Genomic DNA, 56,732 nt, shown 5'->3' on the forward strand with positions numbered 1-56,732 from the left:
TCGACGGTGCGGCCGCTGTTGCGGGTGGCGCCGCCTCCTCGTCGTCCGCCACCACCTACATCGAATCGGCCGCAGGTGTCGGTGAAGGCGCCCGGACCGGCTTCGCCAACCTCGTCACCGGCGGCCTGTTCGCGCTCGCCCTGTTCCTCGCCCCCGTCCTGACGATCGTGCCTCTCCAGGCCGCTGCCCCGGCCCTCGTCGCGGTCGGGTTCCTGATGATGACCCAGGTCAAGCACATCGACTGGGACCGCTACGAGGTCGCCGTCCCCGCCTTCCTGACCATCGTCGTCATGCCGTTCACCTACTCGATCACCAACGGCATCGGCGCCGGCTTCATCGCCTACGTGGTCATCAAGGCGTGCCTGGGCAAGGCCCGCGAAGTCCACTGGCTGCTCTGGGGCACCGCAGCGCTCTTCCTCGTCTACTTCGCCATCGACCCGCTGGAGCAGCTGCTCGGCATCAAGTGACCGCCCGGGCAGGGTGGCTCCTGTGGCACCGCAACGGGGCCTCCCTGCCGGTGGAGTGTCGTCGACACTGCTGCAGGCCCAAGGCCGGCAGGGCACCCGTCCCTGCCGGCCTCATCGCGCAGCAGATCCGTGGAGGTCGCCACCACGCTCCTCAACCGGCTGCGGTCTCCAACGCACCGGTGTTCGGGGGGCGCCAAGCGGCAGAACTACGGCCTCGTCGGCCCGGTGCGACTTGTCTCGTACAGGCGGGCAGTCGCCGAAGGCTGACCGTCCGCGCCCGCTGCGCAGTCAGCCGGCCGGAGAGTCGGCTCACGCCGCGCGACCCGGCCGGCCGGATCCATGACGGGTCCGGCCGGCCGTGGACGGCGGAACCGACACCGGTGTCTGCGTGTTGGCTCACGTGCGGAAGGCCGCTCCCGCCTGCTGACTTGGCGGATCAGGTCGCTCTGTGGCGGCCACTTCGGGCAGCCGTGCAAGAGCGTCATCGTCGAATGGCGGCCTGCCCTGTCCGGCCAGGATGTGTTCCCTGTCGGTCAGGCCCGCCAGTGCTCGCGACGCGATCTCGTCGATCGGTCCGACGGCATGCACCGTCAGCAGGATGCCCGAGTAGTGGGCGAGGAGAGGTGCCGTCTGGCGGCGGTACACCTGCTGCCGGTGCCGGATGACGTCCTCGGTGTCGTCCGGCCGGCCGCGGTTCAGCAGCCGTGCCACGACATCCTCCTCCGGAGCCGTGAACTCCAGCACCGCATCCAGCGGGCAGCCCATGGCATCCAGCACGGCGCTGAGTTCGCGAGCCTGGGGCACGGTGCGGGGGAAGCCGTCGAGGAGGAAGCCGTGCCGAGCGTCGGGTTGTGCCAGTCGTCGGCGGACCATCTCACCGGTGAGGTCGTCGGGTACGAGGCCGCCCGTGTCGAGGTACCGCTGGGCGGTGCGCCCGAGCTCGGTCCGGCGGCTCACGTGCTCCCGGAACAGGTCGCCGGTGGAGATGTGGGGTACGCCGAGCTTCTCGTGGAGGATGGCTGCCTGGGTGCCCTTGCCTGCTCCGGGAGGGCCGATGAGGACGATTCGCATCAGTGGGTGCACACCTTTCAGTCGTTACCTTGCGCTTGAGTCATCTGTGCGCTCCGGCCCGGCTGTTCCGCCCCGCCGCCTTCTCGTCACGCGGCATGTCAGGGGCCGCCCGCGTCGACGGCCCGGCCGGGCGCGGTGAGGTCGCCCCGACCGCATGGCAGAGCCCCCATGTCCGATTCCCCTTTCCTCGCGCAGCATCGGTCATGCGGCCCGCGGCGAGCCACCGGTGAGCGCAACGTTGATCAGGTCCGTCACGGAGACGCCGGCGAGCAGGCAAGAGGCACGTCGCATGCGTTCGTGTCACATCGTGCCGACCCGTTCCGTCATAGGTGTGCAGCCACCGACAGCGGCAGAGGAGCACACCATGGACGCCCGTTTGAACCTCTTCGGCAGCCCGACCGCAGGCAAGTTCCTGAAGCACATCGTCTCGGCGGGCCGGGTGGTGTCGGACACCGCGCTGCCGGCCGCGACGCAGGAGATGGTGAAGATCCGCGCGAGCCAGATCAACGGCTGCGGTTTCTGTCTCGACATGCACACCAAGGAGGCCGCCGCCGCCGGCGAGACCTCGGCGCGCCTGAACATGGTCGCGGCGTGGCGGGAGGCCACGGTCTTCACCGAGGCCGAGCGCGCGGCGCTGGAGCTGACGGAGCAGGGCACCCGCATCGCCGACGCAGCCGGTGGTGTCACGGACGAGGCCTGGGCGAACGCCGCCAAGCACTACGACGAGGAACAGCTGGCCGCCCTCGTGTCCCTGATCGCCCTCATCAACACCTTCAACCGGCTGAACGTCATGGTCCGGCAGCCCGCAGGCGACTACCAGCCCGGCCAGTTCGGCTAGGACGTTGTTTCACTCGGTAGTTTCCGGTAGCTGACGAGGGCTGCGGCTAGGCCGATGAAGGCGAGGAAAGGGTGCCCCGCATGTGTGCGTTCGCATGAGCGCGGGGCACCCCCGTGGATCCGGTTGGAGAGTCAGTTCCCCTCGGTTTCGAAGGTGCGCAGCAAATCGGCAGCGACGCTCACGGCAATTGTCGCGGGTTCCTTGCCGGTGATGTCGGCCAGCCCGATCGGGGTCTTGATCCGATGGATGGTGGCCTCGTCGTGACCGCCCTCGGTGGCGAGGCGTTTGCGGAACCGCACCCATTTGGCCGCCGACCCGATCAGCCCGATGGAGCCGAGATGGTTCGTGCGCAAGGCGGCGTCGCACAGAGCGGCGTCCTCGGCGTGATCATGGGTCATGATCAGGACGTGGGTGCCGCGCGGCACCTCCTTCAGCACCTCCTCGGGCAGCAGCGGCCTGTGATGCACGTGCACCTGCGCCACCGCGTCTGCCAGCACGTCGAGCCGCTCCTCGGTGAGGATGTCGGAGCGGGTGTCGATCAGATGGAGATCGAGGTCCTGACGTGCCAGGATGCGCGCCAGTTCCAGCCCGACGTGCCCGACACCGAAGATCGCCACCGCCCTTACCACCGGCAGCGGTTCGAGCAGCACCGAGACTGTGCCGCCGCAGCACTGCACGCCATGCTGGTTGGTCACCTTGTCGTTCAGGGCGAAATCAATCAGCTCCGGCTCCGGCTTGGACGCGATCATCATCTCCCGGGCCCGATCGATCGCGACGGCCTCGACATTGCCGCCACCGATCGAGCCCCACGTCTCGGTCTGCCCCACAACGAGTTTCGCACCGGCGTCGCGCGGGGCATGGCCGCGCACGGCCGCGACGGTCACCAGCACGCCGGACTCCCGGCGTGCTCGCAACCGTGCGACCGCGGCGACCCACGTCATGTCAGGCACCGCTCAACGCTTCTGTCGCGTCGGTTCGGATCTTGCCGTTGGTGGCAAACCCGTTGCGGGCGTGACCGTTCCGGGAGGCATCGCCCTGGCGAGCCGCCTGGATCGCCCAGAACACCGCCTCCGGCGTCGCGGGCGAGGCCAACTCGACGCTGATTCCGCTCGGCCCGAACGCGGCGGCGGCCTGCCGCAACGCTTCTCGCACCGAGAACGCCAGCATCAGCGGAGGTTCACCCACCGCCTTGGACCCGTATACCGCGCCCTCTTCGGTGGCGTTCTCCAGAAGCGTGACGTTGAACTCCTCGGGCATCTCCGAAAAGCTCGGCAGCTTGTAGGTGCTCGCGGCCTGGGTCAGCAGCCGGCCCCGGTTGGGCCCGTCACTGGCGTCCCAGCGCAGGTCCTCGAGTGTCAGCCAGCCCGCGCCCTGCACGAAACCACCCTCGACCTGACCGATGTCGATCATCGGGGACAGGCTGTCGCCGACATCGTGCACGATGTCCACCCGCCGGATGCGGTACGCGCCGGTGAAGCCGTCCACCTCCACCTCGGCTGCGGCGGCGCCATAGGAGAAGTACTTGAACGGCGAGCCCCTGAACGACTTCGCGTCCCAGTGCAGACCCTCGGTCCGGTAGAAACCGGCCGCCGACAACTGAACTCGCTGCAAGTACGCGGTGCGCACCAGGTCGTCCCAGGCCAGCTCCTTGTCGCTGCCCAGGGTGCGCGCGACGCCCTCGACGATGCGCACATCCGAGGCGTTCGAACCCAGCTGGCCGGCGGCCACCTGCAGCAGCCGCTCGCGCAACTGCTCGCAGGCGTTCTTCACCGCCGCACCGTTGAGGTCCGCCCCGGAACTGGCGGCGGTGGCGGAGGTGTTGGGCACCTTGTCGGTTCGCGTCGGGGCCAGCCGGACCTTGTGCAGCGGGATCCCCAGCGTGGTCGCGGCCACCTGCAGCATCTTGGTGTGCAGGCCCTGGCCCATCTCGGTGCCGCCGTGGTTGATCAGGACCGAGCCGTCCTTGTAGATCAGCACCAGCGCGCCGGCCTGGTTGAAGGCGGTGAGGTTGAACGAGATTCCGAACTTGATGCCGGTGATCGCAAGTGCCCGCTTGGTGTGCGGGTGCGCGGCGTTGAAGGCGGCGATCTCGCGCTTGCGGTCGGAGATGCCGCCGTTGTCCTGAACCTTCTGCCAGACGGTGGCGATCCGTTCCGGCTGAGTGACCGGCTGTCCGTACGGCGTCGACTGACCATGACCCGGCCGGTAGAAGTTGCGCTCCCGCAAGTCCATCGGATCCAGGCCGAGCAGGGGCGCGCACCGGCCCATGATGTCCTCGATCACCAGCATGCCCTGGGGTCCGCCGAAGCCGCGGAAGGCGGTGTTGGAGACCTTGTTGGTCTTGGCGATGCGACCGGCGACGCGCGCGTTGGGAATCCAGTAGGTGTTGTCGATGTGGCACAGCGCACGGGCCACCACCGGCTCGGAGAGGTCCAGGCTCCAGCCGCCGTCCGCGGTCAAGGTGGCGTCCAGGGCCTGGATGCGGCCGTCGGCGTCGAAGCCGATCTTCCACTGGGCGTGGAACCCGTGCCGCTTCCCGGACATGGTCAGGTCCTGAGTCCTGTTGAGCCGCACCCGAACGGGCCGACCGGTCAGCTTGGCGCCGAGCGCGGCGACGGCCGCGAACCCGTGCGGCTGCATCTCCTTGCCGCCGAAGCCGCCACCCATCCGCAGACACTGCACGGTCACCTCGTGGCTGTGCAGACCGAGCACGTGCGCGACGATTTCCTGGGTCTCCGAAGGATGCTGGGTGCTGCTCTGGACGAACACCTGCTCGGCCTCGTCGACATAGGCCAGCGCCGCGTGCGTCTCGAGGTAGAAGTGTTCCTGATCGGAGAACTGGAACTCGCCGGTGAACACGTGGGCGGAGTCGGCGAAGCCGGCGTCGACGTCGCCGGTCAGCATCACGGGCCGAGCCCCGTGAAAACTGTCGCCCGCGATCGCGTCCTGCAGCGTGACCAGGGAGGGCAGTTCGTCGAGGTCCACCTCGACGGCCGCCGCACCCAGCCGGGCCGCCTCCAGGGTCTCGGCGAGCACCCAGGCGACCGCGTGGCCGTGGAACATGACCTCGTCGGGGAACAGCGGTTCGTCATGCTTCATCCCGGCATCGTTGACGCCGGGCACGTCGGCACCGGTCAGCACGCGGACCACACCGGGCACGGCGAGCGCGGGCTCGGTGCGCAGCGCGGTGATCCTGCCGTGGGCCTTCATGACCTGGACCGGGTAGGCGTGCAGCACGTCCTTGGTGCGATGGACCAGGTCGTCGGTGTAGAGCGCGGTGCCGGTGACGTGCAGGACGGCACTCTCGTGCGGCATCGAGACGCCGACGACAGGCTTTTCGGGGCGCTCGGACAAATGACTCATGACGACACCGCCTCGGTGGTTTGCGCGTACAGCTTCAGCAGGCTCTGGCCCAGCATCGCGGAACGGTAGACGGCGCTGGCACGGTGATCGTTCATCGGTGTGCCCTCCCCCCACAGCGCTCGGGCCGCGGCCTCGACGGTCTCGGCCACCCACGGCTTGCCCTCCAGGGCCGCCTCGGTGGCGAGGGAGCGGATCGGGGTGGCGGCCACGCCGCCCATGCCGATGCGTGCCTTGCGGACGATCCCGTCCTCGATGTCGAGCGCGAAGGCGACTGCCACGCTGGAGATGTCGTCGAAGCGCCGCTTGGCGATCTTGTGGAAGGCCACGACCGGCGACAGCGGCAGCGGGATGCGCACCGAGCGGATCAGCTCGCCGGGACGGCGCACGCTCTGCCGGTAACCGGTGAAGTAGTCGGCCAGCGGGACCTCGCGCCCACCGTCGGCGTCGGCGAGCACCACCGATGCCTCCAGCGCGAGCAGCACCGGTGGGCTGTCACCGATGGGGGAGCCGGTACCCAGGTTGCCGCCGAGGGTCGCACCGTTGCGGATGAGCCGGGATGCGAACTGCGGGAACAGCTCTGCCAGCAGCGGGACTTCGCCGTCGAGACGGCGTTCGATCTCGGTGAGCGTCAGCGCCGCCCCGATCTCGATGCAGTCGGATGCGACTCGCAGCTCCCGCAGTTCGGACAGCCGGTCGATGGCGACCACGCAATCCGCCCGGCGAGAGCGGATGTTCACCTCCACGCCCCAGTCGGTGGATCCGGCGACCACCACCGCGTCGGGCCGCTCGCGCAGCAACTGCAGCGTTTCGGCCAGGGTGCTCTTCCGTAGGAACGCGCTGTCGTCCTGGGTGTACTCGGTGGCGACCGGTGCGGGCGGGGACTGCTCGCGACGCTGCGCCAGCGGGTCCTCATCGGTGGGCGTACCGACGGCGAACGCGGCATCGCGGATCGGGCGGTAACCGGTGCAGCGGCACAGGTTTCCGCTCAGCGCGTGCAGATCGAAACCGTTCGGACCGTGCTCGGCGTCGGTGCTGTCGGCCGAGTCCGCGTGCGCGCAGCGGTCGGGCCGGTAGTATTCGGCGGCCATGCTGCAGACGAATCCCGGCGTGCAGTAACCGCATTGGGAACCGCCGCGGACCGCCATCTCCTCCTGCACCGGGTGCAGGGTGGGCGGAGCGCCGGGTTCGCCGGCGGTGGCGAGACCTTCGGAGGTGACGATCTCCTGACCGTCGAGCGCCGCGACCGGCACCAGGCAGGCGTTGACCGCCACCCAGTCGGTGGGCTTGTTCACCCCGGGACGGGCCACCAGGACCGAACAGGCGCCGCATTCACCTTCGGCGCAGCCCTCCTTGGTGCCGGTGAGGCCACGGTCGCGCAGAAAGTCCAGCACGGTGGTGTGGGGCGCAGCCGGTGAAATCGGTGCTTCTTTCCCATTGACCGTGATCCGCGCCGCTACCATGACAGGCCCTCGTTTCGGTGCGCGATGGGTCGATTCATCATGTTCGCCAATTTCGGGCAGCTTTCTGTGTTCAGACGCGCCACATGAGAAGAGCGGGCGCAAAACGGCACGTATTGACGACGTGCCGGGAAATGGTGACGGGAAACCCGGAATGTGCCACAGAGGGGCACTTCAGAACGGCGTGCTCAGCAGCCGTGCGCGATCCGACCCGGAACCCAGACAGTGCACTGGGCGAGGCGACCGAGATCAGAGCTGGTGTACATCCGCTGGTCGCCTCCTTTCGGTAGTCATGGATCGACGTCTCACGCAAAGTAGTGGCCGGGGCCACAGAGGTCAAGAGGTTGACCTCAGTGGAGGCGACCACCGCGTCCGTGGGGGGCGCCGCTCGCGGCGCTCACAACAGCTGAATCTCCGCCCGGCCGTAATCCTCCACGCCTGACAGCTCGTATCGGGCATCGCCAGGCAGTTCTGCGGTCCCCGACGACGAGCGCGTGCGTGGACGAGGGCCCCGCGTTCTCGTCCAGGTGAACCGTGAAACCAGCCAGGGAACCTCCGCGTGACGCGCCGCAGGCCGGTCGGAGGCTTTGCTGCTAGTACGTTACGCGCTCGGCACGGTCCGGAGTGTGCACGGCCCAGTCCAGGATCTGCACCGCCGCCCCTGCCGCCTCCAGTCCTCGGCAGTCGGCGTGGTGCCTGCGGGCGATGCCGTCCAGGCAGGATGTGCGGGGTGTACGTGCTGACGATCCGTCCCGTCCAGTCGTCGCTCAGCACCGGCGCGACGGCGGCTCCGGGATACCGGTGCGAACTGGCCTCGTACGAGGGCAGAGTGCGGAGTACCCGCCGTCGGGCCGGTCGGGCCGCGTGGCTCGGGCCGGTGCGGCATGACGGCTGTCGCCCTTGGGGACAGAGGCGGATGAGGCACGCGCTTTACGCCCCGTCGGGGCTCAACCGGCGGCCGCCAGCAGGGCGGTACGGCTGCCGACGGCGTCGGAGAACTGGTCGACGACCTGTGCGAGCGCCTCGGCCGATCCCGGCGCGACCGTCAGTGTGCCGTCGTCGCCCACCGCGATGTCCTTGTCCAGCGTGAACCAGCCCGGGACGATGTGCGCTGCGCCCATCGAACTGAGCACCGGGCGCAGCGCGTAGTCGATCGCCAGGACGTGCGCCGTGGTCCCGCCGGTCGCCAGCGGCAGGACCGTCTTGCCGGCCAGCCCGTACTGCGGCAGCAGGTCCAGCAGGGACTTCAGCAGCCCCGAGTAGGCGGCCTTGTAGACCGGCGTGCCGATCACTATTCCCTCGGCGCGGGCGAACAGCGCGGCCGCCTCGACGATCGCCGGGTGCCCGAAGTCGGCGCCGAGCAGTGCCTCGGCGGGGAGAGTGCGAACGTCGAGCGGGATCACCTCGTGCCCCTGGGCCGTGAGCCTGGTGTCCAGGTGGCGCAGGAGCCGGGCGGTACGAGAGGTGGCGGAGGGACTGCCGGAGACGGACAGGACGGTGGCCATGGCGGATCCTTCGGGGAGGAGAGCGGGACTGTGCGGGTGGGGAGCCCGTCCGGCGTGACGCGACGGGCTCCCCGGAAGGTCACGGGCGAGGAAGGGGCTCGGCGGCCCTTCGTTCACGTGCCGCGGCCGGCAGGTGATGCTTCTCGAAAGGCAGCGGACCGATGGTTTCCGGGTCGGCCTTCGTATCGAACAGCGGTGTATAGCCGGTGGCCAGGTACAGGCCGCGGGCCTCGGGCTGGCGTGGCCCGGTGGTGAGGTGGTCCGCCGGTATCCGCGGGCCGCCGCCTCGCGCTCCCATGCGGCGACGACCCGTCGGGCCAGGCCTCGCCGGCGGTGGGCGGAGTGCGTCCAGATCCTCTTGAGCTGGGCCGTGGTCGCGTCGTACCGGCGAAAGGCCCCGCCCGCGACCGGCTCGCCGCGCTCCAGCAGCAGGAGCAGCACTCCGCCCCGGGGCTCGGTGAACTCGTCGTCGGGATAGCGGGCGAGCTCGGCGTGGGTGTCCCTGCCGTAACGGGTCGTGTACGCGTCGCCGAGTTCGCGCAGCAGCGGCTCGGCCCTCCGGTCGGCCGACGTCATGTGAACAACCGTCAGTTCGGCGGGCGGGGCGGCGGCCTACGCGGGGACCGGCGACCCGGAGCCGTAGGCGAACAGCACCCGGTCCCAGCCGTGGTCCTCGTGCGCCCGGGCGGGCCGCAGTGTGTACTCCTTGTCGAAGGCGGCGCCGGAGCGCGGCGGCGTCTCGGACCCGTCGTCGGTGGCGGCGACGCCAGGAAGCTCCACAGGCATGGGGAGATGGCCTTTCCTCAGTCCTCAGAGAGGCGCTCGGGCGGCACGCGGTCAGGGCCGATCGCCCCGTGGTGCGGCCGTGTGACGGCGCTTCAGGGTGATGGGGACAGCGCGGGAACGGGGATGACGAGGCCGGATGTACCGGGCTCGGGCAAGGTGTTGCGGCCCGCGGCACACGTCCCGGTCGGCGGGACCGTCCGCACGCGGCGGATTCAGCGCAGGCGCACGACGGTGCCGCGGAGGGGGAACCCGGCCCGCGACGGGGCGCCGAGGGAGAGCAGAGCCGCTCGGGCGGCCCGCCGCCGAGTCAGGCGCGACACGCCGCGGACCACACCCGACCGAAGTCGATGTGGTCACGCGTGACCAGGCGCTGCTCGGCATTCATGCGATCCATTGAGCAGTACATCGGTCTTGGCGTCAACTGCGGCCCGGATGACGGACATCGGCATGTGCGAGGACGACACGGCCCCGTTCACGGCAGGGATCAGGACACCACGGTGGGCGGATCAGCCAGCCTTCCCTACCTTTCCTATCGAATTACTGGGAAAGCATTGACGGTGCCGAGCGTGACGCGCAGGATGATCCGCATGTCCCCCGCAGAGCAGCTACTCGCCGGCCCCGACCGCGCGCACTGGCTGCGCGTGGCCCGCGAGACCGCGGACGACCTGGCCACCGACGCGGTGGCCCGGGATCAGGCGGGCAAGGTCCCCTTCGACGAGGTGTCCCGCCTGCGCGAGGCGGGACTGCTGACGCTGCTGGCACCGGCCCGGCACGGGGGCGGGGGCGCGGACTGGGACACGGCCTGCGCCGTCGTCCGGGAGATCGCCGCGGCAGACGGCGCGATCGCCCAACTCCTCGGCTGCCACTACTTCCTGTCGTGGAGCACCCGGTTCTTCGGTGGGCCCGCTCGCGCCGAGCGCCTCGACCGGGAGTCGATGGACGGACAGTGGTGCTGGGGTGGCGGTTACGCCCCTCAGGAGCCACCGCTGACACTGACGGCGACCGCCGACGGCCATCTGCTCAACGGCCGCCGGAGCTACGTCTCCGGGGTCCTGGTCGCCGACCGTCTCGCCGTGCGGGCGGTGCGCTCCGACACCGGCGAACCTCTCGCCGTCACCGTCGACCCGGCCCGTCAGGGCGTGCTGATCGAAGGCGACACCGACCCCTTCGGCCAGCGGTTGGCGGGCGGCGGCAGCGTGGAGTTCGACTCCGTGCCGGTGGCTGCCGACGACGTCCTCGGTTCGCTGTCCGCGGACGAGGACATCCTGTCGCCCTCGGCCGCTCTGGCGTCGCCGGCCGGGCGTCTCGTCTCGGTGCAACTCTGTCTCGGCATGGCCGAGGGCGTCCTCGCCGAAGCCCGCGAGTACAGCAGGGCGGGCGCCTCGCTCCGGCAGCCGGCCTGGCCGGCCGGCTCCCTCCCGGATGCCCAGGTACTGGCCACCTACGGGGAACTCACGGTCGTCACCCGCGCCGCGGCAGCGCTCGCCGGGCAGGCGATGACAGCCCTGCACGCCGGGATGGCCCGCGGCGAGGACCTCGGCTACGACGAGTACGCGGAGATCTCCGTACTCGTGGCCGTGGCCGAGGCCGCAGCCTCCAGGGCCGTACAGGAGTCCACCTCCCGCGCCCTGGACGTCATGGGCGCCCGCTCCACGTCCGCACGGCTGGGGTTCGACCGCTTCTGGCGCAACGCCCGCACCCACACCCTGTACCAGCCCGTCGCCCCCCGGCTACGAGACGTCGGGGACTATTTCCTCAACGGCGCGCATCCCCCGTTCGTCCTCCCTGCCTGACCGGAGCGGCCCCGGCAGCGCTCCATGCCTGCCGTACACCGCCATACGCCGTCGTTCGGCACGGCAGAACCTTGAATCACACGCCTCGGAATGCACCGTCATAACCGTGCGTCAGAACGTTTGTGAACGCGACGCTTCACGCGCATGTCAGGTAATTCAGTATGCGAGACGCAGCTGAAAGAGACATTGACGTGGCCGGTTTCCGCTGCAACTCTCTTGGCTGTGAGCACGTTCGAGAACCTCGCCGCGCGGCTGCACGTCGATCTGCGACGCCAGGCCAGCGCCATCTGTGCCGTCGGCCGCTGAACCCGCCGCCGACAGGCACCGCTCTCCTGCTCTCTTGTCGGAATCCTCGCAGGATTTCTCTGCCGGAACTCGCCACATCTAATCGGCGCCTGCCATTCCCCGGCGAAAGCCTGCGCGCCGCTTTCTGCTGACGTTTCCCCGAGCCGGACAGATGACGGCCGGAAGAACGCGTCAGATTGTGCTCCAGCCGCTCCCCTGCACTCACAATCGAACCGGAACAGGACCTTTCCATGGCCACGACTGCATCGACCCGACGACAGTTCCTCACTCTGCTCGGTCTTTCGGCGGTCGCGGTGAGCTGCGGCACGACCGCAACGGGCGCCACGTCCGGCAAGGGTGGGACGAAGACGCTCCGGTACCAGGGCTGGGCCGGCCAGGTCACGCCGCCTGAACTGGCCGAGAACCTCGGCTATCTGGAGGACGTGAAGCTGGAGTGGGTCGGCAACACGATCAGCGGGCCGCAGGACATCCAGTCCGCGGCCACCGGCCAGACCGACTTCGGCGGGGCCTTCAACGGCGCGGTCGTCAAACTGGCCGCGAACAACGCCCCCATCAAGGCCGTCATCAGCTATTACGGCTCGGACGAGCACGCCTACAACGGCTACTACGTCCTCAAGGACAGCCCGATCCGCTCCGCCCGCGACCTGATCGGCAAGAAGGTCGGCATGAACACCCTCGGAGCCCATTCCGAGGCCATGCTCGACATCTACCTGCAGCGCGGCGGTCTGTCGCCGACGCAGATCGGCAGGGTCGAGCCTTTGGTGGTGCCGCCGGTCAACACCGAGCAGTCGCTGCGCCAGAAACAGATCGACGTGGCCGTCCTCGGCGGCATTCTGCGCGACAAGGCCCTCGCCACCGGCGGAATCCGCCCGCTGTTCACGGACCACGAACTGCTCGGCTCGTTCAGCGCCGGCACCTATGTGATGACCGACCGCTTCCTGAAGCAGAACCCGGACACAGCCCGGACCTTCGTCACCGCGGTGGGGCGGGCCATCGACTGGTCCCGGTCCACCCCTCACGAAGAGGTCATCGCCCGAATGACGGACATCGTGAAGAAGCGGGGCCGCAACGAGGACACCGCGCCCCTGAAGTACTGGAGGTCCTACGGCGTCGCCGAGACCGCGGGCCGGATCACCGGCAAGGAACTCCAGCTGTGGATCGACTGGCTGGCCGAGCGCGGCGACATCGAGAAGGGCCGGGTCGCGCTGTCCGACCTCTACACCAATGAGTTCAACGCCGACGGCGGCGGCACGTCGTCCGCCTCGCCGACCCCCTCCGCCGCGAAGAGCGGGAGCTGATCACCATGCCGGAACCCCTCACTCCTAGCCTCGCGCTTTCATGAAGCCTGGTGTCCGACGGGTGGTCAGACAAACGAAAAGTGCCTCTGACCAGCAAGAATGAGGATTGTCGAGGTCCTTGTTCCTGCCAACGTCGGAGGCACTTCCCAGGTGAAGAAGCGTATCGGGTCCTACCCACGTGTCCGTGTCGAGGGTGGTGGCCGGGCGGTGGTCTCGCAGGCGGGAGGCGTCCTGCTGGTGGAGACGGCCCGTAAGACCGGGCTGGACCAGGCGATATCGGCGGCTCTGGCGCCGTGGTGCAAGTCGCGGGCGGTGCACGATCCGGGGAAGATTCTGCTGGATGTGGCCCTGGCGGTCGCGCTCGGCGGGGACTGTCTGGCCGATGTGGGCATGCTGCGGGCCGAGCCGGCCGTGTTCGGTCCGGTGGCCTCCGATCCCACCGTCTCCCGCCTCATCGATGTCCTCGCCTCGGCCGGGCCGAAGGCCCTGGCGGCGATCCGCTCCGCACGGGCCCATGTCCGCGACCGTGTCTGGAAGTTGGCCGGGGAAGCGGGACCGGATGCCGGCGGACAGGTGATCGTGGACATCGACGGGGTGCTCGTGCTGGCCCACTCCGAGAAACAGGACGCCGCCGCTACCTGGAAGAAGACGTTCGGACACCACCCGCTGATGGCCTTCGTCGACCACGGCCGAGGCGGCAGCGGGGAGCCGGTCGCGGGCTTGCTGCGGCCCGGCAACGCGGGCAGCAACACCGCCGTCGACCACATCACCACCGCCCAACTCGCCCTGGCCCAGCTGCCGAAGAAGTACCGGAGCGGGCGTCAGACACTGATCCGGACCGATTCCGGCGGCGGCACCCACGAGTTCGTGGCCTGGCTGGCCAGGCGCGGCAGGTGGCTGTCGTACTCGGTCGGCATGACCATCACCGAGCAGATCCACCACGCCGTCCTGAAGGTTCCCGCCTCGGCCTGGACCGCCGCCACCGAACCCGACGGAGAGATCCGTGACGGCGCCTGGGTCGCCGAGCTCGACGGCGACTGCCTCAAGGGCTGGCCGAAGGGAATGCGGCTGATCGTCCGCAAAGAACGTCCGCACCCCGGCGCCCAGTTGCGCTTCACCGACGCCGACGGACTGCGGCTGACCTGCTTCGCCACCAACACCACCGGCACGGCGATCGCCGCCCTCGAACTGCGCCACCGCCAGCGGGCGAGAGCCGAGGACCGCATTCGAGGAGCCCGTGCCACCGGCCTGCGCAACCTGCCCCTCCACGACACCGCGCAGAACCAGATCTGGCTGGAGATCGTCCAGCTCGCCCTGGACCTGCTCGCCTGGATGCCGATGCTCGCCCTGACCGGCCGGGCCCGGCTCTGGGAGCCCCGCCGCCTGCGGCTCCGCCTGTTCTCCGCCGCCGCCCAGCTCGTCACCACAGCCCGCCGCCGGCACCTGAAATTCGCGACGCACTGGCCCTGGACCGACGTGATCACCGACGCGATCGAACGACTGCAGGCCCTCCCGAACCCTGGCTGACCAGCAGCGACAACCCACCCCCACGACCAGAACCCGCACGCCGGAGCAGTGGAACCCGGCGCCCACCCGACGCGACAGCCGGGCCACTGGCCTGCCCGCACCCCACCCAACAAGCTGAAACGGCCCACCAGATGAACCGGCAAGCCGTCACGAAAGATCGAGGCTAGAATCGTGTTCGAGCGCGTACGCAAGGACTTCAGGGTCAAGGACGCCGCCCGCAAGGACCGTTCGGGAGCACGGAAGTCCACGGAGTTCACCGCTCTCGACGGCATCGACCTGGAGATAGCGGCAGGCGAGTTCGTCGTGCTGGTCGGTCCCAGCGGCTGCGGCAAGTCGACGCTGCTGGATCTGCTCGGCGGCCTCGCCCGGCCCACCGGCGGACGGATCCTGCTGGACGGCGCGCCCGTCACGGGGCCGGGCCTGGACCGCGGCATCGTCTTCCAGCAGTACGCGCTGCTGCCGTGGCGCACCGCGCAGGGCAACGTCGAGTTCGGCCTGGAGGCCACCGGCGTCCCGCGGCGGGAACGGGCCGCTCGTGCACGGGAGTTCCTCGACCTGGTGGGTCTGTCGGGCTTCGAGGACCGCCATCCGCATGAGCTGTCGGGCGGGATGCGGCAGCGGGTGGCGATCGCCCGCAGCCTCGCCTACGACCCCGACGTCCTGCTCATGGACGAGCCGTTCGCCGCGCTGGACGCCCAGACCCGGGAGTCCCTGCAGGACGAGCTGCTGCGCATCTGGCAGCGCACCGGCAAGACCGTCGTCTTCATCACGCACGGCATCGACGAGGCCGTCTACCTGGGACAGCGCGTCGCCGTCATGACGTCGAGGCCGGGCCGCATCAAGCGGATCGTGCCGGTCGCCCTCGGCTCCCGTACGGCGACGGACGACGTCCGCTCCAGTCCCGAGTTCGCACGCCACCGGCACGAGATCTGGTCGCTGCTCCACGACGAGGTGGCCAGGGCCCAGCAGTTGGAGAAGGAGGAGGCTTCCGTATGAGCCCCGCAGCCGGCACCACCACCGAGAAGACGACGGCGCCGGGCGCCGTCGGCGTCGCCGCATCCGCCCGCGCCCCCTCCCCCGGTTCGGCGCCGGCCGCGGCGTCGCCGCCGGCCGTGCGACGGGCACCCGCCTGGACGGCCGCTGCCCGGGCGGCCCGCCGACTGCCGTCCCTGCTGGTGAAGGGGGCGACCACATCCGCGGCGATCGTGGCTCTGCTGCTGCTGTGGGAGACCGCGCCGAGGCTCGGCCTGGTCGACCGGACCTTCCTGCCGCCGTTCAGTGAGGTCGCCCGCGCCTGGTGGGGGCTGGCCACCGACGGTCAGCTGGCCGACAACGCACGTGCCAGCCTGGTGCGTTCGTTCAGCGGATTCGGTCTCGCCGTGGCCCTCGCCGTGCCGCTGGGCCTGCTCATCGGCTGGTACCGGCCGGTCGCCGACCTCCTCGGACCTCTGCTGGAGGTCTTCCGCAACACCGCGGCGCTGGCCCTGCTGCCGGTGTTCGTCCTGCTCCTGGGTATCGGCGAGACATCGAAGGTCTCCATCGTCGTGTACGCGTGCACCTGGCCGATCCTGCTCAACACCATCAGCGCGGTCCGTAACGTCGACCCGACCCTGCTGAAGCTGGCGAAGTCGATGGATCTGTCCGCGCCCCGTCTGTTCCAGAAGGTCATCCTGCCGTCCGCCGTCCCGGTGATGTTCACCGGGATCCGGCTGGCCGGCGCCGTGTCGATCCTCGTGCTGGTGGCCGCCGAGATGATCGGCGCCAAGGCGGGGCTCGGCTATCTGATCAACGCCTCCCAGTACAACTTCGCCATCCCGCAGATGTACGCGGGCATCATCACGATCTCCGCCGTCGGCGTGGTCTTCAACCAGTTCCTGGTGGCCGTGGAGCGACGGCTGAGCTCCTGGCGGGTTCCCACCGGCGGCTGACGTGGCCGCACTCGCCGTCTTCCGACTCCCCGATCCGAGGTACTCATGACCGCGTCACGCCCCCCGCGCCTGCGTCTCAATGCCTTTCTGATGAACGCCGGTCACCACGACGCCGCTTGGCGGCCCCGGCGCACCCAGCCCGAACGCGTCACCGACCTGCGCTACTTCCAGCAGCTCGCGCAGACCGCCGAGCGCGGCCTGCTCGACTTCGTCGACCACGTCGTGCCGATCCTGCAACGGCGCGGCCTGTTCCGCACCGAGTACACCGGCCGCACTCTGCGCGAGCGCTACGGCCTGGCCCGCCCCGCCAACCGGCCGGCCGCGGCGGCCACAGGAGAAGGGCGACCGGTGTGACCGGGCTCGAACTCACCACGGACGTCCTGGTGGTCGGCGGCGGACCCGCGGCCACGTGGGCCGCGCTCAAGGCGGCCCAGGACGGAGCGGACGTCGTCCTGGCCGACAAGGGCTACTGCGGCACCAGCGGCGCCACCGCCTCGAGCGGTACGGGCGTCTGGTACGTCCCGCCGGAGCCCGCCGCACGGGAAGCGGCCATGGCGAGCCGGGAGGCACTGGGCGGCCATCTGGCCGACCGGCGCTGGATGACCCGGGTGCTGGACCAGACGTATGCGGGCATGAACGAGCTGGCGGCGGCCGGACGGTACCCCTTCCCGACGGGGCCGGACGGACAGCAGCTCAGGAACGGCCTGCAGGGGCCGGAGTACATGCGCAGGATGCGTATCCGCGTCCAGCGGGCCGGGGCACGCATTCTCGACCACAGCCCGGTCACCGAGTTGCTCACCGACCCCTCCGGCGCGGTCGCCGGGGCCAGGGGGCACCGGCGCCAGGCCGGGCGGCCGTACCGGGTGCGCGCCGGGGCGGTCGTCCTGGCCACCGGCGGCTGCGCCTTCCTCAGCGGCGCGCTGGGATGCAACGTCAACACCGGCGACGGTGCGCTGTTCGCCGCCGAGGCGGGCGCGGAGATGTCCGGCATGGAGTTCTCCAACGCCTACGGCATCGCACCCGAGGGCACCTCCGTCACCAAGACAGCGTTCTACTTCTTCGCGACCTTCTACCGCGAGGACGGAACGGTCCTGGAGGGGGCGGCCGCCCAGGGCGGCCGGTCCGTGATCGCCAGGACGCTGATGAGCGAGAAGGTGTACTGCCGCCTCGACCGGGCGGACGCGACGGCACGGCAGGCGATGCGGCTGGCCCAGCCGAACTTCTTCCTCACCTTCGACCGCCTCGGCATCGACCCGTTCACCCAGCGCTTCGCCGTCACGCTCCTCGCCGAAGGCACCGTGCGCGGCACCGGCGGCATCCGCATCACCGGCGACGACTGCTCCACCACCGTGCCCGGGCTGTACGCGGCCGGAGACGCGGCGACCCGTGAGCTGATCTGCGGCGGCTTCACCGGCGGTGGCAGCCACAACGCCGCATGGGCCGTCTCCTCCGGCACCTGGGCAGGCCGGGGCGCGGCCCGCCACGCCCGCTCGCTCGGCGGCCGTGCAGCGACGCGGCGTCTCGCCGCTGCCGGCGGAGCGGGGCTCCGGCCCACCGGGACTCCCGGTCCGGCCGACGGATTCCGGGACGTCGTCGCGGCAGTCCAGGGCGAGGTGCTGCCGTACGAGAAGAACTGTCTGCGCCACGGCGACCGGCTCGCCGCCTCGCTGGAGGTGCTCGACAGCGTGTGGGAGGAGTCGCGCGCCTCCCTGCGCGCAGGCGGCGGGGACGTCGTACGGGCCAGGCAGGCGGCGGCGATGGCGGCCCACGCCCGCTGGATGTACACCGCGGCGCTCGCGCGGACCGAGACCCGCGGCATGGCGAAACGGCTCGACTTCCCGGAACAGGACCCCGGGCAGCACCACCGCATCGTCACGGGCGGCCTCGACCGGGTGTGGACCCGCACCGAGCCCCTGGCAACCGCACCGGCAGCACCCCTGGAGGTGGCATCGTGATCGAACTGGTCTCGGCGGAACGCTGTATCACCTGTGACAAGTGCATCAAGGTGTGCCCGACCGACGTGTTCGACCGCGGCGAGGACGGCATCCCGGTGCTCGCCCGCCGCGACGACTGCCAGACCTGCTTCCAGTGCGAGGCGAACTGCCCGGCCGACGCCCTGTACGTCTCGCCCCTGACGCGCCCGGCCGACGACTCCGCCGCCCGGGACGAAGAGCACCTGGACCGTACCGCCCTGCTCGGGAGCTACCGCCGGCACATCGGCTGGGGACGGGGCCGTACACCCGGCGCGCTGCGAGCCGTCGGCCCTCCCCTCGGCCCACCGGGGGCCGGGGGAATCTCACCGCCCATCACTTCCTGATGACCACCGACCGAAAGGACACCCTCACATGACCACCGGCACCGGCTTCGACGTCCGCAGGATCGGCGGCCGTATCGGCGCCGAGGTCCTCGGCGCCGATCTCTCCGCCGACCTCGACCCCGCCGTCGTCACCGAGATCAACTCCGCGCTCCTGGAACACAAGGCGCTCGTCTTCCGCGACCAGCATCTCGACGACGAGGGCCAGCTCCGCTTCGCCGCCCTGTTCGGCGAGCTCACCACTGCGCATCCCACCGTCCCTTCCGTCGCCGGCCGGCCCCAGGTGCTGCCCGTCGACGGCGACGAGGGCATCCGCGCCAACCACTGGCACACCGATGTCACGTTCGTCCGTACACCCCCCAAGGCGTCCACGCTGCGCAGCATCGTGGTCCCGCCCTACGGCGGCAACACCCTCATCGCCAACTCGGCGGCCGCGTACCGGGATCTGCCCGAGCCGCTGCGCGAGCTGGCCGACAAGCTGTGGGCGGTGCACACGAACGCCTACGACTACGCCGCCCCGAAGAGCGAGAAGGCGGCCGAGCACCGCAAGCAGTTCGTGTCCCGGAAATACCGCACCGCGCACCCGGTCGTCCGGGTGCACCCCGAGACCGGGGAGCGCGGGCTGTTCATCGGCGGCTTCGCCCAGAGCATCGTCGGGCTCGGCCCCTCCGACTCCCGTGACCTGCTGCGCCTCTTCCAGTCGTACGTCACCCGCCCCGAGAACATCGTGCGCGTGGCGTGGACGCCGGGCGACCTCGTCCTGTTCGACAACCGCATCACCCAGCACTACGCCCCGGACGACTACGGCGACCTGCCGCGCCTGCTGCACCGGGTGACCGTCGCGGGCGACGTGCCCGCCGGTGTCGACGGCACGCTCAGCCATGTCGTCGAGGGCGACGACGCCTCGCACTACACCCCCGCCGTGGCTTGAGCCCCTCGGCCGCCGGGCAGGTGTCCCCTGCCCGGCGGTCGGCGGCCCCCCGGCGGACGCCGATCTGCCCCGGGATATCCCACTGGCCCGCGCCCCGGTCCCCGGACCGACCCGTGATCCCCTCGTCCATCAGGGTGTTCTCACGAAACGAGATGCGGTCGTCCATCATTTGGGCAGCCCCTTGGGGCGAGCGCCGCCCTCTGCCACTATCCCTACCAACCAGGTGGGAAAACTAGGGATCGGGTGAGGCGGCCGTGCGAACGCTGAACCACGCAGGCCGTCCGCTTCCCCTTCTGACCTCCCGGCGCCACATCGACTTGGGCCGCACGTCCAGCGCCATCTGTCAGCCCGTCTGACGCCGTCCACAGGACCTGGCTCCGCAGAGCACCGCTGTGCTCCTCACCCCCGCCGGCCGTCGACCGGGCGCCCCCTGTACCGACCACGCCACCCCCGTCTCCATGACTGCCTGTCCTCGGGCGCGGCGTGGCATTGACGACGGCTCGACATCCACCCCGCGGCATCCGACACATATCCGCTTCTCCGCCTGCGACGTCGCCCCCGTCGCCGCCGGCCGGGGAGCGGGTGCAGTGCATGCCGACGGCTCTGCGTCGCGTATTTCCGTACCGCCCTGAACACCATCCCGTGAAAGGACACCCACCGTGTCTGCCGCAAGACCGCTCACCACCCTGCGCGCCATCGCCGTCATGGCCACGCTTCCCCTCCTGCTCACCGCCTGCGGCTACGGTTCCGAGCCCGACGACAACAAGAAGACCGAGGTGGCCGCCAAGGGCGAGAAGCTCTCCGCCGACACCGTCCGCATCGGCTACTTCCCGAACCTCACCCACGCCACAGCACTCGTCGGCGTCCAGGAAGGCCTGATCCAGAAAGAGCTCGGCGGCACCCAGCTCAAGCCGCAGACCTTCAACGCCGGCCCCTCCGAGATCGAGGCCCTCAACGGCGGCGCGCTCGACATCGGCTTCATCGGCCCCTCACCCTCCATCAACGGCTACGTGAAGTCCCAGGGCAAGAGCCTGCGGATCATCGGCGGCTCGGCCTCCGGCGGCGTCAAGCTGGTCGTGAACCCGAAGAAGATCAGGACCCTGGACGACGTCAAGGGCAAGAGGATCGCCACCCCGCAGCACGGCAACACCCAGGACATCGCGTTCCTCAACTGGATTGCGGAGAAGGGCTGGAAGGTCGACGCGGAGAGCGGCAAGGGCGATGTCTCCGTGGTCCGCACCGACAACAAGGTCACCCCGGACGCCTACAAGTCCGGGGCGATCGACGGCGCCTGGGTACCCGAGCCGACCGCGTCCAAGCTGGTCTCCGAGGGTGCGAAGGTCCTCCTCGACGAGTCCACACTGTGGCCGGACAAGAAGTTCGTGATCACGAACATCATCGTGTCCCAGACCTTCCTGAAGGACCACCCGGACGTGGTCGAGGCCGTGCTGCGCGGCACGGTGAAGACGAACGCGTGGATCAACGCCAACCCGGACAAGGCGAAGGCGTCGGCCAACGCCGCCCTGAAGGCGGAGACCGGCAAGGAGTTGGGGGCCACGGTGATCGACCCGGCGTGGCCGAGCATCCAGATCACCGACGACCCGCTGGCCGCGACGCTGAAGACGCAGGCCGACCACGCGGTCAAGGCCGGTCTGCTCAAGGAGCCCGATCTCAACGGCATCTACGACCTGACGCTCCTCAACAAGGTGCTGAAAGCCGAGGGCAGGCCCGAGGTCTCCGACGCCGGTCTCGGCGCCGAGTAACCGCGTCCGCACTGCTCAACCCGGTCACCGGGGCCGAGGCCCGACAGCCGGCTCCAGCGACACTCCCGGCGGCCCGACGACGGGCGGGGGGATACACCCGCGATCCCGCCGCCCACCGCACACCCGGCCCACAACACCGGCTCCGCGAAGGCATTGCCCGCAGCGGAGCCGGTGTTGTGATGCGTGGAAGGACACGCAACGCAGGCGGACGGCCCCGGGGGCTATCGGCAAAGCCAGGGAACTGATCGCATCCTGGGCACCTGATGTCCGCGATATGGGCAACAGGATGGCGGATCCTACTGCTGCACCACTGAAACCGCAGGTCAGAGCGCTCCTTACAGGTTGCCTGGTGGCGCAATACTGCGGCAACACCACCAGCGGCGCTCGCCCAGTACGTTCCCTTCCATGCCAGCCGAACCCGCCCCCGCCGCCTCTCCCCCGGTCGCCGCCGCGCGCCGACGACGACTGCGTGCGGACCGGGCCCGGCAACTGGCCGACCTGCTGCGCCACCAGATCCTGGCGGGAGGCTTCCCCGACGGCGTCCTGCCCCTGGAGGACGTCATCGCCGCCGACTACCGAGCCAGCCGCAACACCGTGCGGCAGGCCCTGGACCTGCTGCGCGGCGAGCGGATCGTCGACCGGCAGCCCGGCGTCGGCACCGTGGTGGTGTGCGAGAAGTACCCGCACGGGCTGGACCGCCTCCAGGGCCTGGCCGAGACCCTGCACGAGCACGGCCGGGTCACCAACGAGGTCCGCACCGTCGGGCCGGTCACGGCCCCCGGCCCGGTGGCGCACCGGCTGGGGCTGCCCGAGCACACCGACGTGCTGTGCATCGAGCGGTTGCGCCGCCTGAACGGACTGCCGCTGTCCCTGGACCTGTCCTACCTGCCGATGGACGTGGGCGGTGAGCTGCTCGGCTGCGACCTGGAGAACACGGACGTGTTCCGGCTCCTGGAGTCGTTGACCGGCGGTCCACTGGGCCATGCCGAGATCACCCTGGAGGCCGTGAACGCCGACGCGCACTCCGCCGCGGTGCTCCAGGCCCCGCGCGGGGCGGCCGTGCTGATGCTGGAGCGGCTGACCTGTCTGCCCGGCGGGCGGCCGGTGGACCTGGAGTTCATCCGGTTCCGCGGCGACCGCATCACCATGAGCGGCGTGCTGCGACGCTCCCTCTGATCCCTCGCGAGAACTTCCCGGGTTCCCGGGTTCCCGTGTTCCCGGGTTCCCGTGTTCCTTCCCCCGTTCCAGTTCCCCGCCCTTTCCGGGCGCTTGGAGACAACCATGCCTCTCGTTCCGCAGCGCGCCGACGTGCCCGTGACCATCGACGAGTCCAAGTGCATCGACGGCTGCACGCTCTGCGTCGACATGTGTCCGCTCGACTCGCTCGCCATCCGCGAGGACAACGGCAAGGCGTACATGCACGTGGACGAGTGCTGGTACTGCGGCCCGTGCGCGGCCCGGTGTCCCACCGGCGCAGTCACCGTCAACATGCCCTACCTGCTCCGGTGAAAGGCCGAACTGCCATGACCAGCAAGAGAATCCCACTCCTCCCACTCCTCCCGGTCGCCCTGCTGCTCCCACTGGCCACCGCTTGCGGCGGCACGGCCGGCGCCGACGGCAACGCCGGCGCCAAGACGGTCACGGTGACCGTCGGCTACCAGTCGAAGACCATCAACACCGTCACCGCCGGCACCTTGCTGCGCTCCCTCGGCTACTTCGAGCAGGAGCTCGCGGCCCGCGGGAAGAGGGACGGCACCACCTACAAGGTCGAGTGGCAGGACTACGCGACCGGCGCCCCGATCACCGCCCAGATGACCGCCGGGAAAATCGACATCGGTTCGATGGGCGACTTCCCGCTGTTGATCAACGCGGCCCGCGGCAAGCAGCTGGGGCAGCCGACCCGGCTGGTCGCGGTCACCGGCTACAACCTGCGCGGCGGCCTGAACACGGTGGTCACCGCCCCCGGTTCGCCCTTGCGGTCACTGGCCGACCTGCGCGGAAAGAAGGTGTCCACCAGCGTCGGATCGGCCGCCGACGGCACCCTGGTCCGGGCCCTCCAGCAGGCCGGCATCGACCCGGACAAGGGCATCCGGAAGCTCAACCAGCAGCCCAGCGTGGGTGCTTCGGCCCTGGCCGCGGGCAGCGCCGACGCGCTCTCCCAGTTCGTCGCCTGGCCCGGCAAGCTGGCCTTCGAGGGCCGGGCCACCGCTCTGTACGACGGGGCCGAACTGAACCTGCCGACCTTCCACGGGGTCACGGTCCGGGAGAAGTTCGCCAAGGAACGGGCCGGGGTCCTCGACGACTTCCTCAGGGCCCAGCGGCGGGCCACCGACCACCTGCGCACCCAGCCGGTCGCCGCCGCCGAGTCGGTGGCCGAGGAGACCGGTCTGCCGGCCGAGGTCGTCTACCTCTACAACGGCGCCAACGGTATCGCCACCTTCGACCCTGAGCTCCGCCCGGAGCTGATCGCCGCGCTGAAGCAGGACGTGCCGGTGCTGAAGGCGGCCGGGCTGGTGGACGACGTCGACGTGGACGCCTTCGTCGATCCGGCGCCGCTGAAGCGGGCCGTGCGGTCCCCCGCCTACCCGAAGGCGAGCACCGCCAAGTCCGAACTGTGGCTGAAGGGCAGGACCACCACCCGCACCTTCGACAGCCCCAAGGAGCTGCTGAAGGCCGCCAAGGCCGCCGACGTGCGGGCCGCGTACGTGCCGGACGCGCTGACCGGAACCCTGTGGTTCGCGGACAAGGCGGTATGGGTCGCGGACGGCGCCGAGCTGCGCGCCTTCGTCACCCCGGCCAGTGCGAAGAGGTACCTCGACGGTCACGCCGGGGCCCGGATCATCCGCTACACGGACGCCGTGGGTCTGGCGTCATGAGTGGGGGCCGCTGGCTGCTGCGCGCGGCCTCCCTGACCGCGGCCCTCGGGCTGTGGCAGCTGCTGACCTCTTGGGACGTCAACCTGTGGCTGCGGTTCGAGCAGTTCCCCACGGTCGGCGAGGTGGCGTCCGCCTTCGCCGACCGGGTCACCACCGGCCCGTACTGGCAGGACCTGGGCCACAGTCTGCGCCGGATCGTCGTGGGCTTTGTGCTGGCCGCGGTGGTGGGGGTGGCGGTCGGCACGGCCGTCGCCCGGTCCCGGTGGGCCGCAGACCTGCTCGGCCCGTTGGTGGAGGTGGTGCGGCCGGTGCCGGCCATCGCCCTGGTCCCGGTCGCCATCCTGCTGTTGCCCACCAACGAGCAGGGCATCGTGTTCATCACCTTCACCGCCGCCTTCTTCCCGGTGGTGGTGTCGACCCGGCACGCGGTCCGGGCGCTCACCCCGGTCTGGGAAGAGGCCGTGCTCACCATGGGCGGCGGCCGGCTGCGGGTGCTGTTCTCGGTGGTGCTTCCGGGAGCCCTGCCGGGCATCTTCGGCGGCTTGTCGGTGGGCATCGGCGTCGCGTGGATCTGCGTGATCTCCGCGGAGATGATCTCCGGCGAGTACGGGGTGGGCTACCGCACCTGGCAGGACTACACGATCGTCGACTACCCGGGAGTGTTCGTCGGCATGGCCACCATCGGCGCCCTCGGATGGCTCACCTCGACCGCTGTGGAACTGCATGGCCGTCGCGCCACTTCCTGGCTGCCCCGCCCGGCCGCGCGGGGAGCTGCCGGCGCCGCACCGCGTCCGGCGTTCCGCAGGGCCGGCCGCACCCCCGCGGCCACCGGCGCCGGTCCCGCCGCCGCGGTCCGTACCACTGTTCCCCGTAAGGAGCCGGTCCCATGAGCACCGCGACCCCGCCCGCCGCACCCGCGCCGGCCGGCGCCGAACTCACCCTGCACGACGTACGGCTCGGCCACCCGGACGGCGCTGCCGTCCCCGGCACGGTCGCGCTGCGGATCGCGCCGGGCGAACTGCTGGCGGTGGTGGGGCCTTCCGGCTGCGGGAAGTCCACCCTGCTGCGCACCCTGGCCGGGCTACTGCCCCCACTGGACGGGCGGGTCACCCAGGACGGTGAGCCGATCGGCCGGCCGGCCGCCGACCGCGCGCTGGTCTTCCAGTACGACGCCCTGCTGCCGTGGCGGACCGTCCGCGCCAACGTGGAACTGCCGCTGGCGATCCGCCGGGTCCCCCGGGCCGAGCGGCGACGGTCCGCGGCCGACTGGCTGGAGAGGGTCGGTCTGGCCGGGCACGCCCACAAGCTGCCGCACCAGCTGTCCGGCGGGCAGCGGCAGCGCGTCCAGCTGGCCCGCGCCCTGGCCGGCCGGCCCCGCGCGGTCCTGATGGACGAACCCTTCGGCGCACTCGACGCGCACACCCGCGCCGAAATGCAGGACCTGCTGGTGGACATCCTGCAAGGCACCGGCGCCACCGTCGTCTTCGTCACCCACGACGTGGACGAGGCCCTGCACCTCGGCGACCGGGTCCTGTTGCTCGGATCCGGGCAGGTGCTGGACGTACCCCACCCGCGTGAGCGGGACGCGCGGCACGCCCCCGACACCGTCGAACTGCGCCGCCGCATCCTCGAATCCCTCTGAAAGGCACGCCCCGTGCACACCCTGGTGGACACCCCCCTGGCCATCCCCGCCCTCGCCGACGCGACCGAACTGTCCTGCGACGTCCTCGTCATCGGCGGTGGCACCGCCGGCACCATGGCCGCGCTGACCGCCGCCGGACGCGGTGCGCAGGTGCTGCTGCTGGAGAAGGCGCACGTGAGGCACTCCGGCGCGCTCGCCATGGGCATGGACGGGGTCAACAACGCGATCATCCCGGGCCGGGCCGAGCCCGACGACTACGTCGCCGAGATCACCCGCGCCAACGACGGCGTCGTCGACCAGTCCACCGTCCGGCAGACCGCGACCCGCGGCTTCGACATGGTCAAGCGCCTGGAGTCGTACGGGGTGAAGTTCGAGAAGGACGAGCACGGCGAGTACGCGGTCCGCCAGGTGCACCGGTCCGGCTCGTACGTGCTGCCGATGCCGGAGGGCAAGGACGTCAAGAAGGTCCTCTACCGGCAGCTGCGGCGTCGCGAGATGCGGGAGCGGATCCGCATCGAGAACCGCGTCATGCCGGTCAGGGTGCTCACCCACCCCGACGACGGACGGGCCGTCGGCGCGGCCGGGTTCGACACCCGCACCGGCGCGTTCGTCACCGTCCGGGCGGGCGCGGTGATCCTGGCGACGGGGGCCTGCGGCCGGCTCGGCCTGCCCGCCTCCGGCTACCTGTACGGAACGTACGAGAACCCGACGAACGCCGGCGACGGGTACGCCATGGCCTACCACGCGGGGGCCGCGCTCACCGGGATCGAGTGCTTCCAGATCAACCCGTTGATCAAGGACTACAACGGGCCGGCGTGCGCGTACGTCGCGAACCCGTTCGGCGGGTACCAGGTGAACCGGCACGGCGAGCGGTTCGTGGAGTCGGACTACTGGTCGGGACAGATGATGGCCGAGTTCGCGGCCGAACTCGCCTCCGACCGTGGCCCGGTGTACCTCAAGCTCAGCCATCTGCCCGAAGAGACCATCACCGCCGTCGAATCGATCCTGCACACGACGGAGCGGCCCACCCGCGGCACGTTCCACGAGGGCCGCGGCCACGACTACCGCACCCACGACGTCGAGATGCACATCTCGGAGATCGGACTGTGCGGAGGGCACTCCGCCTCCGGGGTACGGGTGGACGCGCATGCCCGCACCACCGTCCCCCGGCTGTACGCGGCCGGCGACCTGGCCTGCGTACCGCACAACTACATGATCGGCGCGTTCGTCTTCGGCGACCTGGCCGGCGAGGACGCCGCGCGGTACCGGGCCTACGAGGGCGAGCTGCCCCGGGACCAGCTGGCCGCCGCCCACGACCTGGTCTACCGGCCGCTGCGCAATCCGGACGGGCCGCCGCAGCCGCAGGTGGAGTACAAGCTGCGGCGGTTCGTCAACGACTACGTGGCACCGCCGAAGACCGGGGCGAAGCTGTCCCTGGCGGTGGAGGCGTTCACCCGGATGTCGCAGGAGATCGCCGGAATGGGGGCGCGCACCCCGCACGAACTGATGCGGTGCGCGGAGGTCACTTTCATCCGGGACTGCGCGGAGATGGCCGCCCGGGCCTCGCTGGCCCGCACCGAGTCCCGGTGGGGCCTGTACCACGAGCGGCTGGACCACCCGGGGCGGGACGACGCGGGCTGGCTGCACCACCTGGACCTGCGCAAGTCCGCGTCGGGGGCGATGGAGTTCACCGCGCGGCCGGTCGAGCCGTACGTGGTCCCGGTGCCGGAGTTCACGCCGGCGCCGGGGCCGGAGCGGCGCCTGGGCGAGGTCGCGCTGGTGCCGGTGGCCACGGCCGGCCCACGGGACACCGCCCCGGCCGCCCGCCCGGCCGCGCCCGCGGCGGCTCCGGTCCCGGCCGGGACCCCGGAGGTCTCCGCGCCCAGCCCCGCCCTCCTCCGCCTCCTCTCCCTCGCCGAGGAGTCCCCCGACCTGGACGCGCTGCGCCCCTACCTGGGCGACGCCGACCCGGCGGTGCGGGCGGCCGCCGTGGCCGCCCTCGGCGAGACGGTGCCGGCCGGTGCCGGGCCCGCGCTCGCCGAACGCCTGCGGGACACCGCACCACAGGTCCGGGCCGCCGCCGCGGCCGCGCTGCGCGAGCTGGTCGAAGTGCTGCCCGCCGAGGGGGCATTGGGGGCCGGGCTGCGGGAGGCGCTGGGCGTCACCGATCCGGCCGTCCGGGCCGCCGCGCTCGACGTGCTGCGTGCCCTGCGGCTGGGCGACGCCGGCGTGTACGCCGCCGCGCTCGCCGACACCGACATCGAGGTCCGCATCACCGCCGTCCGGGCCCTCGTCTCGGTGGATGCGGTCCCGGAACTGGCCGTAGCCGCCGCCGACCCGGCCCGCGAGGTCCGGGTCGCGGTGGCCCGCGGTCTCGGGGCCGTGCACGCCGCGGCCCCGGCGCCGCTCGACCCACTGCTGGATGACGCGGACCCGCTCGTCCGGGGCGCCACGTTGACCGCGCTGGCCGCCACCGGCTGCCCGCCCCGCTACGCCGCGCTGGCCTCGGCCGCCCTCGACGATCCCGCCTGGCAGGTCCGGGCCGGCGCCGCGACCGCCCTCCGGGCGGCCCCGCCCGCCCAGGCCGTCCAGGCCCTCGCCGGGGCCTTGGCCGACCCCAACGCGGATGTCCGCAAGGCCGTCGTCCTCTCCCTCCTCTCGCACCGCGACGAGCCCGGGGCCCGCACCGCCCTCGCGGCCGCCACCACCGACCCGGACGCCGACATCCGCGCCTACGCGTCCCGTGCGGCCTCGTGATGCCGGTCAACCAGCGGCCGATCGAGTGGAGTTGCTCATTTCCCATGCCGTACATGGACCACCCCCGCCGCGTCCAGGCTCGTCGTCATGGCGGGGAGCAGTGGGCAACGGCGCCTCCCCCCGCGCCCCCGCCGCGGCCTGTGCCCCTCGGCCGAGGGCCACCCGCGAGGGACGCCGGCCCACGCCGTACGGGATAATGCGCGTATGCGGATCTCAGCCAGGGCGGACTACGCGGTACGTGCCGCGCTGCAGCTCGCCGCGTCCCAGGACGACGGGTCGCTGAAGGCCGAGGTCATCGCGGAGGCCCAGGACATCCCGCACAAGTTCCTCGAGAGCATCCTGAACGACATGCGCCGGGGAGGTCTCGTGCTCAGCCGGCGCGGCGGCAACGGCGGCTACCGGCTTGCGCAGCCCGCCGATTCCATCAGCATCGCGGATGTCATCCGCGTCGTGGACGGGCCGCTGGTCTCGGTGCGCGGGGTCCGGCCCCCGGACCTGTCCTACACCGGCCCGGCCCGGTCGCTGCTCCCCCTGTGGATCGCGCTGCGGTCCAACGTGCGCGAGATCCTCGAGGGCGTGACGCTGGCGGACGTCGCGTCGGCCGACCTGCCCGCCGGTGTGTCCGCACTGACCGAGGCCCCCGGCGCCTGGACCAACCCCTGATCCGGTGCCCCGGCAGGCGGGGCACCGGATCGGAGTGAGGTCGGCGGAATCAGACCGCCGGAGCCGGGTAGGTCGGGTACTCCACCCCGGAGACGTGCTGGACGACGCGGATGACCTGGCACGAGTAGCCGAACTCGTTGTCGTACCACAGGTACAGGATCGCGTTGTCGCCGTCGACCTTGGTCGCGCCGGCGTCGACGATCGAGGCGTGGCGCGAACCGACGAAGTCCATGGAGACGGCGTCGGGCGCGGTGGTGAAGTCGATCTGGCGCTTCAGCGGCGAGTGCAGCGAGACGTCGCGGAGGTAGTCGAGGACCTCCTCGCGGGTGGTCTCGCGGCCCAGGCGCAGGCTGAGGATGGCGATCGAGACGTCCGGCACGGGGACGCGGATCGAGCTGCCGGTAATCGGCGCCTTGAGGTCGGGCAGCGCCTTGGCGACGGCCGAGGCGGCACCCGTCTCGGTGATGACCATGTTCAGCGGCGCGGAGCGGCCGCGGCGGTCGGCCTTGTGGTAATTGTCCAGCAGGTTCTGGTCGTTGGTGAACGAGTGGACGGTCTCCACGTGACCGCGCAGCACGCCGTACTCGTCGTCCATGGCCTTCAGCGGCGGGACGATCGCGTTGGTGGTGCAGGAGGCGCAGGACAGGATCTGCTCGTCCGGCTTGATCGTGTCGTGGTTGACGCCGTGCACGATGTTGGGGACGTCGCCCTTGCCCGGAGCGGTCAGCACGACCTTGTCAATGCCGGGGCGCAGGTGCTTCGACAGGCCCTCGCGGTCGCGCCACTTGCCGGTGTTGTCGATGAGGATGGCGTCCTTGATGCCGTACGCCGTGTAGTCGACCTCGGAGGGGTCATTGGCGTAGATCACCTTGATCGTGTTGCCGTTGGCGACGATCGTGTCGGTCGCCTCGTCGACGGTGATCGTGCCCTGGAACTGGCCGTGGATCGAGTCGCGGCGCAGCAGAGAGGCGCGCTTGACGATGTCCTGGTCGCCGCCCTGGCGGACGACGATGGCACGCAGGCGCAGGCCGTTGCCGGAGCCCGCCTTCTCGATGAGCAGGCGGGCGACGAGGCGGCCGATGCGGCCGAAGCCGTAGAGGACGACGTCGCGTCCCTCACGGCGCTCGATCTTGTTCTCGCCGGTGGCGCCGGCGACGGCCTGGGCGGTGAAGTCCTCCACCGACAGTCCGCGGTCGTCGGCGCGGTAGGTCGCGGCGAGCATGCCGATGTCGATCTGGGACGGGCCGAGGTCGAGGGCGGCGAGCGCCTGCAGGAAGGGGAAGGTCTCGGTGACCGAGAGCTCCTCACCGGCGATCTGCCGGGCGAACCGGTGGGTCTTGAGGATGCTGACCACCGACTTGTTCACCAGGGAGCGGCTGTGAAGCAGGACGGTGACGTCCCGCTCCCTGTGCAGCTTCCCGATGATCGGGATCATCGACTCCGCGATCTCTTCGCGGTTCTTCCAGTTGGTGAACGAGTCGTCGTTGACAGTCACAGGTTTATCTTTCGAGCTAGGCGGCGCTCATATGCTAACCCTCCACCATTTCGATCATTCAATCGGCCCCGCGGGAGCGCTGACTTGCCCCTGCTTGCCCCGATATACCCCTGCGCAATCGCCGCCCTGCGTCAGGGGCCGCCTGGAGAACCGGGTGATTCCGGCGGCCCTTCCCTCAGCGTGCGCAGGGCCTTCTCCAGCCGCACGCGCCGGGACCGCGCCGTAGGTGCCTGGATCAGCGGCAGCATCAGCAGGTACCGCTCGGTCCCGTCCAGCGCCTCGAACGCCTTCCTCGCCCCGGGGTCCGCTTCCAGCGCGGCCATGAGGTCGGGCGGTACCGCGGCCGACTTCTGCGACTCGTACGCCCGGGCCCAGCGCCCGTCCTCCTGCGCCCTGCGGACCTCTGCCAGGCCGGGCTCACGCATGCGTCCCTCCGCCGTCAGCCGCACGACCTTGTCGACGTTCACCTGGGACCAGAGACTGTGGGGCCGCCTCGGAACGTATTTCTGCAGGTAGTGCCGGTCGTCGAGCGACCGTCGCTGTCCGGAGATCCAGCCGTAGCACAGCCCCGCGTCCACCAGTTCGTCGCTCGTGACCGACGGGATGCCGGAGTTCCGCTTGGCGACCTTGACCCACACGCCCTCCTGGCGCGTGTGGTGGCCTGCCAGCCAGTCCTCGAACGCCCGGGCGTCCGGGAAAGCGATGATCTCCACGCCGTCGAGTTCGTCCACGCGAATCAGGCTATCGCCCGCCGTACGGCACGGCGTTGTGGTGGGACGGGAGCATGTCGTGCGGGCCCAGCGGGCCTTGAGCCCCGCGAGCCGGTCGTGAGCCCGGCCGGTGAACGTCTGACGCACGGCCCGGGGGGTGCTGTAGCCGCGCCGGCCATGAAGCTGACAGTGCGTCGTGTGACGCTCCGGGACGGGCTGGTCTGCCGGGGCCTCGGCGCCTGCGGACCCGACGCCTGAACCGCCTTCCGGCCGGGAGCCGCGCGCGCTACGGGGACACGAGCCCGGTCTCCGGCCGGCAGATCTCGCACGGCCTGATGTCGGCCTCCCCGAGGGCGATCATCGCCTCCTCGCGGTTCAGCCGGCCGTGCGGACGCCGGTACATGTGACAGCCGCCGCGGTGCAGGATCGCGAAGTCGTCGGCCGTCGCCCGGGACGGCTCGATCTTCCACGAGGAGCCTTCGCGCGCGGCGCGCTCCTGTTTCAGCCGGCGTCCCTCCGCCGCCTCCAGCTCGCTGATCGTGGCCCGGGTGCGCTCCAGCTGGTACGCCTGGTACTGCTCCACGATGCGCAGTTTCTGGAGACGGGACAGCTGAGGTATCGGATCGGACATGGCGCAAAGAGGTGTCTCGGTCGATCGCTCTACGCGGCGGTCTCGACGTCCACGACGGGCACCGCCTCGGGCCGGGTGGCGGCCTTCAACCGCATCCGGGAGTCGACGGCCTTCTCCCGTTCGACGGTCTTCCAGTACGGGTGCGTGGCCACCGTGGCGGACAGTGCGAGGCACTCCGCGCGGAGCCTTTCCACGGCCGCCTTCTGCTCTTCCGTCCAGCCGGGGCTGTCGTCGCGACCGCCGGTGACCTCGCCGGTGTGCGGAGGCGTCCGGCCTTCCCACCCGGCCTGGGGTTCCACGCTCCACGGCAGGGTGCGGCACAGTGCGGCCAGCTCCGATGTCGCCTGGTGGAGGCGGGTCTGGGCGCCCTGCAGATCGTCGGGGAAGTCGGTGTCGGCCATGACCGAAACCATACTCCTGTTCGAATTTGATTGGCGAGTGCGGCGCGGGGTGTCGAGACCTTGCTGCGGGCGCCTTGACTCCTCGCGCCGTCACCGCCTCCGGGCCCGTCACCGCGTCCCGCGGCGTCGGAGCTACGACCGGCGGCGTGGCCTGCCGCGCTTGCCGCCCCTGGCGGCGCCGGAACCGGTCCTGGAGCTCCGGCCGGCCGACGTGCCGGCGGCGGGCTTGCGCTGTGCGCCGCCCTTGTCCTGGCTCCTGGCCTTCGCCTTGGCCTTGTCCGTCGCCTTGGCCTTGGGCTGGGCCTCGGCCTGGGGGCGACCCCGCGTGCTGTTGACCGTGCGCCCGCGCACGATGCCGATGAACTGCTCCACCAGATCGGTGGTCTCGTCCTGCGGCCAGGACAGCGCGACGCGTGACTGGGGGGCGTCCGAGACCGGCCGGTAGGTCAGGTCCCTGCGGTGGTGCAGGCGGGCCAGTGACTGCGGTACGACCAGCAGCCCCACCCCTGCCGCCACCAGTTCGACCGCGTCCGCGGTCGTGGCGGGACGCTCGATCGCGGGCCGCCCCGGAGGGCGCTCCCAGTCGAGGGTGTCGTCGAGGGGGTGCAGCACGATGTCGTCCGCGAGATCCTCGCTGGTCACCTCGTCGACCGCCGCGATGAGGTGGTCCTTGGGGACCACGACCACCGTCGTCTCGGTGTAGAGGGGGATGGCGCTGAGGTCCGTCCGGTCGACCGGCAGCCGTACGAGGCCGGCGTCGGCGCCGCCGCCGCGCAGCGCCTCGAACGCCTCGGCCGCGGGCACGCCGACGAGGGTCAGCGGGACGTCGGGCAGCCGCTCGTTCCAGGTCCGCACCCACTTCGTGGGGGTCACTCCCGGGACATAGGCGAGCCGGAACGAAGGGGATGCATCCGAACCTGTCACGCCGCAAGGCTACCTTTCGTGGTCAAAGGCAGCACACACGCTCGATACCCTTGACGCATGACGTCGCACCAGAGCACCCAGACGATGAAGCCCGCGACCGCGGCGAAGAAGCTGGGTGTGTACCTCGAGGCCACCCCCGCCGAGTTCCAGGAGGGTGTGGTCTCCCGCGCCGAGCTGAACGCTCTGCAGGCCGACCCGCCCCAGTGGCTGCAGGACCTGCGGCGCGACGGCCCGCACCCCCGGCCGGTGGTCGCGGCGAAGCTCGGCATCTCGATCGCGGGCCTCGCCCGGGGCGGGGTCACCGAACCCCTCACCACGGAGCAGATCGACGCGCTGAAGAAGGACCTCCCCGAGTGGCTGCAGAAGGAGCGGGCCACCCAGGCGGAAGTCCGGAAGGAAGCGGCGCGCATCAAGGCGAAGAACGCCGAGCGGGCCGACCAGACGCGCCCCTGACCCCACGCCGCCCCTGACGTCCCGATCCGCACGACGCGGTCCGGTTCCGGGATCTCCCGGCGACTCCCCGGCGGCGCCGAGGCCCACCAGGTTCGGGCCGTCGACCAGGCGTGCAACCTTCTCGCAACCCATGGCGGGGTTGACTGGTCCCCGTCCGCGTCGTCAGTCCGTCGAGAGGGGTCGTCCGTGAACGAGCACGGGAGCCGCCCGGTGGAGCTCACGCCCGCGGCCGCCGGACTGCTGCGGCGGCTGCGGGCGGCCCACGGGCCGCTGATGTTCCACCAGTCGGGCGGGTGCTGCGACGGCAGTGCGCCCATGTGCTACCCGGCCGGGGAGTTCCGGACCGGGGCGTCGGACGTGCTGCTGGCCGAACTGCGCGTGGCGGGGGTCGGGGAGCCGGTGCCGTTCTGGATGTCCCGCAGTCAGTACGAGCGGTGGAGCCACACCCGGCTCGTGGTCGACGTGGTCGACGGCCGGGGCAGCGGCTTCTCGCTGGAGGCCCCCGAGGGAGTGCGGTTCCTGATCAGGTCGTTCATGGCCTGAGGCTGCCGACGACATTGGCCGTCGCCGCGATGCCCTCGTGAATGGTCGGCGCCATGCTCGTGCCCGCGAGAAAGAACCCGAGCAGGGCGCAGACCAGGGCATGGGACATCTTCAGACCACCGTTGCGCAGAAAGATCACTGCGAGGACGAGGAGCAGAAGCACCAACGAGATCGAAATGGCCATCGCCAACCTCCTTCGCCGCGCCGGAATTGCGGCATTCGGCGGCCAGTCTGGCGCAGCGCCGGGCCCGCACGGCCGACTGGCGTGTCCGCCGTACGGGTGACTCGGCTCAGCGGTCCTTCGAGCGCAGGAACCTCTCGAGTCCTGCCAGGTCGTCGGTGTTGATGTGGTCGACCCCGGCGGCCAGCAGTTCGCGCCATACGGCGTCGCGCGCCGGACCGGGCGTGTCGGGTGTGGCCCAGAAGCGGACCCGCTGACCGCGCCCGTGGGCGGTGGCGACGAGGGAGTGCAGCTTCTCCCGTTCCGCCGCGGGGAATTCACCGGTGCCGAGCCAGCTGAAGCTGTGGTTCCAGTTGCCGGAGATCAGCGGGATGAAGGAGGCGGGGGCGGGGGCGGGGGCGGGGGCGGCGAGGTCGTCGAGGCGCCCGTCGTAGAAGGCGTACCTGTGGCGCTGCGCCTCCATGGGGGCGCGGGCCGCGCGGTCGCCCGAGACGACCGGAGTGACCGCGCCCAGGCGGACGCGGCCGTCGGTGCAGCTGCTCAGCATTCGCCGGTAGTCGCGCAGTTGGCGGTCGAGTTCGAGGTAGGCGGCGACGCCGTCCGTCTTGATGTCGACGAGCAGTTGCACCGGCCGGTGGTAACCGCGGTAGACGCTGCCGTGGTTGGCGCGCACGCGGGCGAGCAGCGGTTCGAGGTAGAGGCCGCGCAGGGTGCGGGCGGGGTCGAGCTCGGCGGGCTCGTGGGCGACGAGCAGTTCGCCGTCGACGAGGAAGATGTCTGCCTCGACGCTGGTGAAACCGTGCGAGAGGGCGTCGTGGAGCGGCCGTTCGTGCAGGTAGTCGTTGTGGGCGTGGGCCCGGCGCAGCGGCCTGGGCCGGGCGGGTCCGCCGCCGCGCTCGGCGGCCTGCGCGTGGGCGGGGGCGGCGACGGCGCCCGCCAGCGCGGCGGCGATCGTCGTGACGGCTCTGCGACGGGTGGTCGGCACCGTGGCCTCCGGGCTCTGCGAGTCGGACGGGACTCGGTGAGTATCCGACGGCGAGGCCCCAACGGGCAGGGTGCGGCGAGGAGTTCGGCCATTCGTCATCTGTGTGCCCATCGCCGCGCCTGCGGCGACGGGGCGGTTGACGCGTGGTCAGGAGGCGATGTCGGACCAGTGGACGGTGCGGTCGCACCAGCGCTTCAGCAGGACGTGGTCGTGCCCCACCGCGAGGAGTCCGGCGCCGCTGTCCTGCCGGTAGCTCTCGACGACGGCCACGAGGGCCGCCGTGGTGGAGGCGTCCAGCATCGCGGTCATCTCGTCGCAGACCAGCCAGCGCGGACGGAGCACCAGTGCGCGGGCGAGGCAGGCGCGTTGCAGCTGCCCGTCGCTGACCTCGTGGGGGCGGCGGCCGAGGAGTTCACCGGTCAGGCCCACGGTGTGCGCCAGCTCCTCGGCACGGCCGGCCGCTTCCACGCGCCGTCCGGTCGCGCGCAGCGGTTCGGCGATGACTGCCCGCAGCGTCAGCCCGGGGTCGGCGGACAACCGGGGCTGCTGGAACACGACGCCGATCGCCGTGCGCAGGTCCCGGGGAGCGGCGTGCCGCCAGCCGCGTACCGGCTCGCCGTCGACGACGACGCGCCCCGCGTCGGGGCGGTGCAGCAGCGCGGCGACCCTGGCGAGGGTGGACTTGCCGCAGCCGCTGGGGCCGAGGAGGCCGACGGCCTCGCCGGGCGCGAGGCGCAGGGAGGCGCCGCGCACGACCGGGTGGCGGCGGTCGTAGCCCGCGGTGACGTCCTGGAGGTCAAACACGGTCGAGCTCCTCGGCATGGTGGCAGGCGACGCCGTCGGTGAACCGGGGCAGGGCCGCGCAGGCGTCCGACGCGCGGGCGCAGCGCGGGGCGAACGCGCAGCCGGGCGGCAGGTCAACGAGCTCGGGCGGCAGACCCGGGATCAGCGCGAAGTCCCGTTCCGGAAGGGCGTTCAGCAGGCCGCGGGCGTAGGGGTGGCGGGGGCCCGGTGTGCCGAAAAAGCTCTCGGCGTCGGCGATCTCGACGATCCGTCCGGCGTACATGACGGCGACGCGGTCGGCGGTGCGCTGCGCCGCCGCGAGGTCGTGGGTGATCAGGAGCAGGGCGCGCCCCTGGTCGGCGTGGTGGCGCAGTTCGTCGGCGGTGTGCTCGACGAGGTCGCGGTCGAGGCCGGTGGTCGGTTCGTCGGCGAGCAGCAGGGGCGCGTCGCCGACGAGAGCGAGCGCCGTGGCCGCGCGCTGGGCGAGGCCGCCGGACAGTTCGTGCGGATACCTGTCGAGGTGGCCGGCGGGGAACGCGGCGCGCTCGGCGGCCCCGGCGGCGGCCCGGCGCGCCGCCGCGCCGCGCAGCCCGGTGAGCTGCCGTACGGTCTCGGCCAGTTGGGCCCCGACGGTCCGTACGGGCGTGAGGTGGGCGGCCGGGCTCTGCGGGATCAGACCGATGCGCCGCCCGCGGACGGTGCGTGCGAGGGTGCGCTCGTCGGTGTCGAGGAGGTCGATGCCGTCGATCCGGGCGGATCCGGCGGTCTGTGCGTTGCCGGGCAGCAGGCCGAGCAGCGCGGAGGCGAGCACGGACTTGCCGCAGCCGCTCTCGCCGACGAGGGCGAGGCACTCCCCCGCGGCGAGGTCGAAGGAGGCGTCGGTGACGGCGGCGACATGACGTCCGCCGCGCATGCGGAATCGCACGGAGAGCCCCCGCACGGCCAGCACGGGCCCGCGCCGCGCTCCGGCGGCCGCCTGGGCCCGGCCCGCCGGCCGGCCATGACCGAGCGGCGCACCCGCTTGGGCGCACCTGCCGCCCCCTGGTGCCTCCGCCGCGGGCGCGGCATCGGCCCGCGCGCCGCCCGCGCTCGCCTCGGCATCGCGGGACGCGGGCGCGGCGACCGGGGACGCACCGGCGGCCGCCTGGGCCCGGCCCGCCGGCCCCTCGCCGCCGAGCGGCGCGGCTCCCTTCGCTCCAGGCACAGCCCCGCCCTGCGCGCCGGGCACGGGCTCCGGGGCCGGGTGCCCCTTGACGGCGTCTTCGGCGTGCGCCGCCCCCGCGCCCACGCTCGCACCGGGCGCCCCACCGCCGCACGGCACGGCTGACGACGCGTCGGTGCCGGGACCCTGGTCCCGGCCTGCCGGCCGGACACCGGCCGTCGGCGCGGCGGCGGCCGTCGCCTCCCTCGCAGGCGCGGCCTCACGCCGCGCGCCGGGCGCCGGCCCCGGGGCGAAGGAGCGCGACGTGGGCCGGGTCGGTTCCGGCGGCGTGGTCACAGCATCAGCTCCGATCGGCGTCGCGGGTTGATCCTTTCGCGCCAGGCGCCGGCCAGGCCCGCGACCGCCAGCGTGGGGACGATGAGGAAGAGTCCGGGGAAGAGGGTGGGCCACCAGTCGCCGGCGAGCAGCGAACCGCGGGCGGACTGGACGAGGTTGCCGAGGCTGGCCTGGTGCGTGGGCAGGCCGAGGCCGAGGAACGACAGGGCCGACTCGTGCCACATGGCGTGCGGCACCATCAGGACCGCGGCGAGCCCGGCCTGCGGCAGCACACCCGGCAGCAGGTGGCGCACGGTCACCCGCCACCTGGTGGCTCCGCCGCTGATCGCCGCGTCGATGTACGGGCGCGAGCGCAGCGACAGCACCTCGGAGCGCACGATGCGGGCGGTGGACAGCCAGTGCGTGAGCGCGACGGAGACGATGACGGGCCACACGCCGGGCCGGAACACTGCGACCACGAAGATGCCGAGGAGCAGATGCGGCACGGAGGAGAAGGTGTCCACCAGCCGCATCAGGAGCCGGTCGGTCCAGCCTCCGAACGCCGCGGCGGCCGCGCCGACCGCCGTGCCGATCAGGGTGGCGACGAAGGCGGCGACGAGACCGACGAGCAGGGAGACACGCAGTCCGTAGACGCAGCGCAGCAGCAGGTCGCGGCCGACGTCGTCGGTCCCGAAGGGATGCGCCGCGGAGGGGGGTCGCAGCTTCATCGACAGGTCGACGGCCTGCTGGTCGAGCTGGACGAGCGGCGGTACGACGAGGACGGCGAGCGCCACGGCGGCGACGACGACGGCCGACACGGTGACGCGCATCGTCCGGGTCGAGCGGCGGGTGCGGCCGCGGGAGGTCCAGGCGAGGTCAGCCATCGAATCCCACCCTCGGGTCGGCCAGGCCGTACAGCAGGTCGGAGAGCAGGTTGCCCACCAGCACCGCCGCTGTCGCGAGCACGGTGAGCGCGGCGAGCAGCGGGAAGTCGACCGAGGTGGCGGCCTGGACGGTGGCCGCGGCGATGCCGGGCCAGCTGAAGACGGTCTCCACCAGCAGGGCGCCGGTGATGAGTTCGGGGACGCGCGAGCCGATGAGGGTCAGCATCGGCAGCATGCCCGAGCGCAGGGCGTGGCCGAGCAGCACGGTGGGTTCGGCGAGGCCGCGGGCGCGGGCGCCGCGCACCGGGTCCTCCTCCAGCGCGTCGCCGACGCCCTGGCGAACGTAGAGGAGGAACCACGGCAGTTGGGTGATGCCGAGGACGGCGGCGGGCAGGACGAGGTGGGTGGCGACCTGGCCCAAGGCGACGGTGTCGCCGGCGGTGTCGGTGAGCCCGCCGGCGGGCAGGACGCCCAGTTCGAGGGCGAAGAACCAGATGGCGAGCAGCCCGAGCCAGAACGCGGGGGCCGCCTCCAGGGTGTATGCGGCGGAGCTGACGCAGCGGTCGAGCGGGCCGCCGCGGCGGCGGGCCGCGAGCACACCGAGGACGGTGCCGAGGACGACGGCGAGCGCGAACGCGGTCGCGGCGAGCAGCACGGACCAGCCGATGCGTTCCCCGATGACGTCGGCGACGGGCATGCGCATGATGGCGGAGTCGCCGAAGTCGCCCTGGAGGGCGGCCGTCAGCCAGTTCCACCAGCGGGTGACCAGCGGCTGGTCGACACCGAGGTTGGCGCGGATCTGGTCGAGGTTCTCCTGCGAGGCGGTCAGTCCCGCGCTGCCGGTGTAGGCCTTGACGGGGTCGAAGGGCGAGGCGGCGGCCGCGGCGAACACCGCGAAGGTCACGGCGACGAGGACGGGCACGGCGAGCAGGGCCCGCCGTGCGGTCATGCGTGCGAGCGCGCCCCAGGGGAGGCGGCGGTTCACTGCTTCGGCGTCCAGTCCTCGACGTTCCACCAGGGGCCGGAGGCGAGGCCGTGGTCGTGCGGCTCGACCTGGGTGCTCAGGCCGTCCCACGTGTCGTTGACAACGTAGACGTGGTCGATGTGGGTGAGGAAGGTGTAGGCGGGGTTCTTGACCAGTTCGCGCTGGACGGTGTCGTACGCGGCCTTGCGTGCGGCCTTGTCGCCGCTGCGGCGGCCGGCTGCGAGAGCCTTGTCCACGGCCGGGTTGTCGTAGTGGGCCATGTTGTTGAAACCGTCGCCGGCGAGCGCGGAGTGGAGCAGGAGGTACTGGTCGAAGTCGGGGTCGCCGGGTGCGCCGCCGCCGGCGAGGACGGCGTCGTGCGCCATGCGGGGCTCGATGACCTCCCAGGTGCCGGCCTTGGTGGTGATGTCGATGCCGGCCTTCTTGGCGTCGGAGGCGTAGGCGAGGGCGTGGTCCTGGCGCAGCTTGTCGCCGGTGAGGTACCAGAGCGGGAAGGCGGCCCGGACGCCGTCCTTGACGCGGATGCCGTCCTTGCCGGGCTTCCAGCCGGCGTCGTCGAGGATCTTCCTGGCGGCGTCGAGGTCGTGCGTGCGCTCGGTGCCCCGGGTGAACCACTCGCTGCCGGTGGGCACGGGCCCGTAGGCGGGCTTGCCGGCGCCGCTGAGGATGGCGTCGACCATGGCCTCGCGGTCGACGGCGATGTCGAGGGCGCGGCGGACGGCGGTGTCGCCCGCAACCTTGTCGCCGGTGGGCAGCGTGACGGTGCGGTAGTCGTAGGTGGTGGCCTCGTACGTCTTGCGGCCCGGTTCGTTCCGGAAGCCCTTGGCGAGGTCGGGCGGCAGGACGGCGCCGTCGAGGTCGCCCGCCCGCAGCCGCGTGGCGCGGACGTCGTCGTCCTTGATGATCGCCATGGTGAACCTCTTCACCGCGGGCGCGCCGCCCCAGTAGCGGGGGTTGGCCTTGAAGCTGATCTCCTCCCCTTTGGACCAGCCGGTGAGGACGTAGGGGCCGGTGCCGACGGGCTTCGTGGTGAACTCGCCGGTGTTGACGTCCTGCCTGCCCGCGATGTGCTCGGGGGCGATGGGCAGGACGGTCCGCTGGGCGAACGGCGCGTAGGGGTACTTGAGCGTGAAGACGACGGTGTCGTCGCCGACGGCCTGCACGTCCTCGACGGCGTCCAGTTCGGTCCTGGACGGGTTGTTGGTCCTCTTGTCGAGGATGGTCCGGTAGGTGAAGACGACGTCCTCGGCGCCGAACGGCTCGCCGTCGCTGAACTGGACGCCCTTGCGGAGCCGGTAGGTGTACGTGAGCCGGTCGTCGCTCACCTCGGGCAGGGCGGCGGCGAGCGCCGGGCGGAGCCTCATGTCCGTGTCGAAGGCGAGCAGTCCGTCGAAGATCTTGGAGTTGCCGTCCTTGCCGTAGCCGAGGAGCGGGCTGAGGGTCTCGGGTTCGTAGGCGATGCCGACGACCGCCGAGTCCGTGGCCCGCGCGCCCGTCCCGCCCCCGGCGCCCGGCTTGGAGCAGGCCGCCGCGCCGAAGGTCAGCGCGGCGGCGAGCGCCGTGGCGGCCGCAGCCCGTATCGATCGGCCCATCATGCTCGCACACCCCTGTTGAAGATCAGCCGTTATTGCAAATCCCTCGCAATTAAACAGCATGTAAAGGGCGTGACGGAACAGGGGGTGTTACGGGGCCTGGAGATCGACGAGCGCGGCCAGCACCTCCTTGTGCCGGCCCGGAGTGCCGAGCGCGATCTCGTCGGCCTTGGCCCGCTTCAGGTAGAGGTGCGCGGGGTGTTCCCAGGTCATGCCGATCCCGCCGTGCAGCTGCACGCACTCTTCGGCCGCGTGCACGGCGACCCGGGAGCAGTACGCCTGGGCGACGGCCACCGCCACCGCCGCGTCGGGGCTGCCGGTGGCCAGGGCGTCGGCCGCGGCGCGCGCGGCGGCCCGGGCCGAGACGACCTCCAGCCACAGCTGGGCCATACGGTGCTTGAGCGCCTGGAACGAGCCGATGGGCCGGTTGAACTGGTGCCGCTCCCGCGTGTGCCGGACCGTCTCCTCCAGACACCATTCCGCGACGCCCAGTTGCTCGGACGCGAGCAGGCCCGCCCCCGCGAGCAGCCCTCGCCGCATGGCCGCCTCCCCCGCGTCGCGGTCCGCGACGCGGGTGCCGGCCGGACCGGGGGTGACGGCGGCCAGCGGACGGGTCAGGTCGAGCGCGGTCTGCGGCTCCACCGAGACCTCGGAACGCTCCAGCAGATACAGGCCGTCGGCCCGCAGCACGAGGAACACGTCGGCGCGGACGGCGTCAGCGACGCCGGTGACGCGTCCCGCGTCGCCCGCCGGCAATCCGTCGGCGGCCGACAGCGGCAGCGCGGCCACGGCGGTGCGGCGGCCCGCCGCGAGGTCGCCGAGCAGCGCGGTCACGTCCCCGGAGACGTCACCGAGCGCGAGCAGCACCTCCGTCGCGATGACGGAACTGGTGAGGTACGGCGCCGGGGCGACGCTGCGGCCGAGCTCCTCCAGGACGACCGCCGCCTCGCGGTGGCTCGCGCCCTGGCCGCCCAGCTTCTCGGGCACGAGCAGCCCGGCGGCGCCGATGTCGGACGCCAGGGCCTTCCACAGACCGGCGTCGTACGGGCTGCCGCTCTCGGCGGCGCCGGCGACGAGCGCGGCGGGGTCGGCGTGGTCGGAGAGCAGCGAGCGGACGGCTGCCCGCAGATCGGTCTCGGTCTCGGAGTACAGCAGGTCCGTCATCGCGCGAGGTCCTTCCAGGCGATGTCCTTGTCGCTGCGCGGTTCGGCGGGCAGGCCGAGGACACGTTCGGCGACGATGTTCAGCAGCACCTCGCTGGTGCCGCCCTCGATGGAGTTGCCCTTGGAGCGCAGGTAGCGGTAACCGGCGTCACGCCCGGTGAAGTCGACGAGCTCGGGGCGGCTCATGGTCCAGTCGTCGTACAACAGCCCCTCGTCGCCGAGGAGTTCGACCTCCAGGCCGCTGATCTCCTGGTTGAGCCGGGCGAAGGCGAGCTTCGTGCCGCTGCCCTCCGGGCCGGGCTGGCCCGCGACGAGCTGCTGGCGCAGCCGTTCGCCGGTGAGCCGGGCGACCTCGGCCTCGACCCACAGCGTCAGCAGCCGCTGGTGCAGGTCGTGGGTGCGCAGTTCCGGGCGTTCGCGCCAGGTGCGGGCGACGGTGCCGATCATCCCGCCCTCGCGGGGCAGCCGCATGCCTCCGATGGAGACCCGCTCGTTCATCAGCGTGGTCTGGGCGACCCTCCAGCCGTCACCGACCTCGCCGAGCCGGTGCGCGTCGGGGATGCGCACCTCGGTGAGGAAGACCTCGTTGAACTCCGCCTCGCCGGTGATCTGCCGCAGCGGGCGGACCTCGACGCCGGGGTCGGTCATGTCGCAGACGAAGTAGGTGATGCCCTGGTGCTTGGGCACGTCGGGGTCGGTGCGGGCGATGAGGATGGCCCAGCGGGCGACGTGGGCGCTGGACGTCCACACCTTCTGCCCGGTCACCACCCAGTCGTCGCCCTCGCGGACCGCGCGGGTGCCGAGCGCCGCGAGGTCGGAGCCGGCGCCTGGTTCGCTGAACAGCTGGCACCACACCTCCTCGCCGGTCCACAGGGGTTCGAGGAAGCGCTGCTTCACCTCCTCGGAGCCGTAGGCGAGGATCGTCGGCGCGGCCATGCCGAGGCCGATGCCGATGCGGCGCGGGTCGTTGTCGGGCGCGCCGGCGGCGGCGAGCTCGGCGTCGACGACGGCCTGCAGGGAGCGCGGCGCGCCGAGGCCGCCGAGGCCCTCGGGGTAGTGCACCCAGGCCAGGCCGGCCGCGAATCGGGCCCGGAGGAAGTCACCTCGCGCGGTGGTGGCCGGAGGGTGTGCGGCGAGCAACTCCTGTGTGAGCGCCCGCAGTTCGGATGCGTCCGGCACCTTCTTCATCGGTTTGCTCCTTCCGGCACGACGACGAGGCGGCCGGTGGTCGTGCCGTCGGCGACGCGCTGGACGGCGTCGGCGGCGTCCTTGAACGGGACCCGCTCACTGACCAGGGGCTTGATCAGGCCCTTGGCGGCGTACTCGGTCAGCGTCCGGTGGCAGTGCGCGATGGAGGCAGGGTCCTTGCGGGCGTAGAGACCCCAGTGCAGGCCCATGATCGAGTAGTTCTTGACCAGGGCGTGGTTGAGCGCGGGCGCCGGGATGTCGCCACTGGCGAAGCCGACGATCACGATGCGGCCCTCGAAGGCCACACACTTGGCGGACTTGGCGTAGGCGTCGCCGCCGACGGGGTCGTAGATCACGTCGGCGCCGCGGCCTCCGGTGGCCTCCTTGACGGCGGCGACGATGTCCTCGGTGCGGCGGTCGACGACCACGTCACAGCCCAGCTCGCGTGCGACGGCAGCCTTCTGCGGACCGCCGACGACACCGATGACCTTCGCTCCGGCCGCCTTGCCGAGCTGCACGGCGGCGCTGCCGACGCCTCCGGCCGCGGCGTGGACGAGCAGCGTCTCGCCCTCCTTGAGGCCGGCCCTGCGGTGGAGTCCGAACCAGCCGGTCTGGTAACCGATGTGCAGGGCCGCGGCCTCGGCGTCGTCCAGGGCGTCGGGCGCGGGCAGCAGAGCGGCCTCGTCCGCGACCACGTACTCGGCGAGACCACCGTGCGGCAGGGCCGGGTTGGCGATCACCCGGCGGCCGTCCTCGGTCTCCCCGCAGATCTCCACGCCCGGGGTGAAGGGCAGCGGCGGCTTGATCTGGTAGAGGCCCCGGCACAGCAGCGCGTCGGGGAAGTTGATGTTCGCGGCCCGGACCCGCAGGAGGACCTGCCCTTCGCCGGGCGTGGGCCGGTCCACCTCCTGGAGCCGCATCACCTCACTCGGCTCGCCGCTCCGGTGCACTTGCCATGCCTGCATGTCAGGGCCTCCCACAAGCCGTAGGGCGTACTGTATGCGCCGCATACTAAGCGGTCGCTTGCCCCTCGTGGAAGACCCTCCCCGGCCGCCCGCCGAATTCTCAGCCGCGCCTGGGCCTCGCCCGGACGTGCATCCGCTCCCCCTGCGGGCCGAAGAGGCTCAGGAACTCCACCGGCTGACCGTCGGCCGCGCCGAACCAGTGCGGCACCCGGGTGTCGAACTCCGCCGCCTCCCCCGGACCCAGCACCACGTCGTGGTCGCCGAGCAGCAGCCGGAGGCGGCCGGAGAGCACGTAGAGCCACTCGTACCCCTCGTGCGTGCGCTGCTCGACAGGCTCCTCGGCCGGCCTGTGCACCACCTTGTACGCCTGGAGCCCGCCGGGCCGGTTGGTGAGCGGGTACATCGTCCGGTGGCCGCGCACGATCGGCTTCGACCGCACGCGCGGGTCGCCGACGGGCGGGGCCCCGACCAGTTCGTCGAGCGGCACCTGGTGGGCACGGGCGATGGGCAGCAGCAACTCCAGGCTGGGCCTGCGTCCGCCCGACTCCAGCCGGGACAGGGTGCTCACCGAGATGCCGGTCGCCTCCGACAGGGCTCCGAGCGTGGCGCCTCGCTCGCGCCGGATCCTGCGGAGCCGCGGCCCCACTTCGTTCAGTACGGCGTCCAGCCGTGGGTCGTCGTCCATGCGCTCCATTGCAGAAACAGCAAGGACATTTGTCAATCTCGGGCGGCCCCAGGTCCTAGCCGACGATGACCTCGGCGATCTGCGGCGTACCGCTCTGCCACACCAGGCGAACCGCGTCGGCCGTACGGTTGCCCGTGTTCAGCTGCGAGTACGGCCGCCGGATCTCGCCGACCCGCCGCCACGTTCCGTCCGGTGCCCGCAACTCGACGAGTGCCCGTGCCACGGTGTCGCCGGGCTGGAGCACCTTCACCGTCCGCACGGCCCGCGCGGCGCCGAGGTCCACGGTCAGCGCCTCGTCCGGCTCGGGGGCACGTCCGGCACGGTAGGCGGTGTCCGGGTCTCCGTCGGCCGCGGCACGCAGTGCGGAGCCGGCCGCCGGGGGCGGCCCTCCGCTCACGGAGGCGCTGTCCGTGGCGACCGAGAACTCCCTGACGACGAGCCAGTTCGTCTGGCCCGCCGTCGCCCTGGCCCGTACGTAGCGGGCAGTGGCGCCCTCGGGGGCGGTGGCCGTGACGTCCGGCGTTCCGGAGAAGGCCGCCAGCTGCTGCCAGTTCGTACCGTCGGACGAATACTCCAGCACGCCCCGGCGCAGGTAGTCGTTCGGGCTGTTCGGCTTGCCCATGGCCAGCGTGACGGCGCCGATCGGCCGCTCCTGGCGCAGGTCGACGCCGACGTGGTCGCCCGCCGCGGGCGCCCTGCTGCTCCAGTAGAACGTGGTGTCGTCCTCGTCGATCATCCGTGCGGGCACGTTGTCACGGTAGGTGCCCATGCTGCTGGTGGCCCTGATGCCGCCGGGAACGCCGAGGATACGGTCGTGCTCGGCCCGCGCGTCCTCGACGAACCTGTCCAGCACGCCTTCGCCGACGACGACGGGCACCTTCGTGCCGCCGAGTCCCGTGTAGACGAACGACCTGGCGGTGGCGAGCAGTCCGGGAAGGCGCCCGCGCAGCTCCCACGCCTCGGCGGCGTCGCCGTCGCGGGCGGCCTCCACGAGCCGCAGCGCGGTGCCTGCCGCCACTGCCCACGCCTCCGTCGCGTCGAGCCAGGGGCCGGCGTCGTCGACGAAGCCCGGCTCGGGAAGGCGGTCACGCAGCACCGACGGCGCCGCACGCAGCCCGCCCAGGGTCGCCTGGAGCCGGTCCGCGTCGCCGTCCCGCCAGAACCCCTCGAAGGCGGCGGCCAGTTCGGGCGCCTGCTGTACGTTGAGCCGCGAGCTGTAGTTGACGTCCGCGAAGGCCCGCAGGGCCCGTTCGGTGCGGCCGTCGCCGCCCGCGTACCACCGCAGCGCGGCCAGCCATGAGGTGCGCGGGTCGTAGGCGCTGTCGTTCCAGGTGTAGTCGGCGACGGTGAACAGCGCGATCTTCGACGCGTACGGCTGGATCATCGGATTCGCGGTGATGCCGGCCAGTTCGGCGGGCAGGCCCTTCTCCCGGCCGCTGAAGGGGCCGAGCAGCAGGCGGTTGGTGACGTAGTCGTTGACGGGGTAGTTGTCCCAGGTCAGGATCGGGTGGGCGAAGACCGAGCGGGCGGCGCGCGCCTGGGCGACCGTCATGGTCGGCGCGATGACACCGATGCCGGTCCACTCGACGACCACGTCAGCGTCGAGCTGCCCGGCCAGCGCCTTCTTGTAGGCGGTCGCCGTCACGTTGTAGTACTCGGTCGGCACCATCTGCAGGGGCTCGGCACCGGGGTGGGCGGCGATGAACTCGCGGTTCACCCGGTTGAGCAGGTGGGCCTGCGCCGCACCCGCCGCACCGCCGCCGGTGCCCCATCTGGCCTGGTCCTCGGGGCAGTTCCACTTCGTGTAGCTGATGTCGTCCAGCGGGACGGCGAAGGTGCGCACGCCGATGTCCCAGATCGTCCGGAACTTGTCGATGAGGGCGCGGGTGTCGGCCTCGGAGCTGTAGCAGACGGACAGGCCCGGGGACAGGGCGTAGGTGAAGTCCACGTGCCGCTGCTCGGCCCGGTCGACCAGCTCCTCGATGCGCGCCAGCGCCGAAACTGGGTAGGGCTCGCGCCACTTGTCGCGCAGATAGGGGTCGTCCTTGGGCGAGTACACGTAGATGTTCATCTTGTGCTCGCCGTAGAAGTCGAGCTGGTCCAGCCGGGCCTCGTGCGACCACGGGGTGCCGTAGAAGCCCTCGATGACGCCGCGCAGGGCGGTGGCGGGCCAGTCGCGGACGATCAGGCCGGGCACCTGGGCGCCGGGGCGGTCGCGGTGCGGCAGGAGCTGGCGCAGGGTCTGGGCGGCGTAGTAGGTGCCCGTGGCGTCCTTGCCGGCGAGGACGATCCGGTCCCCGCCGATACCGAGGACGTAGCCGTCGGCGGGCAGTCGCTCCGGGCCCTCGGCCTCGAGCGCGGCCAGGGCGCCCACGGCCCCGGCGGAGCCGACGTGGACGGTCAGCCGGTCGTCGACGGCACGCTCCCCGCGCACGACCCGTTCGGCGCCCGCCTCGTGCAGCGCCTTCTCGGTGACGTCGAGCGCCTGCGGGTCGGCGTCCTCGTCGGCGACCAGAGTGACGGTCGAGGTGATGGTGACCCCGTCGTCCAGGGACTGGACCTCGCGTGGGGTGGGGGTGACGGCCGGGGACCTGCCGTCCGGCCCGTGCCCGTCGGCGGCCTCGCCGACGGCGGGGGTACATGCGAGCGTGAGTGCCGCGACCAGGGCGGCTATTCGCAGGCGAAGCGTCACATTTCCTCCATGGGCCGCTCGGGTCGCACAAGGAAGTCGCGCATCACATCACTGCCAGTGATGTGCCCGGCCACAAGCCCTGTCAATCCGCAGCCCGCGCTGTCCCGTGCCCGTAAGGCTCGTTCACAGCGCGTACAGGGACGCGGCCGCCGTGCGGGCAGCGCCTCGGGAGGAGAAAATGAAGCCCCGGGCCGCGACGCGGTCCGGGGCCGGGGTGCCGGCGCGTCAGCGCGGGAACACCTCGAACGTGACGGCGGGCCGGCCGCCGAAGCGCGGCGCCGCCGCCTCGGCCATGCCGGTGAGGAAGGTGCGGCAGTACTCCTCCGGGTCCTTGTCCGTCAGGCCCTCGATGTACATGCGGTGCTCCAGAAGCGAGCGCACGGACCGCTCCAGACCGGGCCCCGCGTCGACCGCGTGGGTCGGGTTGTTCGATCCCGCCACGGCCACCCACCGCACGCCGTCCCAGGGTTCGAGCCCCTGCTCGGAGATGAGCTCGGGGAAGATCCAGCGGTTGCCCGCGTCGCCGGCGGCGTCCAGGGTCGCCCGTCCCACGGCACGGTGGTCGGGGGTGTTCCAGACCGTGCCGCCCCAGGTGTCACGGTGGTTGAGCGTGATGACCAGCTCGGGGCGGTGGCGGCGGATGGCGGCCGCGATGTCGCGCCGCAGCCCCGTCCCGTACTCGATGACGCCGTCCTTGTGGTCGAGGAACTCCACGGTGGGGACGCCCACGACCGCGGCGCTGGCGCGCTGCTCCTGCTCGCGCAGCGGTGCGCACTCGGCCGGGGCGATGGAGTCGATGCCCGCCTCGCCGCGGGTGGCGAGGACGTAGACGACCTCGCGTCCCCCGTCGGTCCACCCGGCGATGGCGGCGGCGCAGCCGTATTCGAGGTCGTCGGGGTGGGCGACGACGGCCAGGGCGCGCTGCCAGTCGCCGGGCATCTCCTGGAGCTGTTCGGTCACTTGATCCGTCATGGCCGCAGGATACGGCCCCGCCTCCCGGACGGAACGGATCGTTCGTCAGACCTCGTCACGGGCGAGGGCCAGCAGGCGGTCGAGGACCCTGGTGCCGCTCGCCCGCACGCCGTCGTGCTCGTACTCGTCGGTGACCCAGGTGCGCAGACCGCGGACGGCGCGGGCCGTGCGCAGGGAGTCGGCGGTGTCGACGTACATGTCGTCGTGGTAGACGGCCGCGGCGACCGGCACCTCGTTGACGGCGAGGCGTGCCGGGTCGTAGAGCGCGGGCCAGTCGGCGCGGGCGGCGAGCAGTTCGGCGGCCTCGCGCAGCGGGCGCAGCGCGGGGTCCGCCTCGAAGTGCCAGGGGTGGATGGTCTCGCCGGTGAACATCAGCGGACTCTCGCCGGCGAGCGTCGTCGCCGCGTCGAACTCCGGGAACTCGGCGCGTACGCGCTCGGCGGACCAGCCGGTGGGCCGGCCGCCCTCGGCGTAGATCGCCTCGTGCAGCACGGCGTACAGGGGGTTGGCGGCGAACGACAGGACGGGGCGGACGGCTTCCTGGAAGGCGTCGGAGAGTTCCTGGCCCGACGCCGTGCGCACGAAGGCGTTCTCGAGCAGGTAGTGCAGCTGGTGGCTGCCGTCCTGGCCGCCGAGGAGGATGCCGAGCGACTGGAAGGCTTCGGGCGTGAGGGTGTAACCGCCGGGCAGCACGGTGGGACGGTCCGCGAGGTGGGCGGCGATGCGGCGGGCGCGCTCGACGTCCTGCGGGTAACGGGCGTAGTGGGCCTCCACCTTGCGGCGGATGCGCGGATAGGCGGCGCGGTAGACGTCGTCGGCGTGCGCGTCCAGGGCGGGCAGACCGCCGGTGATCAGGGCGGTGTTCAGTCCTTCGGGAGCCGTGGACAGGTAGTGCGTGGTGCAGAAGCCGCCGAAGCTCTGGCCGAGCACGGTCCAGGGCGCCCCGCCGGTGAGCCGCCGCCGGATGGTCTCGCAGTCGCGGACGATGGAGTCGGCGCGGAAGTGGGCGAGGTGCGCGGCCTGTTGCCGAGGTCCGCCGCGCAGCGGGAGCGTCTGGCGGTTCAGGGGCGTGGAGCGGCCGGTGCCGCGCTGGTCGAGGAGGAGTACGCGGTACTCCTCCACGGCGCGGGCGAGCCAGGCCTGCGCCCCGGTGAAGCGGCGGGCGGCGTTGCCGGGACCGCCCTCCAGGTACACCAGCCAGGGCAGGTCGTCGCCCGTCCGGCCGGCGCCGGTGACCTCGCGGCCGTAGAGCTCGATCTGCTCGCCGTCGGGCTCGCCGTGGTCGAGCGGGACGGTGAAGCGGTGGTCGGTGAGGACGACTCCCGGCTGCCGGTAGCTGGCCAATGCTGCTCCTGATGTGTGACGTCTGTTCGCCGTGCGCCCCCGCCCGCCCAGTGGATCACAGGGGCGGGCGGGGGCGCGCGACGGGCCGGTCAGCCGGTGGGGAAGTCGTCCGGTGTCCTGATGCGGTCGCGGACCCAGACGCCTGCGGGCTTCAGCGACGTGGTGCCGGTCCAGGGACCGTTGTCGGCGCAGGTCCCGGTCTTGAACACGGCTCCGGAGCGGTGGTCGTCCGAGTAGTTCCAGTTCACCCAGCTGATCTTCTTGCTCGCCATCAGATCGAGGTAGCGCTGGGACATGGCGAAGTCGTTCGCCCCTTCGCCCGCGTAGTCCTGGGTGCCGAACTCGGTGACGAACACGGGCAGTTTGTCGGCCGCCCGGGACAGGGTGTTCAGGTACTCGTCCCGGTGCGAGGCCGCGTAGAAGTGGAACGTGTACATGATGTTGGCCGCGTCGACCGGGTTGTTCATGACCTCGCTCTCGTTCGAACCCTCCGAGACGCCGAGCGAGGACCATGCGCGGGTGCCGACGAGGATCGGGGTGTCCGGGTCGTTCTGCCGGATGACGGGGACGAGCTGCTCGGCGTAGTTCTTGATCGTGGACCAGCTCACGCCGCTGGGCTCGTTGGCGATTTCGAACAGCAGGTTGTTCTTGCTGCGGTGGCGCTGGGCGATCTCGGTGAAGAACGTCTTGGCGCGGGCGAGGTTGTGGTTCGGGTCGCCGGGGCTGAGCATGTGCCAGTCGACGATCGCGTACATGCCGCGTGCGGTGGCCTGCTCGATGATCGAGTGGACCTTGTCGGTGAAGCCGCGGGGGTCGGTCTCGTAGCCGCCTTCCTGGATGTACATGGAGATGCGCAGGACGTCGGCGTTCCAGTCGGTGGCCAGGGCGCCCAGGGATCCGGTGGTGACGCACTGGCTGTACCACTGCAGGCCGTGGGTGCTCATACCGCGCAGCTGGACGGGCTTTCCGTACTGGTTGCACAGCTTGGTGCCGCACACCCTCAGCTGTCCGTTGACGGCGACGGGCGTGCCGGCGGAGGTGGGTGGGGTGTCGACGGCGAGGTGGTCGACGTTGGGTCCGCCGTTGGCGGTGGTGGCGGTCGCCCTGATGGTGTTGGCGCCGGCCCTGAGGTCGGCCGTGACGGTGACCGTCGACCAGGAGGTCCACGAGCCGGTCCCGTTGAAGGCGCGCTCGTCGGCGGCGAGGGCGCCGTTGACGGAGATGTCCATCGGCCGGTTCGCGGTGGTGCCGTTGGCGTAGCGCAGGATCAGGGTCGCCCGGCCGGCCTGTGCGGCGTTGACCGTCCACTGGACGTAACCGCCGCTGACATTGTCGTAGTTGACGAAGCCGGTGCCGGTGTAGCCGGTGTGGTCGGACTCCACGAGCCCGCGCGAGACGGTCGCGTTCTCGGCCTCGTGGGTGACGGCCGCCGCGGCGGCGAGGGGTTCGGGGACGGGGGCTGCGGGCGCCGGGGGCGCGGCGGTCAGGGCGAGCGTCAGTGCGGTGCCGATCACGCCGAGGGCGGTGAGCGGGTGTTTCCAGAGCCGTGCCGGTCTCATGGGGGTCTCCGTTGGCTGGGCGGAAGGGCCGGGACAGAACCGGTGCGTCATGCATGCCGATTGGAAGGAAACTTTCCTAACCGAGAGGGATAGCAGGGGTGGCCGCCGATCGGCAAGGGCCCTGACGGCAGGAGCCCGTCCGCCAGCGGAGCGGCGCGCCGCTCGCGAGCCGTGCCCTTGCCAGGCGGTGGCAGGGCATGTTGATCTGCTTCCTGCTCCCGTAGCGAAGGTGGTTTCCATGGCCCTGTTCGATCTCCCGCTCGAGGAACTGCGCAGGTACCGCAGCGCCTCCGCCGCACCGGCGGACTTCGACGCGTTCTGGACGAAGACGCTGGAGGAGGCCCGCACCCACGCCCTCGGCGCGCGCTTCGAGCCCGTCACGACCGGCCTGACGTCGGTGGAGGTCCACGACGTGACCTTCGCCGGATTCGGGGGCCACCCGGTGAAGGGCTGGCTCGTGCTGCCCGCCGGGACCGCCGAACCGGTGCCGGTGGTCGTGGAGTTCCTCGGCTACGGCGGCGGACGCGGACTGCCGCACACCCATCTGCTGTGGGCGTCGGCGGGTCTCGCGCACTTCGTCATGGACACCCGCGGACAGGGCAGCGGCTGGGCGAACGGCAGCACAGCGGACCCGGTGGGCAGCGGGCCCGCCTTCCCCGGCTACCTCACGAGGGGCATCGAGGACCCGCACGAGTTCTACTACCGGCGGGTGTTCACCGACGCCGTACGCGCGGTCGAGGCGGCGCGCTCGCATCCGCTGACGGACGCCTCCAGGACGGCGGCCGTCGGCGCGAGCCAGGGCGGCGGCATCGCGCTCGCGGTGGGCGGCCTGGTGCCGGACCTCGCGGCCGTCGCCCCGGACGTGCCGTTCCTGTGCGACTTTCCGCGCGCCACGACACTCACCGACCGCGACCCCTACCGGGAGGTCGGCAACTACCTGCGGACCCATCGCGGCCGAAGCGAGCAGGCGGCGCGCACCCTCGCGTACTTCGACGGGGTCCACTTCGCGGCGCGAGGGCGTGCTCCGGCGCTCTTCTCGGCGGCGCTGGAGGACCAGACGTGCCCGCCGTCGACGGTGTTCGCCGCCTTCAACGCCTATGCCCACGAGGAGAAGCGGATCGAGGTCTACGACTTCAACGACCACGAGGGCGGTGGCCCGCACCAGGAGGCCGCCCAACTCGCCTGGCTGCCCGGCACGTTGAGGCGGTGACGGGACGGGGCCGCAGGTGATGGCCGTCTTGACCGGACCGGATAGCCTCCCTAACGTGCCGTAGAAAGCGCTTGCCCCAGCGGCCGCCCGCGTGCCCGTACTCCCCGAGGAGGCCCGAGATGAACCCTCCCGGTGCAGCCGCCGTGTACGACGGCCTGCCCGGCGGGATCGGCGTGTCCCGCCTGCGCGTGTACGACTGGCCGTCGGCGGACGGGCTGCGCGGCGGAACGCCCCACCTGCACCTGACCTGTTCGGAGGGGTACGCCGTGACCGGAGGGCGCGGCGCGGTGCAGACGCTGACCGCCTCCGGGTTCGAGGAGACGCCGCTCGCTCCCGGCGCCCTGGTCTGGTTCACGCCCGGCACGATCCATCGGCTGGTCAACGAGGGCGATCTGACGATCGTCGTCCTCATGCAGAACTGCGGTCTGCCGGAGGCCGGTGACGCGGTGCTCACCCTGCCGCCGCCGTACCTGGCCGACGCGGCCCGCTACCGGGCGACCGTCGCCCTGCCCGCGACCGCCTGCGAGGAGGAGCTCGCCACGGCCGCCCGGCGCCGCCGCGACCTGGCGATCGAGGGCTTCACCGCGCTGCGCGCGGCGGCCGCGGCCGGGGACCCGGAGCCGCTGGCCGCGTTCCACCGGGCGGCGGCCGCCCTGGTGCGCCCGCTCGCGGACCGCTGGCGCGAGCGGTGGCTGACGGGCGCCGCGGCCGCGTCGGCCGCCACCGGCACGCAGTTGGCGCGCCTGGAACGGGGCGACGCCCGCTACCTCGCGGACGCCGTCGTACGGGCGGAACGGCCCGCGGCACGCGGCCGGTTCGGCATGTGCGGCCGCCTCGACGTGTATGACGCAGGGCCCGCGGACGTACCCGACGCGCGGCCCGCATGAGGCGCACCGGCGGTCGCGCCCGGCCCGGGCCGCCCGCTACGCGGCCGGAGGCGCCGGTGCGGCGAGGAAGCGGTGCAGTGAGGTCTTCAGCGCGGCGACGAACGCCTCGCGGGTCGCCTCGTCGACAAGGTCCAGGGACAGGTACGGATTGAGGTCCTCGAGCTCGACGAGCAGCAGTCCGACGTCGCGGGTGCGGCAGGCGTCGACGCGCTGGATGCCGTGGTCGACGGTGTTCCAGGCGATGAAGCGCCGGGCGAAGTCGAGGTCGGCCGCGGTGGGTTCGTACGGCTCCAGGTCCCAGCGGCGGGCGGGGTCGGGGGCGTGGAGGGCGTACTGGAAGGTGTCGTCGACGAAGTAGAAGGAGACCTCGTAGAGGAAGTCGACGCGCGGCTGTATCAGCACGTCGCCGCGTACGAGGCCGGGGAGCTGCTCGGCGCCTGCGAAGTGGAGGCCGATGGAGTCGGCGCCGGCCCTGGGCTTGACCGCGTACGCGTCGGAGGCGGGCAGCAGGCCGAGGTCGTCGAGCCGGTCCACCGTGGGGATGACCGGGTACCCGGCCCTGGTGAGGTCCAGCAGGTACTGCTTGCCCGCCATGTCGCCGCGTGCGGTCAGCGGGTTGTAGATCCGGGCGCCGGTCCTTATCGCCTTCTCGCGGAAGGCGTCGTACGCGTCCTGGTAGTGCAGGACGGGCCCGCTGTTGCGCACCACGACGCCGTCGAAGCCGTCCATCAGCGCGGCCGCGTCCGCCGGGTGGGCGAGGGCGAGGTCGAAGTCCTCGCGCAGCCGTGAGGACAGGTGGATGTCCTCGTCGCAGTACCGCCGCCCCTTGGCCGGGTAGGCGAGGTCGGTGACGTACAGCAGGCGGGGCCTGGCGGACACGGGGCGGCTCCTGAGTTCGGTTGACCGCAAAACTACCCGGGTCCGGTCACAGGCGGTGCAGCAGGACCTCGGTCAGCACGCCGTCCGCCGCCCGCGCGGTCATGTACGTGTGGTGGGGCTGTCGCCTGCGGTCGGTCGGGGAGCCGGGGTTGAGGAGCCGCAGGCCGCCGGGGGCCGTGGTGTCCCACGGGATGTGGCTGTGGCCGAAGACCAGCACGTCGAGGTCCGGGAACCTCTCGGCGCAGCGCCGCTCGCGCCCGGCGGCGGGGCCCGTCTCGTGCACCACGCCGAACCGGAGACCGCCGAGCTCCGCGCGGGCCACCTCCGGGAGCCGGGCGCGCAACGCTTCGCCGTCGTTGTTGCCGTACACGGCGAGGAGGCGGGCGGAGCGGTCCTCAAGGAGGTCGAGGGTCGCGGTGTCGACCCAGTCGCCGGCGTGGATCACCACGTCGGCCTCCTCGACACGGGCCATCACCTCGTCGGGCAGGCGGCGGGCGCGGCGGGGCACATGAGTGTCGGAGATCAGCAGCAGTCGCATGCCTCCAACCTTCCCGCTGCCGGCGCCGGGCGGGCACACGGCCGCGCCGGGCGCCGCACTGACGTGATGTCAGAACAGGCGCCCGGCGCGATTCCGTCTGCAATCGAAGCCGCGAATTGCGGGGCTACGGTCAGTACGGGCCGTTCACGTTGTCGATGGAGCCGTACCTGGCGGCGGCGTAGTTGCACGCGGCGGTGATGTTCGCGACCGGGTCGTAGCTGTCGAACGGCGTGCCGGGCACGTGGTAGGCCCGGAACGTGGGGTCGATCACCTGGAGAAGGCCCTTGGAGGGCGTTCCGTTCACCGCGTTGATGTCCCAGTTGTTGATCGCCCGCGGATTTCCGGAGGACTCGCGCATGATGTTCCGGTGGATTCCCTCGTAAGTTCCGGGAATTCCGTGCTTGGCCATGATGTCGAGCGATTCCTTGATCCAGCCGTCGAGATCGTTGGAATACGTCTTGGCCTTGGCGGGCTTCGCGGCCGGGGCCTTCTTCGCCGCCAGGGCGGTGCGGGCCTCGGAGCGGTCGGCGCGGCCGGCGTCGGCGGCGCGGTCCGCAGGCTTGGCCTTGGCGCCGATGGTCAGCTTCAGGCCGGGGCGGATCAGCGCCGGGTCGGCGCCGATGTTCCGGCGGTTGTCGTTGTAGAGCTTCTTCCAGCCGCCGCTGACGGAGTGCTCCTCGGCGATCTTCGACAGGGAGTCGCCCGCGACGACGGTGTACGTCACGGGGGCCTTCTTCGCCGCGGCGGGCGCCGTGACGGCGGTCTTCGCGGTCGCGGCCTGGGCCGGCTGCGCGGCGGCGGTGGTCGCGCCGAACAGCGGCAGGGCGAGCGCGGCGCCGCCCGTGCCCGCGGCGACGAAGCCGCGGATGAGTCGGCCGGACTTCGGACGGCGGTGGTGCTTACCCTTTGCAGGCATGACGCATTCCTCTCCGTCGCCTGCGAGGTGAGCTGTCGGGTTCGGGCTGGAGATGCCCGGTCGCATGGTCGGTGCGACTTCACCCCGAGCCGTTCCGGTTTCCGGATCGGCGGCTTACCTGGGTCCCCCGCTCCTGCCGAACGTGAGTGCGTGGTCGGATTCCCGGACGGCGGCAGGATTCGGCGGTCCATCCGGATTGCGGTGACCGTAAGCGAGAGCAGCCCGGCGGAACAAGCCCTGAATTCACAACCGCAATGCGAGACCGGAGAAAAGAGACGGAAATGACCTTCCTCATTTTCTGTCGGGAACTCAACTTTCCTTCCACGCAAGGCGTCTGCGACGCCTGCCCGACATCCCGGGCATTCCGTCACGTGACCGACGTCACGAAACAGGCAACAAGGAAAA

Annotated in this window: 50 protein-coding genes, 6 pseudogenes and 1 riboswitch (1 of these 57 running past the window's edge); of the genes and pseudogenes, 25 read left to right on the plus strand and 31 right to left on the minus strand. The window is 71.6% G+C overall.

All coding sequences use genetic code 11. The features are described from left to right. Positions 1-467, plus strand: a pseudogene (locus QFZ82_RS04865) (NCS2 family permease); it begins 980 nt to the left of the window's first position. 534 nt (positions 468-1,001) lie between these two features. Here the strand turns inward: QFZ82_RS04865 and QFZ82_RS04870 are convergent. Further along, positions 1,002-1,538 (minus strand): annotated as a pseudogene (locus QFZ82_RS04870) (adenylate kinase); the annotation flags it as partial. 364 nt (positions 1,539-1,902) lie between these two features. Here QFZ82_RS04870 and QFZ82_RS04875 point away from each other — a divergent pair. Next, the gene (locus QFZ82_RS04875) at positions 1,903-2,376 is read left to right on the plus strand and encodes a carboxymuconolactone decarboxylase family protein (RefSeq protein ID WP_307711939.1); all 474 of its coding nucleotides are present in this window, start codon (positions 1,903-1,905) and stop codon (positions 2,374-2,376) included. Positions 2,377-2,507: 131 nt separating this feature from the next. Here QFZ82_RS04875 and xdhC read toward each other — a convergent pair whose 3' ends face one another. The 7 genes and pseudogenes from xdhC to QFZ82_RS04910 form a co-directional block, all read right to left on the minus strand. Continuing rightward, the gene (gene xdhC / locus QFZ82_RS04880; RefSeq protein WP_307711940.1) at positions 2,508-3,317 is read right to left on the minus strand and encodes a xanthine dehydrogenase accessory protein XdhC; all 810 of its coding nucleotides are present in this window, start codon (positions 3,315-3,317) and stop codon (positions 2,508-2,510) included. A 1-nt stretch (position 3,318) separates the two neighbouring features. Continuing rightward, positions 3,319-5,739: a xanthine dehydrogenase molybdopterin binding subunit gene (xdhB, locus tag QFZ82_RS04885; protein ID WP_307711941.1), complete on the minus strand. Its 2,421-nt coding sequence runs from the start codon at positions 5,737-5,739 to the stop codon at positions 3,319-3,321. Continuing rightward, positions 5,736-7,199: a xanthine dehydrogenase small subunit gene (locus QFZ82_RS04890; protein ID WP_307717623.1), complete on the minus strand. Its 1,464-nt coding sequence runs from the start codon at positions 7,197-7,199 to the stop codon at positions 5,736-5,738. Before QFZ82_RS04890 ends, xdhB begins: the two co-directional genes overlap by 4 nt. A gap of 657 nt (positions 7,200-7,856) precedes the next feature. Continuing rightward, a pseudogene (locus tag QFZ82_RS04895) lies at positions 7,857-8,056 on the minus strand (glutathione S-transferase family protein); the annotation flags it as partial. 87 nt (positions 8,057-8,143) lie between these two features. Further along, the gene (gene ssuE / locus QFZ82_RS04900) at positions 8,144-8,701 is read right to left on the minus strand and encodes an NADPH-dependent FMN reductase (protein ID WP_307711942.1); all 558 of its coding nucleotides are present in this window, start codon (positions 8,699-8,701) and stop codon (positions 8,144-8,146) included. A gap of 79 nt (positions 8,702-8,780) precedes the next feature. Next, positions 8,781-9,277: pseudogene (locus tag QFZ82_RS04905) on the minus strand (GNAT family N-acetyltransferase). A 39-nt stretch (positions 9,278-9,316) separates the two neighbouring features. Next, positions 9,317-9,487 (minus strand): annotated as a pseudogene (locus tag QFZ82_RS04910) (alkanesulfonate monooxygenase); the annotation flags it as partial. Between the two features lie 587 nt (positions 9,488-10,074). Here QFZ82_RS04910 and QFZ82_RS04915 point away from each other — a divergent pair. The 19 genes and pseudogenes from QFZ82_RS04915 to QFZ82_RS04995 all read left to right on the plus strand — a co-directional run bounded on the left by QFZ82_RS04915 (position 10,075) and on the right by QFZ82_RS04995 (position 29,285). Continuing rightward, positions 10,075-11,280: an acyl-CoA dehydrogenase family protein gene (locus QFZ82_RS04915; RefSeq protein WP_307711943.1), complete on the plus strand. Its 1,206-nt coding sequence runs from the start codon at positions 10,075-10,077 to the stop codon at positions 11,278-11,280. A 216-nt stretch (positions 11,281-11,496) separates the two neighbouring features. Beyond that, positions 11,497-11,586 carry a putative leader peptide gene (locus QFZ82_RS39665; protein WP_373429232.1) on the plus strand — a complete coding sequence of 30 codons (90 nt, stop codon included), beginning with the start codon at positions 11,497-11,499 and terminating at the stop codon, positions 11,584-11,586. 230 nt (positions 11,587-11,816) lie between these two features. Then, entirely contained in the window at positions 11,817-12,884 is a 1,068-nt protein-coding gene (locus QFZ82_RS04920) for an ABC transporter substrate-binding protein (RefSeq protein ID WP_307711944.1), read from the plus strand. Positions 12,885-13,034: 150 nt separating this feature from the next. Continuing rightward, positions 13,035-14,411: an IS1380 family transposase gene (locus tag QFZ82_RS04925; protein ID WP_307711945.1), complete on the plus strand. Its 1,377-nt coding sequence runs from the start codon at positions 13,035-13,037 to the stop codon at positions 14,409-14,411. A 156-nt stretch (positions 14,412-14,567) separates the two neighbouring features. Then, the gene (locus tag QFZ82_RS04930) at positions 14,568-15,407 is read left to right on the plus strand and encodes an ABC transporter ATP-binding protein (protein WP_307717624.1); all 840 of its coding nucleotides are present in this window, start codon (positions 14,568-14,570) and stop codon (positions 15,405-15,407) included. Then, complete coding sequence (locus QFZ82_RS04935) at positions 15,404-16,339, plus strand: ABC transporter permease (RefSeq protein ID WP_307711946.1); 936 nt, start codon at positions 15,404-15,406, stop codon at positions 16,337-16,339. Before QFZ82_RS04930 ends, QFZ82_RS04935 begins: the two co-directional genes overlap by 4 nt. 195 nt (positions 16,340-16,534) lie before the next feature. Continuing rightward, positions 16,535-16,693, plus strand: a pseudogene (locus QFZ82_RS04940) (LLM class flavin-dependent oxidoreductase); the annotation flags it as partial. Beyond that, a complete protein-coding gene (locus QFZ82_RS04945) occupies positions 16,690-18,294 on the plus strand; it encodes an FAD-binding protein (RefSeq protein WP_307711947.1) in 1,605 nt (534 codons plus the stop codon). The pseudogene QFZ82_RS04940 and the gene QFZ82_RS04945, both read left to right, overlap by 4 nt. After that, complete coding sequence (locus QFZ82_RS04950; protein WP_307711948.1) at positions 18,291-18,656, plus strand: ferredoxin family protein; 366 nt, start codon at positions 18,291-18,293, stop codon at positions 18,654-18,656. The genes QFZ82_RS04945 and QFZ82_RS04950 overlap by 4 nt, the downstream gene beginning before the upstream one ends. Before the next feature lie 28 nt (positions 18,657-18,684). Next, entirely contained in the window at positions 18,685-19,584 is a 900-nt protein-coding gene (locus QFZ82_RS04955; RefSeq protein WP_307711949.1) for a TauD/TfdA family dioxygenase, read from the plus strand. A 254-nt stretch (positions 19,585-19,838) separates the two neighbouring features. Next, on the plus strand, positions 19,839-19,940 hold the full coding sequence (locus tag QFZ82_RS39670) for a putative leader peptide (RefSeq protein ID WP_329125058.1): 102 nt from the start codon (positions 19,839-19,841) through the stop codon (positions 19,938-19,940). 348 nt (positions 19,941-20,288) lie between these two features. Continuing rightward, entirely contained in the window at positions 20,289-21,347 is a 1,059-nt protein-coding gene (locus QFZ82_RS04960; RefSeq protein WP_373429398.1) for an aliphatic sulfonate ABC transporter substrate-binding protein, read from the plus strand. 405 nt (positions 21,348-21,752) lie between these two features. Continuing rightward, positions 21,753-22,523, plus strand: a complete 771-nt coding sequence (locus tag QFZ82_RS04965) for a GntR family transcriptional regulator (RefSeq protein ID WP_307711951.1) — start codon at positions 21,753-21,755, stop codon at positions 22,521-22,523. A 105-nt stretch (positions 22,524-22,628) separates the two neighbouring features. Further along, positions 22,629-22,856 (plus strand): ferredoxin family protein, encoded by a 228-nt coding sequence (locus tag QFZ82_RS04970; protein WP_125741086.1) that lies wholly within the window; start codon positions 22,629-22,631, stop codon positions 22,854-22,856. Positions 22,857-22,870: 14 nt separating this feature from the next. Beyond that, positions 22,871-24,223 carry an ABC transporter substrate-binding protein gene (locus QFZ82_RS04975; protein WP_307711952.1) on the plus strand — a complete coding sequence of 451 codons (1,353 nt, stop codon included), beginning with the start codon at positions 22,871-22,873 and terminating at the stop codon, positions 24,221-24,223. Continuing rightward, on the plus strand, positions 24,220-25,113 hold the full coding sequence (locus QFZ82_RS04980; RefSeq protein WP_307711953.1) for an ABC transporter permease: 894 nt from the start codon (positions 24,220-24,222) through the stop codon (positions 25,111-25,113). The genes QFZ82_RS04975 and QFZ82_RS04980 overlap by 4 nt, the downstream gene beginning before the upstream one ends. After that, complete coding sequence (locus QFZ82_RS04985; protein ID WP_307711954.1) at positions 25,110-25,865, plus strand: ABC transporter ATP-binding protein; 756 nt, start codon at positions 25,110-25,112, stop codon at positions 25,863-25,865. The genes QFZ82_RS04980 and QFZ82_RS04985 overlap by 4 nt, the downstream gene beginning before the upstream one ends. A 36-nt stretch (positions 25,866-25,901) precedes the next feature. Next, positions 25,902-28,622 carry a fumarate reductase/succinate dehydrogenase flavoprotein subunit gene (locus QFZ82_RS04990; RefSeq protein ID WP_373429399.1) on the plus strand — a complete coding sequence of 907 codons (2,721 nt, stop codon included), beginning with the start codon at positions 25,902-25,904 and terminating at the stop codon, positions 28,620-28,622. A gap of 204 nt (positions 28,623-28,826) precedes the next feature. Then, on the plus strand, positions 28,827-29,285 hold the full coding sequence (locus tag QFZ82_RS04995) for an Rrf2 family transcriptional regulator (protein ID WP_307711956.1): 459 nt from the start codon (positions 28,827-28,829) through the stop codon (positions 29,283-29,285). 49 nt (positions 29,286-29,334) lie between these two features. Here the strand turns inward: QFZ82_RS04995 and QFZ82_RS05000 are convergent, their stop codons facing one another. The 5 genes from QFZ82_RS05000 to QFZ82_RS05020 all read right to left on the minus strand — a co-directional run bounded on the left by QFZ82_RS05000 (position 29,335) and on the right by QFZ82_RS05020 (position 33,446). After that, positions 29,335-30,780 carry a glyceraldehyde-3-phosphate dehydrogenase gene (locus QFZ82_RS05000; RefSeq protein WP_177151211.1) on the minus strand — a complete coding sequence of 482 codons (1,446 nt, stop codon included), beginning with the start codon at positions 30,778-30,780 and terminating at the stop codon, positions 29,335-29,337. 131 nt (positions 30,781-30,911) lie between these two features. After that, positions 30,912-31,511 carry a YdeI family protein gene (locus QFZ82_RS05005; protein WP_307711957.1) on the minus strand — a complete coding sequence of 200 codons (600 nt, stop codon included), beginning with the start codon at positions 31,509-31,511 and terminating at the stop codon, positions 30,912-30,914. 265 nt (positions 31,512-31,776) lie between these two features. Further along, entirely contained in the window at positions 31,777-32,121 is a 345-nt protein-coding gene (locus QFZ82_RS05010) for a DUF6233 domain-containing protein (RefSeq protein WP_307711958.1), read from the minus strand. Positions 32,122-32,150: 29 nt separating this feature from the next. Next, the gene (locus QFZ82_RS05015) at positions 32,151-32,522 is read right to left on the minus strand and encodes a hypothetical protein (protein ID WP_307711959.1); all 372 of its coding nucleotides are present in this window, start codon (positions 32,520-32,522) and stop codon (positions 32,151-32,153) included. Positions 32,523-32,654: 132 nt separating this feature from the next. Further along, positions 32,655-33,446 carry a LysR family substrate-binding domain-containing protein gene (locus tag QFZ82_RS05020; RefSeq protein WP_307711960.1) on the minus strand — a complete coding sequence of 264 codons (792 nt, stop codon included), beginning with the start codon at positions 33,444-33,446 and terminating at the stop codon, positions 32,655-32,657. Positions 33,447-33,503: 57 nt separating this feature from the next. Between QFZ82_RS05020 and QFZ82_RS05025 the strand changes: the two genes are divergently transcribed. Further along, complete coding sequence (locus QFZ82_RS05025; RefSeq protein ID WP_307711961.1) at positions 33,504-33,899, plus strand: DUF5997 family protein; 396 nt, start codon at positions 33,504-33,506, stop codon at positions 33,897-33,899. Positions 33,900-34,085: 186 nt separating this feature from the next. After that, positions 34,086-34,442 carry a DUF779 domain-containing protein gene (locus QFZ82_RS05030; RefSeq protein WP_307711962.1) on the plus strand — a complete coding sequence of 119 codons (357 nt, stop codon included), beginning with the start codon at positions 34,086-34,088 and terminating at the stop codon, positions 34,440-34,442. On the opposite strand, the gene QFZ82_RS05035 is transcribed toward QFZ82_RS05030, so the two are convergent. The 15 genes from QFZ82_RS05035 to QFZ82_RS05105 all read right to left on the minus strand — a co-directional run bounded on the left by QFZ82_RS05035 (position 34,432) and on the right by QFZ82_RS05105 (position 52,137). Further along, complete coding sequence (locus QFZ82_RS05035) at positions 34,432-34,626, minus strand: hypothetical protein (protein WP_177151218.1); 195 nt, start codon at positions 34,624-34,626, stop codon at positions 34,432-34,434. The genes QFZ82_RS05030 and QFZ82_RS05035 overlap by 11 nt on opposite strands. Before the next feature lie 106 nt (positions 34,627-34,732). Beyond that, positions 34,733-35,608, minus strand: coding sequence for a phosphatidylinositol-specific phospholipase C/glycerophosphodiester phosphodiesterase family protein (locus QFZ82_RS05040; RefSeq protein WP_307711963.1), 876 nt, complete (start codon positions 35,606-35,608; stop codon positions 34,733-34,735). A gap of 147 nt (positions 35,609-35,755) precedes the next feature. Then, on the minus strand, positions 35,756-36,412 hold the full coding sequence (locus QFZ82_RS05045) for an ABC transporter ATP-binding protein (protein WP_307711964.1): 657 nt from the start codon (positions 36,410-36,412) through the stop codon (positions 35,756-35,758). After that, positions 36,405-37,304: an ABC transporter ATP-binding protein gene (locus QFZ82_RS05050; protein ID WP_307717625.1), complete on the minus strand. Its 900-nt coding sequence runs from the start codon at positions 37,302-37,304 to the stop codon at positions 36,405-36,407. Before QFZ82_RS05050 ends, QFZ82_RS05045 begins: the two co-directional genes overlap by 8 nt. 581 nt (positions 37,305-37,885) lie before the next feature. Further along, entirely contained in the window at positions 37,886-38,752 is an 867-nt protein-coding gene (locus tag QFZ82_RS05055) for an ABC transporter permease (RefSeq protein WP_307711965.1), read from the minus strand. Further along, on the minus strand, positions 38,745-39,737 hold the full coding sequence (locus QFZ82_RS05060; RefSeq protein ID WP_307711966.1) for an ABC transporter permease: 993 nt from the start codon (positions 39,735-39,737) through the stop codon (positions 38,745-38,747). The genes QFZ82_RS05055 and QFZ82_RS05060 overlap by 8 nt, the downstream gene beginning before the upstream one ends. Then, on the minus strand, positions 39,734-41,332 hold the full coding sequence (locus QFZ82_RS05065) for an ABC transporter substrate-binding protein (protein ID WP_307711967.1): 1,599 nt from the start codon (positions 41,330-41,332) through the stop codon (positions 39,734-39,736). The genes QFZ82_RS05060 and QFZ82_RS05065 overlap by 4 nt, the downstream gene beginning before the upstream one ends. Positions 41,333-41,419: 87 nt before the next feature. Then, complete coding sequence (locus tag QFZ82_RS05070; RefSeq protein ID WP_307711968.1) at positions 41,420-42,493, minus strand: acyl-CoA dehydrogenase family protein; 1,074 nt, start codon at positions 42,491-42,493, stop codon at positions 41,420-41,422. Then, positions 42,490-43,671 (minus strand): acyl-CoA dehydrogenase family protein, encoded by a 1,182-nt coding sequence (locus tag QFZ82_RS05075; protein ID WP_307717626.1) that lies wholly within the window; start codon positions 43,669-43,671, stop codon positions 42,490-42,492. The genes QFZ82_RS05070 and QFZ82_RS05075 overlap by 4 nt, the downstream gene beginning before the upstream one ends. Before the next feature lie 5 nt (positions 43,672-43,676). Continuing rightward, a complete protein-coding gene (locus tag QFZ82_RS05080) occupies positions 43,677-44,645 on the minus strand; it encodes an NADPH:quinone oxidoreductase family protein (protein ID WP_307711969.1) in 969 nt (322 codons plus the stop codon). A gap of 100 nt (positions 44,646-44,745) precedes the next feature. Beyond that, positions 44,746-45,330, minus strand: coding sequence for a helix-turn-helix domain-containing protein (locus tag QFZ82_RS05085; protein WP_373429233.1), 585 nt, complete (start codon positions 45,328-45,330; stop codon positions 44,746-44,748). A 55-nt stretch (positions 45,331-45,385) separates the two neighbouring features. Continuing rightward, on the minus strand, positions 45,386-48,022 hold the full coding sequence (locus tag QFZ82_RS05090) for a beta-N-acetylglucosaminidase domain-containing protein (RefSeq protein ID WP_307711971.1): 2,637 nt from the start codon (positions 48,020-48,022) through the stop codon (positions 45,386-45,388). Between the two features lie 225 nt (positions 48,023-48,247). Continuing rightward, the gene (locus tag QFZ82_RS05095; RefSeq protein WP_307711972.1) at positions 48,248-48,994 is read right to left on the minus strand and encodes a PIG-L deacetylase family protein; all 747 of its coding nucleotides are present in this window, start codon (positions 48,992-48,994) and stop codon (positions 48,248-48,250) included. A gap of 45 nt (positions 48,995-49,039) precedes the next feature. Further along, positions 49,040-50,338, minus strand: a complete 1,299-nt coding sequence (locus tag QFZ82_RS05100) for an alpha/beta fold hydrolase (protein WP_307711973.1) — start codon at positions 50,336-50,338, stop codon at positions 49,040-49,042. 89 nt (positions 50,339-50,427) lie between these two features. Further along, a complete protein-coding gene (locus QFZ82_RS05105; protein ID WP_373429234.1) occupies positions 50,428-52,137 on the minus strand; it encodes a cellulase family glycosylhydrolase in 1,710 nt (569 codons plus the stop codon). Here QFZ82_RS05105 and QFZ82_RS05110 point away from each other — a divergent pair. Continuing rightward, the gene (locus QFZ82_RS05110) at positions 52,136-53,107 is read left to right on the plus strand and encodes an acetylxylan esterase (protein ID WP_307711975.1); all 972 of its coding nucleotides are present in this window, start codon (positions 52,136-52,138) and stop codon (positions 53,105-53,107) included. The genes QFZ82_RS05105 and QFZ82_RS05110 overlap by 2 nt on opposite strands. 119 nt (positions 53,108-53,226) lie before the next feature. Beyond that, positions 53,227-53,994, plus strand: a complete 768-nt coding sequence (locus QFZ82_RS05115; RefSeq protein ID WP_307711976.1) for a cupin — start codon at positions 53,227-53,229, stop codon at positions 53,992-53,994. A 36-nt stretch (positions 53,995-54,030) separates the two neighbouring features. Here the strand turns inward: QFZ82_RS05115 and QFZ82_RS05120 are convergent, their stop codons facing one another. From QFZ82_RS05120 to QFZ82_RS05130, 3 genes are all read right to left on the minus strand, one after another. Then, complete coding sequence (locus QFZ82_RS05120; RefSeq protein ID WP_307711977.1) at positions 54,031-54,873, minus strand: hypothetical protein; 843 nt, start codon at positions 54,871-54,873, stop codon at positions 54,031-54,033. 46 nt (positions 54,874-54,919) lie between these two features. Next, complete coding sequence (locus tag QFZ82_RS05125) at positions 54,920-55,411, minus strand: metallophosphoesterase (RefSeq protein ID WP_307711978.1); 492 nt, start codon at positions 55,409-55,411, stop codon at positions 54,920-54,922. Between the two features lie 130 nt (positions 55,412-55,541). Beyond that, entirely contained in the window at positions 55,542-56,327 is a 786-nt protein-coding gene (locus tag QFZ82_RS05130; RefSeq protein WP_307711979.1) for a LysM peptidoglycan-binding domain-containing protein, read from the minus strand. Between the two features lie 4 nt (positions 56,328-56,331). Beyond that, positions 56,332-56,522: riboswitch (cyclic di-AMP (ydaO/yuaA leader) on the minus strand. Positions 56,523-56,732 lie beyond the last annotated feature (210 nt).

Origin of the sequence: Streptomyces sp. V4I23, from assembly GCF_030817975.1 — a bacterium.
Taxonomy (GTDB): domain Bacteria; phylum Actinomycetota; class Actinomycetes; order Streptomycetales; family Streptomycetaceae; genus Streptomyces.

Bases quoted from the DNA above. Each gene is read 5' to 3' on its own strand.
- QFZ82_RS04875 (WP_307711939.1), top strand. From the start codon at position 1,903: ATGGACGCCCGTTTGAACCTCTTCGGCAGCCCGACCGCAGGCAAGTTC.
- xdhC (WP_307711940.1), bottom strand. From the start codon at position 3,317: ATGACGTGGGTCGCCGCGGTCGCACGGTTGCGAGCACGCCGGGAGTCC.
- xdhB (WP_307711941.1), bottom strand. From the start codon at position 5,739: ATGAGTCATTTGTCCGAGCGCCCCGAAAAGCCTGTCGTCGGCGTCTCG.
- QFZ82_RS04890 (WP_307717623.1), bottom strand. From the start codon at position 7,199: ATGGTAGCGGCGCGGATCACGGTCAATGGGAAAGAAGCACCGATTTCA.
- ssuE (WP_307711942.1), bottom strand. From the start codon at position 8,701: ATGGCCACCGTCCTGTCCGTCTCCGGCAGTCCCTCCGCCACCTCTCGT.
- QFZ82_RS04915 (WP_307711943.1), top strand. From the start codon at position 10,075: ATGTCCCCCGCAGAGCAGCTACTCGCCGGCCCCGACCGCGCGCACTGG.
- QFZ82_RS04920 (WP_307711944.1), top strand. From the start codon at position 11,817: ATGGCCACGACTGCATCGACCCGACGACAGTTCCTCACTCTGCTCGGT.
- QFZ82_RS04935 (WP_307711946.1), top strand. From the start codon at position 15,404: ATGAGCCCCGCAGCCGGCACCACCACCGAGAAGACGACGGCGCCGGGC.
- QFZ82_RS04955 (WP_307711949.1), top strand. From the start codon at position 18,685: ATGACCACCGGCACCGGCTTCGACGTCCGCAGGATCGGCGGCCGTATC.
- QFZ82_RS04960 (WP_373429398.1), top strand. From the start codon at position 20,289: ATGGCCACGCTTCCCCTCCTGCTCACCGCCTGCGGCTACGGTTCCGAG.
- QFZ82_RS04965 (WP_307711951.1), top strand. From the start codon at position 21,753: ATGCCAGCCGAACCCGCCCCCGCCGCCTCTCCCCCGGTCGCCGCCGCG.
- QFZ82_RS04970 (WP_125741086.1), top strand. From the start codon at position 22,629: ATGCCTCTCGTTCCGCAGCGCGCCGACGTGCCCGTGACCATCGACGAG.
- QFZ82_RS04975 (WP_307711952.1), top strand. From the start codon at position 22,871: ATGACCAGCAAGAGAATCCCACTCCTCCCACTCCTCCCGGTCGCCCTG.
- QFZ82_RS04980 (WP_307711953.1), top strand. From the start codon at position 24,220: ATGAGTGGGGGCCGCTGGCTGCTGCGCGCGGCCTCCCTGACCGCGGCC.
- QFZ82_RS04985 (WP_307711954.1), top strand. From the start codon at position 25,110: ATGAGCACCGCGACCCCGCCCGCCGCACCCGCGCCGGCCGGCGCCGAA.
- QFZ82_RS04995 (WP_307711956.1), top strand. From the start codon at position 28,827: ATGCGGATCTCAGCCAGGGCGGACTACGCGGTACGTGCCGCGCTGCAG.
- QFZ82_RS05010 (WP_307711958.1), bottom strand. From the start codon at position 32,121: ATGTCCGATCCGATACCTCAGCTGTCCCGTCTCCAGAAACTGCGCATC.
- QFZ82_RS05015 (WP_307711959.1), bottom strand. From the start codon at position 32,522: ATGGCCGACACCGACTTCCCCGACGATCTGCAGGGCGCCCAGACCCGC.
- QFZ82_RS05025 (WP_307711961.1), top strand. From the start codon at position 33,504: ATGACGTCGCACCAGAGCACCCAGACGATGAAGCCCGCGACCGCGGCG.
- QFZ82_RS05035 (WP_177151218.1), bottom strand. From the start codon at position 34,626: ATGGCCATTTCGATCTCGTTGGTGCTTCTGCTCCTCGTCCTCGCAGTG.
- QFZ82_RS05050 (WP_307717625.1), bottom strand. From the start codon at position 37,304: ATGCGCGGCGGACGTCATGTCGCCGCCGTCACCGACGCCTCCTTCGAC.
- QFZ82_RS05055 (WP_307711965.1), bottom strand. From the start codon at position 38,752: ATGGCTGACCTCGCCTGGACCTCCCGCGGCCGCACCCGCCGCTCGACC.
- QFZ82_RS05065 (WP_307711967.1), bottom strand. From the start codon at position 41,332: ATGATGGGCCGATCGATACGGGCTGCGGCCGCCACGGCGCTCGCCGCC.
- QFZ82_RS05070 (WP_307711968.1), bottom strand. From the start codon at position 42,493: ATGACGGACCTGCTGTACTCCGAGACCGAGACCGATCTGCGGGCAGCC.
- QFZ82_RS05080 (WP_307711969.1), bottom strand. From the start codon at position 44,645: ATGCAGGCATGGCAAGTGCACCGGAGCGGCGAGCCGAGTGAGGTGATG.
- QFZ82_RS05085 (WP_373429233.1), bottom strand. From the start codon at position 45,330: ATGGACGACGACCCACGGCTGGACGCCGTACTGAACGAAGTGGGGCCG.
- QFZ82_RS05095 (WP_307711972.1), bottom strand. From the start codon at position 48,994: ATGACGGATCAAGTGACCGAACAGCTCCAGGAGATGCCCGGCGACTGG.
- QFZ82_RS05110 (WP_307711975.1), top strand. From the start codon at position 52,136: ATGGCCCTGTTCGATCTCCCGCTCGAGGAACTGCGCAGGTACCGCAGC.
- QFZ82_RS05105 (WP_373429234.1), bottom strand. From the start codon at position 52,137: ATGGAAACCACCTTCGCTACGGGAGCAGGAAGCAGATCAACATGCCCT.
- QFZ82_RS05115 (WP_307711976.1), top strand. From the start codon at position 53,227: ATGAACCCTCCCGGTGCAGCCGCCGTGTACGACGGCCTGCCCGGCGGG.
- QFZ82_RS05125 (WP_307711978.1), bottom strand. From the start codon at position 55,411: ATGCGACTGCTGCTGATCTCCGACACTCATGTGCCCCGCCGCGCCCGC.
- QFZ82_RS05130 (WP_307711979.1), bottom strand. From the start codon at position 56,327: ATGCCTGCAAAGGGTAAGCACCACCGCCGTCCGAAGTCCGGCCGACTC.